Annotated in this window: 54 protein-coding genes (1 of these 54 running past the window's edge); 36 read left to right on the top strand and 18 right to left on the bottom strand. The window is 46.8% G+C overall.

The window, feature by feature from the left end; translation table 11 throughout:
- The 16 genes from FTU69_RS09005 to rnhB form a co-directional block, all read left to right on the top strand.
- Positions 1–820, top strand: the 3' portion of a protein-coding gene (locus FTU69_RS09005) for a phage major capsid protein (RefSeq protein WP_180103769.1). It extends 395 nt beyond the left edge of the window; the window shows 820 of its 1,215 coding nt (coding positions 396–1,215); its start codon lies off the left edge, out of view; its stop codon occupies positions 818–820.
- 2 nt (positions 821–822) lie between these two features.
- Entirely contained in the window at positions 823–1,335 is a 513-nt protein-coding gene (locus FTU69_RS09000) for an HK97 family phage prohead protease (RefSeq protein ID WP_160255657.1), read from the top strand.
- Complete coding sequence (locus FTU69_RS08995; protein WP_180103768.1) at positions 1,332–2,489, top strand: phage portal protein; 1,158 nt, start codon at positions 1,332–1,334, stop codon at positions 2,487–2,489. The genes FTU69_RS09000 and FTU69_RS08995 overlap by 4 nt, the downstream gene beginning before the upstream one ends.
- A complete protein-coding gene (locus FTU69_RS14940; RefSeq protein WP_160255655.1) occupies positions 2,476–2,859 on the top strand; it encodes an HNH endonuclease signature motif containing protein in 384 nt (127 codons plus the stop codon). The genes FTU69_RS08995 and FTU69_RS14940 overlap by 14 nt, the downstream gene beginning before the upstream one ends.
- Before the next feature lie 13 nt (positions 2,860–2,872).
- Positions 2,873–3,265: a hypothetical protein gene (locus FTU69_RS08985; RefSeq protein ID WP_119686926.1), complete on the top strand. Its 393-nt coding sequence runs from the start codon at positions 2,873–2,875 to the stop codon at positions 3,263–3,265.
- Complete coding sequence (locus FTU69_RS08980; protein ID WP_180103767.1) at positions 3,240–4,793, top strand: terminase large subunit; 1,554 nt, start codon at positions 3,240–3,242, stop codon at positions 4,791–4,793. Before FTU69_RS08985 ends, FTU69_RS08980 begins: the two co-directional genes overlap by 26 nt.
- Positions 4,793–5,080 carry a head-tail connector protein gene (locus tag FTU69_RS08975; RefSeq protein ID WP_180103766.1) on the top strand — a complete coding sequence of 96 codons (288 nt, stop codon included), beginning with the start codon at positions 4,793–4,795 and terminating at the stop codon, positions 5,078–5,080. Before FTU69_RS08980 ends, FTU69_RS08975 begins: the two co-directional genes overlap by 1 nt.
- A complete protein-coding gene (locus tag FTU69_RS08970; protein WP_180103765.1) occupies positions 5,080–5,427 on the top strand; it encodes a phage head closure protein in 348 nt (115 codons plus the stop codon). Before FTU69_RS08975 ends, FTU69_RS08970 begins: the two co-directional genes overlap by 1 nt.
- A gap of 312 nt (positions 5,428–5,739) precedes the next feature.
- Positions 5,740–6,168: an I78 family peptidase inhibitor gene (locus FTU69_RS08965; RefSeq protein ID WP_180103764.1), complete on the top strand. Its 429-nt coding sequence runs from the start codon at positions 5,740–5,742 to the stop codon at positions 6,166–6,168.
- Positions 6,169–6,377: 209 nt separating this feature from the next.
- Entirely contained in the window at positions 6,378–6,614 is a 237-nt protein-coding gene (locus FTU69_RS08960; protein ID WP_180103763.1) for a hypothetical protein, read from the top strand.
- 344 nt (positions 6,615–6,958) lie between these two features.
- On the top strand, positions 6,959–8,281 hold the full coding sequence (locus FTU69_RS08955; protein WP_005176982.1) for an NCS2 family permease: 1,323 nt from the start codon (positions 6,959–6,961) through the stop codon (positions 8,279–8,281).
- Between the two features lie 67 nt (positions 8,282–8,348).
- On the top strand, positions 8,349–9,347 hold the full coding sequence (locus tag FTU69_RS08950) for an adenosine deaminase (protein WP_180103762.1): 999 nt from the start codon (positions 8,349–8,351) through the stop codon (positions 9,345–9,347).
- Between the two features lie 145 nt (positions 9,348–9,492).
- Positions 9,493–10,251, top strand: a complete 759-nt coding sequence (locus tag FTU69_RS08945; protein ID WP_180103761.1) for a mannosyl-3-phosphoglycerate phosphatase — start codon at positions 9,493–9,495, stop codon at positions 10,249–10,251.
- A gap of 13 nt (positions 10,252–10,264) precedes the next feature.
- Positions 10,265–11,476 carry a glycosyl transferase gene (locus FTU69_RS08940; protein ID WP_180062631.1) on the top strand — a complete coding sequence of 404 codons (1,212 nt, stop codon included), beginning with the start codon at positions 10,265–10,267 and terminating at the stop codon, positions 11,474–11,476.
- Between the two features lie 102 nt (positions 11,477–11,578).
- Positions 11,579–11,956 carry a hypothetical protein gene (locus tag FTU69_RS08935; RefSeq protein ID WP_005177001.1) on the top strand — a complete coding sequence of 126 codons (378 nt, stop codon included), beginning with the start codon at positions 11,579–11,581 and terminating at the stop codon, positions 11,954–11,956.
- Positions 11,957–12,017: 61 nt separating this feature from the next.
- Complete coding sequence (gene rnhB, locus FTU69_RS08930) at positions 12,018–12,596, top strand: ribonuclease HII (protein WP_127799279.1); 579 nt, start codon at positions 12,018–12,020, stop codon at positions 12,594–12,596.
- 65 nt (positions 12,597–12,661) lie between these two features.
- Here rnhB and csrA read toward each other — a convergent pair whose 3' ends face one another.
- The 3 genes from csrA to alaS form a co-directional block, all read right to left on the bottom strand.
- The gene (gene csrA / locus FTU69_RS08925) at positions 12,662–12,916 is read right to left on the bottom strand and encodes a carbon storage regulator CsrA (protein ID WP_016658388.1); all 255 of its coding nucleotides are present in this window, start codon (positions 12,914–12,916) and stop codon (positions 12,662–12,664) included.
- Positions 12,917–13,160: 244 nt separating this feature from the next.
- A complete protein-coding gene (locus FTU69_RS08920) occupies positions 13,161–14,441 on the bottom strand; it encodes an aspartate kinase (protein ID WP_104471872.1) in 1,281 nt (426 codons plus the stop codon).
- A 60-nt stretch (positions 14,442–14,501) separates the two neighbouring features.
- Entirely contained in the window at positions 14,502–17,195 is a 2,694-nt protein-coding gene (gene alaS / locus FTU69_RS08915) for an alanine--tRNA ligase (protein WP_180103760.1), read from the bottom strand.
- Between the two features lie 405 nt (positions 17,196–17,600).
- On the opposite strand from alaS, the gene FTU69_RS08910 reads away from it, so the two are divergent.
- From FTU69_RS08910 to FTU69_RS08880, 7 genes are all read left to right on the top strand, one after another.
- Entirely contained in the window at positions 17,601–18,635 is a 1,035-nt protein-coding gene (locus tag FTU69_RS08910; protein WP_075166664.1) for a type I glyceraldehyde-3-phosphate dehydrogenase, read from the top strand.
- A 163-nt stretch (positions 18,636–18,798) separates the two neighbouring features.
- Entirely contained in the window at positions 18,799–19,113 is a 315-nt protein-coding gene (locus FTU69_RS08905; RefSeq protein ID WP_005177014.1) for a hypothetical protein, read from the top strand.
- A gap of 297 nt (positions 19,114–19,410) precedes the next feature.
- Entirely contained in the window at positions 19,411–20,577 is a 1,167-nt protein-coding gene (locus FTU69_RS08900; protein ID WP_180103759.1) for an ATP phosphoribosyltransferase regulatory subunit, read from the top strand.
- A gap of 71 nt (positions 20,578–20,648) precedes the next feature.
- A complete protein-coding gene (locus tag FTU69_RS08895; protein WP_005177019.1) occupies positions 20,649–21,968 on the top strand; it encodes an adenylosuccinate synthase in 1,320 nt (439 codons plus the stop codon).
- Positions 21,969–22,104: 136 nt separating this feature from the next.
- The gene (locus tag FTU69_RS08890; RefSeq protein WP_168381845.1) at positions 22,105–22,890 is read left to right on the top strand and encodes a M48 family metallopeptidase; all 786 of its coding nucleotides are present in this window, start codon (positions 22,105–22,107) and stop codon (positions 22,888–22,890) included.
- Between the two features lie 88 nt (positions 22,891–22,978).
- Entirely contained in the window at positions 22,979–23,287 is a 309-nt protein-coding gene (locus tag FTU69_RS08885; RefSeq protein ID WP_180103758.1) for a hypothetical protein, read from the top strand.
- Between the two features lie 162 nt (positions 23,288–23,449).
- Positions 23,450–24,232, top strand: coding sequence for a M48 family metallopeptidase (locus FTU69_RS08880; protein WP_005177027.1), 783 nt, complete (start codon positions 23,450–23,452; stop codon positions 24,230–24,232).
- Positions 24,233–24,320: 88 nt separating this feature from the next.
- Here the strand turns inward: FTU69_RS08880 and FTU69_RS08875 are convergent, their stop codons facing one another.
- Together FTU69_RS08875 and crp are read right to left on the bottom strand one after the other, a co-directional pair.
- Positions 24,321–25,370, bottom strand: coding sequence for an NADP(H)-dependent aldo-keto reductase (locus FTU69_RS08875; protein WP_180103757.1), 1,050 nt, complete (start codon positions 25,368–25,370; stop codon positions 24,321–24,323).
- A 170-nt stretch (positions 25,371–25,540) separates the two neighbouring features.
- A complete protein-coding gene (crp, locus tag FTU69_RS08870) occupies positions 25,541–26,245 on the bottom strand; it encodes a cAMP-activated global transcriptional regulator CRP (protein WP_005177031.1) in 705 nt (234 codons plus the stop codon).
- Between the two features lie 147 nt (positions 26,246–26,392).
- On the opposite strand from crp, the gene FTU69_RS08865 reads away from it, so the two are divergent.
- Both FTU69_RS08865 and clpB read left to right on the top strand, forming a co-directional pair.
- Entirely contained in the window at positions 26,393–26,815 is a 423-nt protein-coding gene (locus FTU69_RS08865) for an OsmC family protein (protein ID WP_005177032.1), read from the top strand.
- A gap of 324 nt (positions 26,816–27,139) precedes the next feature.
- Positions 27,140–29,719 carry an ATP-dependent chaperone ClpB gene (gene clpB, locus FTU69_RS08860; RefSeq protein WP_005177034.1) on the top strand — a complete coding sequence of 860 codons (2,580 nt, stop codon included), beginning with the start codon at positions 27,140–27,142 and terminating at the stop codon, positions 29,717–29,719.
- Positions 29,720–29,987: 268 nt separating this feature from the next.
- On the opposite strand, the gene rlmKL is transcribed toward clpB, so the two are convergent.
- Positions 29,988–32,192, bottom strand: a complete 2,205-nt coding sequence (gene rlmKL, locus FTU69_RS08855) for a bifunctional 23S rRNA (guanine(2069)-N(7))-methyltransferase RlmK/23S rRNA (guanine(2445)-N(2))-methyltransferase RlmL (RefSeq protein WP_180103756.1) — start codon at positions 32,190–32,192, stop codon at positions 29,988–29,990.
- A gap of 216 nt (positions 32,193–32,408) precedes the next feature.
- Between rlmKL and FTU69_RS08850 the strand changes: the two genes are divergently transcribed.
- From FTU69_RS08850 to FTU69_RS08835, 4 genes are all read left to right on the top strand, one after another.
- Complete coding sequence (locus FTU69_RS08850; protein ID WP_016658379.1) at positions 32,409–32,750, top strand: hypothetical protein; 342 nt, start codon at positions 32,409–32,411, stop codon at positions 32,748–32,750.
- A 237-nt stretch (positions 32,751–32,987) separates the two neighbouring features.
- The gene (locus FTU69_RS08845; protein WP_005177046.1) at positions 32,988–34,004 is read left to right on the top strand and encodes an aspartate carbamoyltransferase catalytic subunit; all 1,017 of its coding nucleotides are present in this window, start codon (positions 32,988–32,990) and stop codon (positions 34,002–34,004) included.
- Positions 34,005–34,014: 10 nt separating this feature from the next.
- A complete protein-coding gene (locus FTU69_RS08840; RefSeq protein ID WP_075174772.1) occupies positions 34,015–35,250 on the top strand; it encodes a dihydroorotase in 1,236 nt (411 codons plus the stop codon).
- Between the two features lie 149 nt (positions 35,251–35,399).
- The gene (locus tag FTU69_RS08835) at positions 35,400–36,854 is read left to right on the top strand and encodes an OmpA family protein (protein ID WP_104471861.1); all 1,455 of its coding nucleotides are present in this window, start codon (positions 35,400–35,402) and stop codon (positions 36,852–36,854) included.
- 122 nt (positions 36,855–36,976) lie between these two features.
- Here FTU69_RS08835 and FTU69_RS08830 read toward each other — a convergent pair whose 3' ends face one another.
- From FTU69_RS08830 to FTU69_RS08800, 7 genes are all read right to left on the bottom strand, one after another.
- A complete protein-coding gene (locus FTU69_RS08830; protein WP_005177056.1) occupies positions 36,977–37,615 on the bottom strand; it encodes a CoA transferase subunit B in 639 nt (212 codons plus the stop codon).
- 3 nt (positions 37,616–37,618) lie between these two features.
- A complete protein-coding gene (locus FTU69_RS08825) occupies positions 37,619–38,323 on the bottom strand; it encodes a CoA transferase subunit A (RefSeq protein ID WP_005177058.1) in 705 nt (234 codons plus the stop codon).
- 96 nt (positions 38,324–38,419) lie between these two features.
- Entirely contained in the window at positions 38,420–39,322 is a 903-nt protein-coding gene (locus tag FTU69_RS08820) for a hydroxymethylglutaryl-CoA lyase (RefSeq protein ID WP_016658374.1), read from the bottom strand.
- Entirely contained in the window at positions 39,319–41,313 is a 1,995-nt protein-coding gene (locus FTU69_RS08815) for an acetyl/propionyl/methylcrotonyl-CoA carboxylase subunit alpha (RefSeq protein ID WP_180103755.1), read from the bottom strand. Before FTU69_RS08815 ends, FTU69_RS08820 begins: the two co-directional genes overlap by 4 nt.
- 20 nt (positions 41,314–41,333) lie before the next feature.
- A complete protein-coding gene (locus tag FTU69_RS08810; RefSeq protein WP_152342323.1) occupies positions 41,334–42,128 on the bottom strand; it encodes an enoyl-CoA hydratase/isomerase family protein in 795 nt (264 codons plus the stop codon).
- A 12-nt stretch (positions 42,129–42,140) separates the two neighbouring features.
- The gene (locus tag FTU69_RS08805) at positions 42,141–43,742 is read right to left on the bottom strand and encodes a carboxyl transferase domain-containing protein (RefSeq protein WP_005177066.1); all 1,602 of its coding nucleotides are present in this window, start codon (positions 43,740–43,742) and stop codon (positions 42,141–42,143) included.
- Positions 43,743–43,776: 34 nt separating this feature from the next.
- Positions 43,777–44,949 (bottom strand): isovaleryl-CoA dehydrogenase, encoded by a 1,173-nt coding sequence (locus FTU69_RS08800; RefSeq protein ID WP_005177068.1) that lies wholly within the window; start codon positions 44,947–44,949, stop codon positions 43,777–43,779.
- Positions 44,950–45,096: 147 nt separating this feature from the next.
- On the opposite strand from FTU69_RS08800, the gene FTU69_RS08795 reads away from it, so the two are divergent.
- From FTU69_RS08795 to FTU69_RS08775, 5 genes are all read left to right on the top strand, one after another.
- Positions 45,097–45,726, top strand: a complete 630-nt coding sequence (locus tag FTU69_RS08795; RefSeq protein ID WP_005177074.1) for a TetR/AcrR family transcriptional regulator — start codon at positions 45,097–45,099, stop codon at positions 45,724–45,726.
- A gap of 102 nt (positions 45,727–45,828) precedes the next feature.
- Entirely contained in the window at positions 45,829–47,517 is a 1,689-nt protein-coding gene (locus FTU69_RS08790; protein WP_180103754.1) for an AMP-binding protein, read from the top strand.
- A gap of 178 nt (positions 47,518–47,695) precedes the next feature.
- Positions 47,696–48,367 carry a class I SAM-dependent methyltransferase gene (locus FTU69_RS08785; protein WP_104488772.1) on the top strand — a complete coding sequence of 224 codons (672 nt, stop codon included), beginning with the start codon at positions 47,696–47,698 and terminating at the stop codon, positions 48,365–48,367.
- 63 nt (positions 48,368–48,430) lie between these two features.
- Complete coding sequence (locus FTU69_RS08780; RefSeq protein ID WP_005177084.1) at positions 48,431–49,228, top strand: thioesterase family protein; 798 nt, start codon at positions 48,431–48,433, stop codon at positions 49,226–49,228.
- Between the two features lie 84 nt (positions 49,229–49,312).
- Positions 49,313–50,089: a Rossmann-like and DUF2520 domain-containing protein gene (locus FTU69_RS08775; protein ID WP_163146323.1), complete on the top strand. Its 777-nt coding sequence runs from the start codon at positions 49,313–49,315 to the stop codon at positions 50,087–50,089.
- A gap of 156 nt (positions 50,090–50,245) precedes the next feature.
- On the opposite strand, the gene trmB is transcribed toward FTU69_RS08775, so the two are convergent.
- Entirely contained in the window at positions 50,246–50,962 is a 717-nt protein-coding gene (gene trmB / locus FTU69_RS08770; RefSeq protein ID WP_005177088.1) for a tRNA (guanosine(46)-N7)-methyltransferase TrmB, read from the bottom strand.
- Between the two features lie 220 nt (positions 50,963–51,182).
- Between trmB and FTU69_RS08765 the strand changes: the two genes are divergently transcribed.
- On the top strand, positions 51,183–53,591 hold the full coding sequence (locus tag FTU69_RS08765) for an ExeM/NucH family extracellular endonuclease (RefSeq protein WP_180103779.1): 2,409 nt from the start codon (positions 51,183–51,185) through the stop codon (positions 53,589–53,591).
- A 70-nt stretch (positions 53,592–53,661) separates the two neighbouring features.
- Here FTU69_RS08765 and FTU69_RS08760 read toward each other — a convergent pair whose 3' ends face one another.
- Positions 53,662–55,107 carry a SulP family inorganic anion transporter gene (locus FTU69_RS08760; RefSeq protein WP_180103753.1) on the bottom strand — a complete coding sequence of 482 codons (1,446 nt, stop codon included), beginning with the start codon at positions 55,105–55,107 and terminating at the stop codon, positions 53,662–53,664.
- A 218-nt stretch (positions 55,108–55,325) separates the two neighbouring features.
- Here FTU69_RS08760 and FTU69_RS08755 point away from each other — a divergent pair, with 218 nt between their 5' ends.
- Complete coding sequence (locus tag FTU69_RS08755; protein WP_005177091.1) at positions 55,326–55,937, top strand: glutathione binding-like protein; 612 nt, start codon at positions 55,326–55,328, stop codon at positions 55,935–55,937.
- A 118-nt stretch (positions 55,938–56,055) separates the two neighbouring features.
- Here the strand turns inward: FTU69_RS08755 and FTU69_RS08750 are convergent, their stop codons facing one another.
- Genes FTU69_RS08750 through FTU69_RS08740 form a run of 3 tightly spaced genes read right to left on the bottom strand, consistent with a single transcriptional unit; the run spans position 56,056 to position 57,449 of the window.
- A complete protein-coding gene (locus FTU69_RS08750; RefSeq protein ID WP_005177093.1) occupies positions 56,056–56,841 on the bottom strand; it encodes a thiazole synthase in 786 nt (261 codons plus the stop codon).
- A 12-nt stretch (positions 56,842–56,853) separates the two neighbouring features.
- Positions 56,854–57,051, bottom strand: coding sequence for a sulfur carrier protein ThiS (thiS, locus tag FTU69_RS08745; RefSeq protein ID WP_005177095.1), 198 nt, complete (start codon positions 57,049–57,051; stop codon positions 56,854–56,856).
- Positions 57,052–57,083: 32 nt separating this feature from the next.
- Positions 57,084–57,449: a DUF423 domain-containing protein gene (locus FTU69_RS08740; protein ID WP_005177099.1), complete on the bottom strand. Its 366-nt coding sequence runs from the start codon at positions 57,447–57,449 to the stop codon at positions 57,084–57,086.
- Positions 57,450–57,671 lie beyond the last annotated feature (222 nt).

Raw genomic sequence — 57,671 nt, 5'->3', positions numbered from 1 at the left:
ACGTGCAACAAACAACACAACTACAGCAGCCGAACTCGTTGCAACTAACCACCGCCCACAGGATTACATCGGCCCTTTGCGAGCTTCAAACATTGTTCGTCAGATGGGTGTAAGAACATTAACTGGATTGTCTGGTGATGTAGTCATTCCAAAATACGGCACAGGTTTATCACTTGGCTGGGTAGGTGAAGAAGAAGCAGTACCAGAATCAAATATGTCATTTGATGCAATCACATTGACACCGAAGCATACAGGCGGGAAAACTGAAATGTCACGTCAGTTGATCCAGCAGTCCAGCCCAGACATTGAAAGTCTTATCCGTGAAGATTTGTCATTCTTAGTGGCTCAAAACATTGATAAAGCCATCATTGCAGGTACAGGCGTTAAAGACCCTCTAGGTATTCTAAACACAGTTGGAGTTCTAACAGGTACTGTTCCGGCAACATGGGCTGAAGTTCTGCAACTAATCCAGCAGCTTGAAGATGAAAATATTTCTAATTTACGTTGGTTAGGCACCAGTGGATTAAAAACAGCTTTGGCAGGTATTGAGAAGTCAGTAGGTACAGGCCAATACCTCTATCAAAACGGCCAAGTTGGTGAACTTCCTTTCAATGTTTCAGCGAATATGCCGACAGGACAATTCATCCTAGGTGACTTTAGCCAGGTGCTTTTAGGGGTATGGTCAGAGATTGATATTTTGGTGAATCCATACGCTGAACCTGCATACAGCCGAGGCGGTGTACAAATCCGAGCTATGGCAACTTGTGATGTAGCAATTCGACACCCTAAAGCCTTCTTAGTAGCTTCGACAGGTGCTTAATTATGGAAAAAAGAGCCTTTAGCGTAGAAAGCAAAGGGCGCACCCTTTCAGGATATGCGGCTGTATTTGACAGTCCTACCAGAATCGGGACATTCCAGGAAGTTATTAAAAAGGGAGCGTTTACACGTTCCCTTTCTTCTCAGGAAGCGCCAAAAATTACAGCCATCTATGAACACAATCCAGAACATTTATTAGGCCGTTTGGGATCAAACACGCTTCGACTTTGGGAAGATGACAAGGGCCTGAGATTTGAGCTTGATCTACCTAGCACCACACTGGGGAACGATGTAGCTGAGTTGGTGAAGCGTGGCGACCTTGCCGGATGTTCATTCGGATTTATTGTTCGATCCGAAAACTGGACAGATACAGCCAGGGAGATTCTGGACGTTGATTTGTTTGAAATCACAATCACTAGTCAGCCAGCATATGACGCAACCAGTTTAGATATTCGGGCCAAGCGTAAAGGTATCCAACGACTGGCATCTGCACAAACCTATCTGGAGTGCTTTAAATGAGCCGTAGAAACCAAAGACGACATGAAAAAAGAAATAACACTCCAGCATATGACACCTATTTCGCCAATGTGCTGAATACTCCAGTAGTAAACGCCAAAACAGCAGAATCTATTTCCACTGTTTACGCTTGTATTTCTGCAATCAGTGAAACCATTGCGAGCCTACCTTTTGAAGTGTTCAAGCGAACAAAAACAGGCCGAGAAAAAGCAAAGGCGCATCCGTTATATAAATTGATCCATGACAAGCCGAACCACTGGCAGACAGCACTAGAATTTCGGGAAATGCTGCAACGTCATGTTTTATTGCGTGGTAATGCTTATGCAGAAATTAAAAGGGACCAAAAAGGGATTACAGCATTAATTCCCTTGCACCCGGATAGCGTCACAGTCTTATTAAATCAAAGTGGAAATTTGGTATATGACATTGTTCAGTATGATGGCAGCAGCAAGCGCCTATTATCAGATGAGGTTCTACATTTACGCTACCACCCAAGCGACAGTACGCCGTATCTAGGGCGTTCACCGATCCAGGTAGCACAGGACACAATAGCTCTTTCATTGTCTGAACAGCAGCACGGTACAAATACTTTTAATAATGGCACCTCATTAAATGGTGTGATTGAAACCCTACCGACTACCACTAAAGACCAAGCGAAACAGATCAGTGATAGTTGGAAGGCTAATTATTCAGGTGTAAGGAATGCAGGCACTACCCCAGTGCTACCAAGTGGAGCACAGTTCAAACCAGTATCCATGAGCTTGATAGATAGCCAATGGCTGGAATCCAGACAGTTCAGCGTATTGGAAGTATGTCGTTTATTCAGGATACAGCCGACCATTGTTGGAGTGCTGGACAATGCTAACTATTCAAACAGTGTGGAGCTGGCTAGACAGTTCGTAACACTCACATTAAAGCGTCATTTATTGATGTGGGAACAGGCGATTAATAACACATGCCTAACATCATCATTCTACTGTGAACACAATTTGGATGGATTACTGCGTGGTGATAATGCAAACCGTGCAGCGTTCTACCAGTCGGCATTACAAAACAAGTGGATGACTATTGATGAAGTAAGAGAACTGGAGAATCTACCGATAGGCATCATTCAGCAACAGGATCAGGCAGGACAGACCAACAATGAAGAACCATAGCCTATACAAGCCCAAACAACGTGCTATCCCATTGAATAGCAGACTATGGCAGAAGATCAGACAGGCTGTTATTGCTCGTGATAGTGGCCTATGCCAGATATGTGTTAAGCGTGGCCTAACAGTACCAGGAACAGACGTTGACCATATGAACAATGATGGTGATGACAATGACCTGAGCAATCTAGTCCTACTGTGCCATGAGTGCCACTCACTCAAGACAGCACAAGACATGGGTAAGCAGGTGAATTGGGGGTGTGACGTGAAAGGTCGACCACTCGATCCGAACCACCATTGGAATAAGTCAAAAAATCACGAAAAACTTTTTGATGAAGTACCGCCCACCCAGTCACATTTTTATGACCGCAGTTGAGGGATTTTGAAAAATGGCGAATCCAAGAAAACCAACGGCATTAAAAGAGCTTGCAGGCAATCCAGGTAAACGCCCTTTGAATGATGCCGAACCTGAATTTTTACCAGCAGAAACCATTGCACCAGATTGGTTACAAGGTGAGGGCCTGCACCAGTGGAACAAACTAGCCCCACAGATGGCCCTTAATAATTTGCTGAATGTTGCAACCGTTGAACCACTGGCGACCTACTGCGATTTATTGGGCGCATACATTGACAGCCGAAGAAGTGGCGAAGTTCCAGACATGCGGATTTTTAACAGTCTGCGATTGATGGCTAAGGAGTTCGGATTCACGCCAAGCAGTAAAGGCGGAATAGTTGCACCAGAAAAAGGAAAGAAAAATGACAAGTCCAGATTCTTTAGCTAACTATTATTTTTGCGAAGATGAAGCCGACAAAGTTATTGGATTCTTTGCTGAATGCCTTACTCATTCTACAGGTCAGTGGCGTGGCAAACCTTTCGAGCTTTTAGATTGGCAGATTGATTATCTGCGAGAATTGTTCGGCTGGCGTAGAAAGGATAATCACAAAAGACGATACCGCCAAAGTGCTTTATTTATCAGCCGTAAACAAGGAAAAACCGAGCTGGCAGCAGCCATAGCACTGTATTGTTTACACTGTGAAAATGAACCAGCAGCACAATGTTTTAATGTGGCAGCAGATACGGATCAGGCAGCACTTTGTTTTAATGCTGCAAAGGCCATGACTGAAAATGAACATGAGTTGGATAGCAGATCAGAGATTTATAAGCGATCAATTTTAGTTCCCAACAGTGGCAGCGTTTACCGTGTGCTATCGAGTTCAGCCAGCACAAAACACGGTTTAAACGTGCATTACTGCGGTATTGATGAGCTGCACTGTATTGATGATCGGGAGCTTGTAGACGTTTTTACCACAGGCACACTGGCCCGAAACAATAGTTTGATTCTATACACCAGCACAGCCGGATTTAACAAAAATTCGATTTGCTATGAAATCTGGGATTATGCGTTAAAGGTGCAGGATGGAATTATTGATGACCCGACTTTCCTACCGTGCATTTATGCAGCGCCAGACGATGCCGACTGGAAAGACCCTGCAACATGGCAGGCAGCTTGTCCAAGTATGGGCCACACGGTAGACCTGAGTTTTTATGAACAGGAATGTTTAAAGGCGCAGCAGGTGCCAGCTTATGAAAACGTATTTCGTAGACTGTACTTGAACCAGTGGACAGAATCAGACAGCCGTTGGTTAAGTTCAACTATTTGGGATGATTGCAAGAATCTTAACTACCCAGACCTTGCAGGGCAGCCATGCTATGCAGGTTTAGACCTTTCAAGCGTTCAGGATATTACAGCCCTTGTTTTGACCTTTCCAAACATTGCAGGCAAGACCTACACACTACCTTTCTTTTTTGTACCTCAAGTGCAGATATGGGAGCGATCCAGAAAAGACAAAGTTCCTTATCCTCAATGGGTGGAGCAGGGCCATTTGATAGCAACAGATTCAAAAGCAGTGGATCAGCAAGCCATCCGGTTAAAAATCCATGAGCTGGGGGAAATCTACCAGATTAAAGAGATTGCAATTGATAGATGGAACGCCAGCCAATTAATGACAGACCTTGAAGCAGATGGATTTGAAGTGGTCGGATTTGGTCAGGGATATGGAAGCATGAGCGCCCCAGCAAAGCAGCTTGAAACGATGCTAATTAATGGCGACCTACAGCACCCGAATAACCCAGTTTTAAACTGGATGTGTGCTAATACCGTTGTCGAACAGGATGCAGCCGGAAACGTGAAACCAAGTAAGAAAAAGAGTTCTGAAAAGATAGATGGGATTGTAGCCCTTTGCATGGCATTAGGCCGAGCAATGGCGAATGTAGATTTAGACGTAAATGATTGCGAGGTTATATTTTAATGAATTTAGTTACTTTGGAAGAAATGAAGCAGCACCTTAGAATTTTGCATGATTTTGATGATGCAACCATTCAAATTTATCTGGACAGTGCAGAGCAGCATATCAAGAACTTTCTGGGTGATGACTGGAGCAAAACCACAGAAGCACCAGCCCCGATTAAGTCGGCAATTCTCTTACTAGGTGCAGACTTGTACCAAAACAGAACCATGCAAGCGGATCAGGCCCTAAATAATAACCGTGCGTTTGATTTGCTTTTAGGCCCATACATTACTAAGCAGGTGCATTAATGAATATTGGAGCAATGGATAAACTTTGCATTATTGAGAAACTCTCAATTATTTATGATGAATATAACTATGAAACCGAAGCCTGGACAGAGTTCACCAGATTGTACGGTGACTTTCGACCACTGAGCAGCCAGGAAACTATTTCTGCACAGGCCGAGCGGATCAACTTTAAAGCCAGGCTGATTACTCATTTTGTTGATGGCATTGATTCAACTATGCGAGTTCGGATTTATGGCCTGAGTGCTGAACCTGAGTTGTTCGGAATTGATGGCGTGATACGTGATAACAAGACCAACAGGCAACACTTAACTTTTGAGTTAAGGGAGCCGGGAATAGGTTGGATTTAAGCTAAAAACCTTGTACACAGGCTTGTACATTATAGTTTATATGAAAATATACTTTAACTTATTCAATGCCTTATGTTGTAGTTGGGTATTGGATATACCTACCAAATTTTAAAGGCTTATCAGTGAAATACTGATAAGCCTTTTTTTATCTCTGTAATTTCTCCATCCACCAATTTATCAGTAACAGCTCTATATGAGTCAAAGCTGCCCCTCATCAAGACTTACAAGAAGCTTTCTCCCTCTTTTGCAAAAAGACACAGCAGGTCCAGTAAAATTTGCTAGGCTAATATTTTTTATACAAGAATACTGCCCATGAAAAATATTGTTCTTTTTGCTGCGCTTGCAGCCTCGCTTATGGCCTGTAGCACCGTACAGCACCCCCCAGCACAGGTAGGACTTGCCAATCCGGCCAGTCAGTATTGTATTGAACAGGGTGGCCGGCTGGAAATTAAAGACGAACACAGTGGTCAGGTGGGCTATTGCCATTTACCGGATGGCAGCATCGTTGAAGAATGGGCGCTGTTCCGTCAGCAGCCAGGCCAGTGTGTGGCAGAAGAAGCCAAAAAGCTGATCGGTCAATCAGGCAGTTTGCCACAGAGCGAAATCAAGCAGCGGACTCAGGCCAAAATTGTTCGCAGCGTCCATCCTGGCCAGCCGGTCACCATGGATTATCGCGCTGACCGAGTCACAGTAACCATTGATCCGAACAGTAATAAAATTGTGCAAGCATCCTGCGGTTAAGGCTAAACAGTCCGCCCAGTGCGGACTTTTTTTATGGGTGTCAGGAAATTGAAATTTCAATAGGTAAGGGTAGGAGTGAGTTAAAGGCCAATTGAATGCTTGAATTGTTAAAATTTGATTAATACACAAACTGAAAGTTGTGACATGGTTCACATATTGTTTATTTTTCTGTTAGTATAAATTAAATTTGTTTAATAATAGTAAAGAACATGAGGCAAATCCTGATCGTGACCTTTATTGTCATGGTTGTCCTGTTAATGGTCTGGGTGTTTCAGCAGGAACAACACCGCAGACAACAAGAAATGCAGAATATTGTGCAGGAGGCACGCGACTCTCCGCATCTGATTGAACAAGATCGGGCTTCACATCGTTTATCGCTGGATGATCACATGCGACAGATCGAACCCTCTATTGAGCGGGCTGGAAGTTTAGGCCAAAAATTCTAATTCAGCATGAAATGCTCTGAATGAAAATTAAAGATAAATTTTAGAAACAATGAAAAATCAGTGTGATATAATTTACCCATTAGACAATTAAATTAGCGTGTTTATTTTTTAAATAGTTGATTTAATTATGGTAAGTAAAGCTGCATAAAGTTATGCGGCTTTTTTGTTTAGAATTTATCTGATTTGAGCTGTTAAGGGCTCAAAGCATAATGGCTAAATAGACTTATCCTGTGCGTGTAACTTTTGGCATATCCGTTGCTTGGCAATGCTAGGGGTAGGGATGAATTTTCTCCGTACTTTCGCATCACTGTTGGGTATTTAAGTTTATTTACAAGGGCGAGGTCATGACGACTCCTAATCCATCTTCAGAAAATGTGCTTGAGCGCTTATTTAAGTTAAGCGAAAACAAGACCAGTTTTCGTACTGAGGTTCTTGCCGGTGTAACCACATTCTTAACTATGTGTTACATCATTATTGTCAATCCAATGATTTTATCCGAAACCGGGATGGATCACGGGGCTGTCTTTGTTGCAACCTGTCTGGCAGCCGCAATTGGCTGTCTGGTGATGGGACTGATTGCCAACTATCCGATTGCGCTGGCACCGGGTATGGGCCTGAATGCCTATTTCACCTATTCGGTTTGTCTGGGCATGGGTGTGCCTTGGCAAACTGCGCTGGCTGCGGTGTTTGTATCCGGTCTGGTGTTTATTGCCATCAGCATGTTCAAAATTCGTGAAGCCATTGTCAATGCCATTCCAATGTCCCTGAAACTGGCCATTGGCGGCGGGATTGGTTTATTCCTGGCCTTAATTGCACTAAAAAACGCAGGCATTATTGTCGATAACCCGGCGACTTTGGTGGGTCTGGGTGACTTGAAACAGCCTTCAGTGCTGTTGGCCTTATTTGGCTTCCTGATGATTGTGGTGATGCACCAATTCAAGGTGCGTGGTGCAATTATCATCAGTATTCTGGTATTAACGGCTATTTCTACGGCTTTGGGCTTAAGCGAATTTAAAGGTGTGGTCGGTGAAATCCCGTCTATCGCGCCAACGTTCATGCAAATGGACTTTGAAGGTCTGTTTACTGCCAGCCTGATCGGGGTGATTTTCGTCTTCTTCCTGGTCGATCTGTTTGACTCCACCGGTACCCTGGTCGGCGTTTCACATCGTGCGGGCCTGCTCAAAGATGGTAAATTACCACGTTTGAAAAAAGCCTTATTTGCCGACTCATCTGCCATTGTAGCGGGTGCAGCACTGGGTACCTCTTCAACCACACCGTATATTGAATCGTCTGCCGGTGTTGCTGCGGGCGGGCGTACCGGTCTGACTGCGGTAGTGGTGGCGGTGCTGTTTGTACTGTGTTTATTCCTCGCGCCACTGGCCCAATCGGTACCGGGCTTTGCTACTGCACCTGCCTTGTTATTTGTGGGTGTGCTGATGATTCAGGGCATTGTACATATTGATTGGGAAGATATTACCGAAGCGGTTCCAGCCTTCCTGACCATCGTATTTATGCCATTTACCTACTCAATTGCGGACGGTATTGCCATGGGCTTTATCAGCTATGCGTTGATCAAGCTGTTGACCGGTAAAGCTTCATCTGTGCCGTATATGGTGTGGATTATTGCAGTATTGTGGGCATTAAAATTCGCGTTATTTGGCGGTTAATCCCCAGCAACCATTTTGAGGGTGTAAACTCGGTTTGCACCCTTTTTTATTTTCATGAGGATGAGAGATGAATCAACTTGAGCTGATTCGCGCCTTACCCAAGGCAGAGTTGCATGTCCATATTGAAGGGACGTTTGAGCCAGAACTGATGTTTGCCATCGCGCAGCGTAACAACATTGCCATTCCATATCAGTCAGTCGAGAAAGTCAAAGAGGCCTATAACTTTCATAACCTGCAGTCGTTTTTAGACATCTATTATGCCGGTGCCAATGTACTGGTACATGAGCAGGACTTTTATGATCTGGCCTGGGCCTATTTTGAAAAGTGTGCAGAAGATCAGGTGGTACATACCGAAATGTTCTTCGATCCGCAAACTCATACTGACCGCGGGATTGCCTTTGCGACAGTAATTAACGGTTTGCAACGTGCCTGTGATGATGCACAAAGCAAACTGGGCATCAGTTCCCGTTTAATCATGTGTTTCTTGCGTCATCTTAGCGAAGAAGCAGCATTTGTAACGCTGGAACAGGCACTGCCGTATAAAGAACAGATTATTGCAGTCGGTCTGGATTCCAGCGAAGTGGGGCATCCGCCTGCTAAATTTGCCCGCGTTTTTGCCAAAGCCCGTGAATACGGTTTCTTGGTGGTGGCGCATGCCGGTGAAGAAGGTCCACCAGAATATATCTGGGAAGCACTGGACTTGCTGAAAGTGAATCGTATTGACCACGGCGTGCGTTCTGAAGAAGATCCGGCACTGATGCAGCGTCTGATTCAGGATGAAATGCCGCTTACGGTGTGCCCGCTCAGTAATTTAAAACTGTGCGTGGTGCAGGATATGCGGCAGCACAATATCCGCCGTTTGTTACAGCAGGGCGTGAAGGTGACGGTTAACTCGGATGATCCGTCTTATTTCGGCGGCTATATGAATGACAACTTTATTGCCATTACCGAAGCGTTAGATTTAAGTGCAGATGAGCTAAAGCAACTGGCGATTAACTCCTTTGAAGCCTCGTTCCTGCCAGCAGCGCAGAAACAGGCTTGGATTGAAAAAATCCAGGCTCTATAAGCGCATCTAGCTTCATAAAATGATGAAAAAAATAGGCCTACTTCATGTAGGCCTGTTACTTTCTTGTTATAAAAAAGTAAGTTAAAGCAATATTAAGCTGAGAATCTTATAGGATTCTACACAGATAAAGCCAATATAAGTACAGATGCCAAAATTTATAATTTTTACAGATTTAGATGGGACTTTATTAAATCATGATAATTACAGCTATGGGAAGAACATAGAGCTGATCCAGCGTTTAATTCCGGATTCTCCGGTTATTTTATGTAGCAGTAAAACCGCAGCGGAAATCCGCCATTTGCAGCAACAGCTCGGTTTAAGCGGCATGCCTTTTGTGGCTGAAAATGGGGCATATATCTATTTTAATGCGCAGCATGACTATCAAAGTCCCTTATCCAGTACCGACATTGCGGTGCAACTACAGCAGTTAAAAGCAGACTATGGCTTAAATTTTCAATGCTTTAGTGACTGTGATGCTGCGCAGATTGCAGCGCTGACCGGTTTGGTGCTGGACGATGCAGCCCGAGCTTTAGAGCGTCCGTATAGCGAAGTCATTATCTGGAATCCGGACAGCCGAACCGAAGACGAAGCGATATTGTCGCAACATCTGGCCAGTAATTTGCATATGGTTCATGGTGGACGCTTTAGCCATATTTTAAGCCGTGACTGTGATAAATCGCTGGCGGTGAACTGGCTGAAACAGTTTTATCCGACGCAAATGGTGTGTATTGGGCTGGGGGATAGTGAAAATGATCTCGATATGCTGAAAGCCTGTCAGCATGCTGTGGTGGTCAAACGGCCGTATAAAGCAGCATTGGCATTAGAACACGATTCTGTGTACTTCACCCGGCAGCAGGCACCAGCGGGTTGGGCAGAAGGATTACAGTACTTTTTACAACAATAAACTGGAGAGGATGATGGTCGATTTTGCACAAGAAGGCATGATTACAACAATACATGATTTAAAACAGCGCCATCTACATGAATATGAACAGGAACTTCGCGAATTTACCAAGTCCAAACCGGTCACCTTAATTTTACCTTCCTTATATTCCGAGCTTGAACATCCGGCCTTAACCCAGATTGTCGAAGAGTTGAAAGGCGCCGATTATATCCAGCAGATTATTATCGGTCTGGATCAGGCCAATGCGGAGCAGTTTGCCCATGCGCGGGAATTTTTCTCGGTGTTGCCGCAAAACCATGTAATTTTATGGAATGATGGACCGCGTTTGCAGCAGCTGCATCAGCAGTTAAATCAGTTAAATGTCGCGCCTTTGCAGCGCGGTAAGGGCCGTAATGTCTGGTATTGTGCCGGTTATGCTATGGCTGAAGGCAAGAGCCAGGTGGTGGCGATGCATGATTGCGATATTCGTACCTATAAACGCGACATGCTGGCCCGGCTGATTTATCCGATGGTACATCCACAATTCAGCTTCCAGTTTTCCAAAGGTTATTATGCGCGGGTGGCCAACCGGAAAATGAATGGTCGGGTGTCACGTCTGCTGGTGTCACCTTTATTGCAGGCCCTGAAAAAAGTCTTCGGACCGCTGGATTATCTGCTTTATCTTTCAGCCTTTCGTTATCCCTTGTCTGGAGAGATGGCAATTCATGTCGAAGCACTGCGTGACCTGAAGGTGTCGGGCGATTGGGGCCTGGAAATTGGCGTGCTCTCGGAAATTTACCGCAACTATTCCACCAAGCGCATCTGTCAGGTCGATATTGCCGATGATTATGAACATAAACATCAGGAAGTCACCACCGCCAATGGGGATGGTGGCCTAAAACGGATGAGCCGGGATATCGCACTGGCATTTTTCCGTAAGCTGGCGGCGCTGGGGGTGCAGGTCAGTCTGGACAATATTCGGATTATCCGCGCGGCCTATTATCGTAATGCGCTGGATCTGATTGATCACTATTATTATGATGCCACCACCAATGGCCTGAACTATGACCGGCACAGCGAAGAAAATGTGGTGGAATTATTTGCTCAGAGTATTGTCGAGGCAGGGGAGCAGTTTATGAATTATCCGAACCAGCAGTCTTTTATTCCAAGCTGGAACCGGGTGCAATCGGCCTGTCCAACGGTATTTGCGGATATGAAGCAGGCAGTTGCCCTGGATAATGCTTAAATTTGCCATTTATTTGTGCATTGCGGTCAAAAAGATAAACCGAATCCGCGCTAAAGCCCTTAAAATAGGCCGGTAAAATGACGCAAAACTGAAGGAAAATACATGAAAAAGTTGGCTTATGTTTTAGCACCGCTGGCATTACTGTTAAGCGCATGTGCATCTACAGGCACCACTCAGCCTACAGCGGCAACAACGACCCAGCAATTGGGCGGCGCAGCACTGAAAATTGCGATTAATGCCAAATGTGTCACCGAGCTAAACAACATTCCGGCATGGCAAACGGCCACCAAAGTCATGACCAGCACCCAAAAGCAAAATATCCAGACTGAAATCTGTGGTTGTGTCAGCGAAAAAGCACCACAAAATGTGACTGCGGTAGACTTGGCGACAGCAGCGATTGACCCGGCAGCGCGTGCCACCATTGTGAGCAATGTTGTATCAAAAACCATTCATGCTTGTGTGCAAGAAGCAGTACAATAAGCGCAAGATGAAAGAAATAGGCTGACAGGTTCAGCCTATTTTATTGAAGGTAATAATGTCGATGAAAATTGCTGGTGTAGATGAAGCAGGGCGCGGGCCTCTGGTGGGAACTGTGGTGGCTGCGGCGGTCATTCTGGATCCGAATAATCCGATTGCGGGCTTGAATGATTCCAAGAAACTGAGTGAAAAGAAACGTGAAAAGTTATTCATTGAGATTCAGGAAAAAGCCCTTGCTTGGGCCATTGCTGAAGCCAGTCCGGCTGAAATTGACGAGCTGAATATTTTACAGGCCTCATTGCTGGCTATGCGCCGTGCGGTTGAAGCCTTGCAGGTCCAGCCCGATCAGGTCCTGGTCGATGGCAATAAAATTCCACAAGGACTAATCATGCCATGTGAAGCGGTGGTGGGTGGGGATGCCTTGCACGCCGAAATTTCCGCAGCCAGTATTCTGGCCAAAGTCACCCGTGACCGGCAGATGCTGGAACTGGACCAGAAGTTTCCACAGTTTGGTTTTGCCAAACATAAGGGCTATCCGACCAAAGCGCATTTTGAAGCAATAGCTTTGCATGGCGTGACTACAGAGCATCGCCGTAGTTTCGGACCAGTACGTAAAGCGCTGGCTTTGCTGGAACAGCAATAATTTTGAAGCGCTAAAAAAACTTAAAGCGGCCGTAGAGCCGCTTTATAACAAGATAACTTTAAGTCTTAACGGTTAAAGTTATTTTGTGGGTAATTATCATCTTCATAAGAAGGCTGATAATCCTGATCGAGATGTTGCAAATGCTCATGCATGGCACGTTCATGTTGAATACGTTGATAAATTTCTTCACGATGAACAGACACTTCTTTTGGCGCATTCACACCAATACGCACCTGGTTGCCTTTGACACCAAGTACAGTAACACTGACTTGATCCCCAATCATTAATGTTTCTCCGACACGTCGGGTCAGAATCAGCATGTTTATCTCCTTGCAAAATGCTAAACCTGCATTGATTTGAAAGTTTTGAAAAGCACAAAATATTTCAAGCGAAATTTTATCAGAACTCTCCCTGACAAAACCTTGTCGGATACAATTCTGTTAAGATTTCTAATTCTCATTATTTCAATATAACAGAGCCACTATAAAAAATACTATAGTGGCTCTGATTTTTTGTAGTTTTTCGCTATATTGTCTGACAATTCCAATAATTGCTGACTACAGATTAAGCACGCGCGCTTGATTCACCTGACTCGCGGTCTAAACCGAACGCCGTGTGCAGTGAACGAACTGCAAGCTCTAAATAGTTTTCTTCAATAATCACTGAAATTTTGATTTCAGAGGTCGAGATCATCAGAATGTTGATGCCTTCGTCTGCAAGCGCGGTGAACATTTTGCTCGCTACGCCAGCATGTGAACGCATACCCACGCCAACAATTGACACTTTCACGATGTCGTCACGGGTTGCAACTTCGCGCGCACCAATTTCCTGTGCAGTCGCTTCAAGAATTGCTTTGGCTTTGGCCAGTTCACCACGGTTTACGGTAAAGGTGAAATCAGTGGTGCCATCTTCTTCAACGTTCTGGATAATCATATCCACTTCAATGTTGGCAGCGCCAATTGGGGCCAAGATTTTAGAGGCAATACCTGGCTCATCTGGCACACCGAGAATAGTCAGTTTAGCTTCGTCACGGTTAAACGCGATACCTGAGATAATTGGCTGTTCCATGTTGTCTTCCAATTCAGTAGTAATAAGAGTTCCGACGTTGTTTTTAAACTCTTCGTCAAATGCACCATCGTTGTCGTTATCGAAGCTAGATAGTACGCGTAAAGGCACCTGATATTTACCAGCAAATTCTACAGAACGGATTTGCAGGACTTTTGAGCCTAAAGATGCCATTTCCAGCATTTCTTCAAAGGAAATACGATCCACTTTTTTTGCTTTTGGCGCAACACGCGGGTCAGTGGTGTATACACCATCAACATCGGTGTAGATCTGGCATTCATCTGCTTTTAATGCTGCGGCTAACGCAACACCGGTTGTATCTGAACCACCGCGGCCTAAAGTTGTGGTATTGCCTTGCTCGTCTACACCCTGGAAGCCTGCAACCACAATCACACGACCGGCATTTAAATGACCGGTCATGACATCGGTGTCAATCGCTTCAATACGGGCTTTGGTGAACGCGCTGTCAGTTTTAATTCCGACTTGGCGACCGGTTAGAGATTTAGCTTCTACGCCAATAGAATTGAGCGCCATAGCTAACATGGAAATCGTTACCTGCTCACCCGTAGATACCATCTGGTCAAGTTCACGTGGGTCAGGGGTGTCGGTAATGGCTTTCGCGAGAGCGAGCAGGCGATTGGTTTCGCCACTCATTGCTGATACAACAACGACCACCTTGTGGCCATGGTCATGCCAGCGCTTTACGCGACGAGCAACATTTAAAATGCGCTCGGGCGTACCCATAGAAGTACCGCCATATTTTTGAACGATTAATGCCATAGTTGTTCCATATAAGCCATGACCCTGATTGCCGCCAGGGTCAGTTACACAAAAGTGAAGTTATTTTGCTTCCAGCCAGGCAGTTAACTCTGCCATCACGGTTGCAAACTTCTCGTTTAGTGGCGCGCCACCTTGTGCTAAGTCAGGTTTACCACCACCTTTACCACCAAGCTCAGAGGCCAAGTGTTTGATGATGTCACCTGCTTTAATAGACGCAGTGAAGTCTTTTGCAACGGATGCAATCAGGCTCACTTTGTCACCCTCTACACCGGCAAGTACAATCACTGCGTTGTCTAATTTTGATTTCACACCGTCATGCAGGTTGCGCAGTGCTTTGGCATCCATACCCTGAACAGTGGTAATAAGTGTTGCACGGCCAGCAATGGTCTGAACTTGGCTTAAAAGTTCACTCGCTTGCAGACTGGCCAGTTTCTGATTCAGCTGTTCAATCTGTTTTTGCAGGCTAGATGCTGTTTCAACAATTGCTTCAACTTTCTCAATGGTTTGCTCTTTCTGTGCTTTTAACAGCGCATTAATGGTGTTGATGTCACGATCAGCTTTTTGCGCAGCTTCAATCGCTTTGGTGCCTGTCACCGCTTCAATACGACGCACGCCTGCAGCCACACCACCTTCAGAGGTTATTTTGAACAGACCGATGTCACCGGTGCGTTTCACGTGAATACCGCCACACAGTTCAATCGAGAAGTTTTTCTCTTCAATTACTGAACCCATAGACAGTACGCGAACTTCATCACCGTATTTTTCACCGAACAGCATCATCGCGCCTTTGGCTTTGGCCGATTCGATATCGAGTAACTCAGTTGTTACTGGTGTGTTGGCAATCACTTCAGCATTCACCAGACGTTCAATTTCTTGCAGCTGTTCAAATGAAACCGGCTGATCGTTGGCAAAGTCGAAACGTAATACGTCTGATGCAACCAGTGAACCTTTTTGCTGTACGTGTGAGCCCAGAATTTGACGCAGCGCAGCGTGCAGCAGGTGAGTGGCAGAGTGGTTACGCGCAGTCGCAGCACGAATGTCCGCTTTGACAATTGCTTCCACGTTTTGTGCTGCTTTCAGGCTACCCATGGTTACAATACCCTGGTGTACAAAAGCGCCGCCCGATTTTTTGGTGTCTTGCACTTCAAAAATACCGGTGTCGTTTTTGAAAATACCGGTATCACCGATCTGACCACCGCTTTCTGCATAGAATGGCGTCTGGTTCAGGACGATCAGTGCTTCATCACCTTCAGCGACTTCGTCAACCTGTTCGCCATCTTTATAGATGGCAATGATTTGACCTTGACCTGCAGTGGCATCGTAACCATCAAACTGGGTTTCACCATCCACTTTGACTACGCTGTTATAGTCGATGGCAAATTTACCGGCATCACGTGCACGTTGACGCTGTGCTGCCATTTCAACTTCAAAGCCAGCTTCATCAATGGTTAGGTCGCGTTCACGGGCAATATCTGCGGTTAGGTCGGTCGGGAAACCGTAAGTGTCATACAGTTTAAATACCACTTCGCCTGGAATCACAGAACCTTTTAAGTTCGCCAGTTCACCTTCAAGCAGTTTTAGACCTTGCTCAAGTGTTTTGGCAAACTGTTCTTCTTCTTTCAGTAATTGCGCTTCAATACGTGCTTTTTGAGCTTCCAGTTCGGGATACGCCGCACCCATTACTTCAATCAGCGGTTGCAGCATTTTGTGGAAGAATGAACCGGTTGCACCGAGTTTGTTACCGTGACGTACAGCACGGCGGATAATACGGCGCAGTACATAACCACGTCCTTCGTTAGACGGATTGACACCATCTGCAATCAGGAAGCAGCAAGAACGGGCATGGTCAGCCACCACTTTAAGTGAAGCTGGATATTGTACCGGTGTGCCTTTTTCTTTGGCTTCAGCTTCTAGTGCAGAGGTATCTAGACCAATAATTTCAGCTGCCGCTTTTAAAAGATGCTGGAACAGGTCAATTTCGTAGTTGGAGTTGACGTGCTGTAATACGGCAGAAATACGCTCCAAGCCCATACCGGTATCGACCGAAGGTGCTGGAAGTGGGTGCAGTACGCCATCCGCTGTGCGGTTGAACTGCATGAAAACGTTGTTCCAGATTTCAATGAAACGGTCGCCATCTTCTTCAGGTGTGCCTGGTAGGCCACCCCAGATATGATCGCCATGGTCAAAGAAAATTTCAGAACATGGGCCACATGGACCGGTATCACCCATAGCCCAGAAGTTATCAGATGCGTATTTCTCGCCTTTGTTGTCGCCAATACGGATAATACGTTCTGGCGCTAAACCGATTTCCTTGTTCCAGATGTCGAATGCTTCGTCATCGGTGTGGTAAACCGTGGCATACAGTTTGTCTTTTGGCAGGGCTAACCATTCATCACCGGTCAGGAATTCCCAAGCAAACTTGATCGCATCACGCTTGAAGTAATCACCAAAAGAGAAGTTACCTAACATTTCAAAGAAGGTGTGGTGACGCGCGGTATAGCCGACGTTGTCTAGGTCGTTGTGTTTACCACCGGCACGTACACATTTTTGTGAAGATACGGCACGGACATAATCGCGCTTTTCCAGACCTAAGAAACAATCTTTAAACTGGTTCATACCAGCATTGGTGAACAGCAACGTTGGGTCGTTGGCGGGAACCAGAGAACTCGACGCGACACGTGTATGCCCTTGCGATTCAAAGTAACGCAAAAATGCTTCACGAATTTCAGCTGATGTCATAAAACGAGTACTCACAACCAAGTCACTCCATAATTCTCGATTTGGCTAAAAGCATAACAGTCTGACAAGATTTTCTCTGCTGTTATACGGGCTTAAAATTTAAAAACGCCAAATTATAACGGAAAAAGCCACACTCACCAATGATTTTAAAGTGTTTTGATGACAAATCTGCGGCGAAAACCCAAACCTCAAAGTCATCTAATCTGCTGTGAAATCACAAGCTGTTGTCATTGCTGCGGTTTAGCCAGTTACCGTGCATCCTGCTTCTTTTTATCAAGCAGAAAATAGTGCTGCTAACTGCTTAAATATTGGACAGGTTTAAATTAATTGCTGAGTTTGGCAGGAATTATTCGCCGTGTCTGGCGGAAATCCTTTAACATAAGCACAGACAAGATTGATGTGCAGTTTGAAGGAATACGGATGCAACGAGTGGCGATTAATGGCTTTGGGCGAATTGGGCGAAATGTACTGCGTGCCTGGTTTGAAAATCCTAAAGAATTTCATTTTGATATTGTCGCGATTAATGACGTTGCCGATGTTGCCACGCTACTACATCTGTTTAAATACGATTCAACCCATGGCCGTTTTCCGGGGCAGGTAGAAATCCAGCTGGAACAGGAACAGATTTATCTGTGCATACAATCGGGTGAGGCCAAGCTGAAAGTTCAGGTGCTGAGCCAGCCACAGCCGGCACAGTTGCCATGGCAGCAGTTAAATATTGATGTGGTGCTGGAATGTACCGGCCTGTTCCGTTCGCGTGAAGCCGCAACCCAGCATATTCATGCCGGTGCCAAACGGGTGATTATTGGCGCAGCACCGTTTGACACGGTTGATGCCGCCATTGTTTACGGGGTCAATCATCATGAGGTCAAAGCCTCAGACCAGATTATTTCCAGTGTTTCCTGTACCACTCAGGCCTTGGTGCCGTTGGTTAAAATTGTGGATGATGCTTTTGGTATTGAAACCGCGCTGATGACTGAAATTCATGCTGTCACGGCTGATCAGTCGGTGCTGGATCATGCGCACCGTGATTTACGCCGTGCACGTGCATCCGGTCAGAATATTATTCCAACCACCTCAAGTGCTTTAGGCGCCTTAAAACAGGTGATGCCCAAAATGGAAAACCGTATTGATGGCTATTCGATTCGGGTGCCCACCATTAATGTCGCCGCCATTGATGTCAGCTTTATTTCCCAGTCACCCATTACCGTGCATAAATTGAATGAAGTGCTGGTGAAAGCCGCGCAGCAGGATTATGCCGAAATTATGCAGGTCACCGATGAGCCACTGGTATCGAGTGACTTTAACCATTCGCCGTATTCTTTAATTGTCGATCTTACCCAGACCATGGTGGTCGGGCATCAGGCCAAAGTCTTTGCCTGGTATGACAATGAATGGGGCTATGCCAACCGTTTACTGGATTTATGTGAATCTTTTGCCCATCAGGCGCATTAATTTCTATCTGTCCAAATCTTTGCCTAAGCTTGGACTGTACGATGGTGGTCTAACCGGGTGAAACACGCTCACAGCCGAGTATTGACAGGTTGGAGGCGATTTTTCGCCTTTTTGCTATATTTTTCGTTAAGATAAAACAAAACAAATAAGTCGAGCACTACACATGATGTTTATTCTACTTTGGGGATTTATTTTACTGTTGGCCGTGGCGGTGATTTTTCTGATTTGGCTGCAGTTTAAAAACCAGCATGATCATTTGAATCGCCAAAGCGATAATCATCAGCTCGAAAACAAAGTCATCAGTCTTGAAGAGAATTTGAAAAAGACTTTAGAGATCATGCAGGATCTGGCCAAGAAAATGCACGTGCAGCAGGAAGCGCTAGATAAGTCGGCGCAGCGTATTCACCAGCTGGAAACCCAGAATGTTGAGCTGGTCAATTTAATTACTCAAGTGCTGGATCCGAATAAAGTCAAATAAGTCTTTTTTAAGCAGATGGACGCAGGGCAGAGGGAAGATGATTTTCATCTGCCCTGAAAAAAAGATGATGAGTTTGGGATGTGTCCAGCTCCTTTATCTTCTTCAGTAAAAACAGCTTTTACTCTCGAAACGACAGCTCCAGTCGGGCAGGATTGCAATGGAATTGATCAGACAGAGAAAATTATCAAATTTGCGATGCACAGCCCATTTGATCGTGCTAAACTAGGAGAAATCGGGTGTGCTCCCGATTTTTTTATGCGGATTTGTTCCGCGCAGACAAGAATTTAGGTTTACAACATGCCCATTTCAGAGACATGGTTATTACCTGATGGTGTAGCTGATGTATTACCAGAACAAGCGCAAGTCATCGAAACATTGCGCCGTAATTCACTGGATTTCCTCGCATCTCGAGGTTATCAGTTGGTGTACACGCCATTTATTGAATATATCGAATCTCTCTCTTCTCTTTCAGAATCGAATCAAGATTTAGACCTGGCCACGTTCAAGGTGATTGACCAGCTGTCTGGCCGTCTGCTTGGCGTGCGTGCCGATATGACACCACAGGTGGCGCGTATTGATGCGCATGTGCATCCGGTAGATGGTGTGGCGCGTTATTGCTACGCTGGTACGGTTTTGCATACCAAGCCACAGGGCTTTAATACCACCCGTGCACCTTTACAACTGGGTGCCGAACTGTTCGGTTCCGACAGTATTGATGCCGATGTGGAAATGGTTGACCTGATGATCAGCCTGATTCAGGAAGCCGGTCTGGCCGATGGTATCCATCTGGATTTAGGTCATGTGGGTCTGTTCCGCAGTCTGGTACAAAAAGCTGATCTGAACAAAGCCACTGAGCGTCAGTTGTCTGATTTATATCAGCGTAAAGCCTTGCCAGAACTGGCGGACTTTACCCAGGATTTAGCCTTTGGTTCAGATTTCTATGCGCTGGGCCGTTTTGCCAGTGATCTGGATGCACTGGAAGCTCATTTAAGCACCGATGTGCTGGCCAATGTGGAATTCAAACATGCCTTTGATGCGGTAAAAACCACCCAGGCAGAAATTCAGGCACGCTGGCCAAATCTGCATATCGGGATTGATGTGGTAGAACTGCGTTCGTATCACTACCATACCGGTTTAATGTATGCCGTTTATGCACCAAACCGTGCAGCACCACTGGCTCAAGGCGGCCGTTATGATGGTATTGGCCAGCATTTTGGTCGTGCCCGTCCGGCAACCGGTTTCTCTTGCGACTTATATGCGCTCAGCGCCGGTCGTTTCGAAGCCAAATCGGTGGTGGTTGCACCAAAGGGCAATCAGGCAGATTTATTGGCTGCAATTCAGGCCACCCGTACCCAAGGCTTAAGTGTAATTCAGTTATTGGGTCAGGATGATTTAAGCTCTGTACCGTATGCAACTCACCAGCTGGTGAATCGTAACGGTGAGTGGACGGTCGAAAAAATTTAATCGCCAGCGCATGTGTTCATGTCACATGCGCCTGGTTTTCAATTTTAACAGCATGATGTAATGAGGCTATTATGGGCAAGAATGTTGTGGTACTTGGTACCCAATGGGGCGACGAAGGTAAAGGTAAAATCGTCGACCTGCTCACAGATCAAGCGGCTGCGGTAGTACGTTATCAAGGCGGACACAACGCAGGTCATACTCTCGTGGTTGGTGGTAAGAAAACTGTATTACACCTCATTCCATCTGGTATTTTACGTGAAAACGTACTGTGCTTAATTGGTAACGGTGTGGTGCTTTCACCTGAAGCGCTGATCAAGGAAATGACCATTCTTGAACAGGAAGGCGTGCCAGTTAAAGAACGTTTACGTATTTCTCCAAACTGTCCATTAATTCTTCCGAACCACATTGCGCTGGATCAGGCACGTGAGAAAAAACGTGGCAATGCCAAAATTGGTACTACCGGTCGTGGTATTGGCCCTGCCTACGAAGATAAAGTGGCGCGCCGTGCAGTACGTGTGGCTGACCTGGTACGTGGCGGTGACGCATTACGTGCGCAGCTGGCTGAATTGCTGGATTACCACAACTTCCAGTTAACTCAATACTACGGTGTTGAAGAAGTTAAACTGGACGACGTGATTGCACTGTGTGACCAATGGCGTGAAGTGATTGCACCATTAGTGGTGGATGTAACCACTGAAATTCATAATTACCGTAAAAACGGTGACAACATTATGTTTGAAGGTGCGCAAGGTTCATTATTGGACGTTGACCACGGTACTTATCCGTACGTGACTTCTTCAAACACCACCGCGGGCGGCGTAAGCTCAGGTTCAGGTTTGGGTCCATTGCATCTTGACTATGTGCTGGGTATTACCAAAGCCTACACCACGCGTGTGGGTGCTGGTCCATTCCCAACTGAACTGGTTTACGACGCGGCAAATGACGTGGGTGATGCAATTGGTAAACACCTGGGTACAGTGGGTCACGAGTTTGGTGCATCTACTGGCCGTCAACGTCGTTGTGGGTGGTTCGATGCAGAAATCCTGCGCCGTTCAGTCGATGTCAACTCACTGTCTGGAATCTGCCTGACCAAGTTAGACGTATTGGATGGTTTAGAAGAAATTAAAATCTGTGTTGGCTATGAAAACACCGATTCAGGTTGTGTCGGTTCTTCTGACGCGCTGGCTTATGAAAACTTGAAGCCAATTTACGAAACCATGCCAGGCTGGTCTGAGTCAACTGTGGGTGCGACCAGTGTTGAACAATTGCCTGAAAATGCAATCAACTACATCAAGCGTCTTGAGCAGTTAATTGAATGTCCAATCGATATCATTTCAACCGGTCCAGACCGTGCAGAAACCATTATTCTGCGTCATCCGTTTGAAGCTTAATCGTTTAAGCTGAGATGAGAAAACCCTGTGCTTGCACAGGGTTTTTTATTTTTGGCCGAGAAAAATACTGCGCCATCTTGAGAATTCCCTGATTTTGTTTATAGTGCTAAGCACTTTCGAATAATTAGAGAACGTTATGAAATATAAGAACTTAGCCATTGGAATTATACTGGCAACGCATTTGACAGGCTGTGCCACTGTGGCAGAATTGGCTGGGGCCGATTCAGCGACCTTAAACTTAAACGCCAGCCAGAGCTATCAGCAAATGTTGCAGGAAGCCGAGCAGAAAAAGGTGCTAGATACCCGTTCTGCCACCTATAAGAAAGTCAATCGCGTGTTTTTAAAGATGAAGCCCTATGCCGACCAGATGAACCAGACCGGGCAGGCTTTTGAGTGGCAGGTGGCGGTGATTAAGTCACCTGAAATTAATGCCTATGTGGCTCCGGGTGGCAAAGTAGTGTTCTATACCGGCATTGTTGAAAACCTGAAACTGACTGACAATGAAGTCGCGGCGATCATGGGCCATGAAATGGTACATGCACTGGAAGAACATGCCAAAAGTAAAATTGGTGCCCAGACCCTGACCAATCTGGCGGTTAGTATTGGCTCGCAATATGTGGGCCAGTCGGTGGGTGGTTATGGTGGTTTACTTCTGGATTTAGGCAGTCAGTTTGGGGTAGGGTTGCCTTATTCGCGTAATCTGGAAAGCCGCGCCGACAAAGGCGGTTTACTGTTAATGGCCAAAGCCGGTTATGATCCGAATGCAGCCATTACGCTCTGGCAGAAAATGAATGCCAACGATGCGCGTGGAAATAGCGCCATGGCCAAGTTTATGTCGACCCATCCAAGTAATAATGACCGTATTGCCGCATTACAGCAGATGATGCCGGAAGCAATGCAGTATTACCGCGCTGCGAAGTAATTCAAGACTAAAGTTGCACACATCAGCACTGTCTATTCAGATGGTGCTTGCTAGAATAAAACACAGCAAAAACATTGGGTCAGGCAGGATGCATAAAAATATTTCAAGCACCATTTTCTATTCGTTATTATTTGCCATGGGCGGTGCACCGACCATTGCGATGTTGCTGATTCTGTTACAAAAGCATGATCCGAATATTATGTATCAGGCCTTTATTGGCCTGAGTGTGATTTTTGCCTGTATTCTGGTGCCGCTAGTGCTGATCCAAAACGCCTATTTATTCTATAAACGTACAAATCCGGCGCTGGAAGAGAAAATGGAAGTGGTTTCGCAGATGTATCTGGGCCTGAATATTTTCTGTCTGGTGTTCTGGATTTTCTATCAGTTTGTCTATTAAGGCCGTATTCCGCTTGTTGCTGCTGATGTATCTACAGTTTACACAGCACTGCCATTGTTTACATAAATGATATGATTATGAAGCCATTTCAGATTTAAAGCATTGAAATGATTTCATATAATTCATGAGTATGTGTATAGCCGAATGGCGGAGATTATTATAATGAACAAAAAATTGGTATTGAGTTTTTGTGCCGCAAGTGCAATCACTTTTTCAGGCTGTACCACCGTGGCCGATATGGCCGGTGCAGATACCGCAACCCTAAATGCAACCGCGGCGCAAAGTTATAGCCAGATGGTGCAAGATGCGCGTAACAAGGGGCAGCTGGACACCAGTTCAAGTACCTATAAACGTATTAACACGGTGTTCCAGCGTTTAACACCGGTTGCCAATCAGATGAACCAGACCGGTCAGCCATTTAGCTGGCAGTTGGCAGTATTAAAATCTGACCAGATTAATGCCTTTGTCGCGCCGGGTGGTAAAGTGGTGTTCTATACCGGTATCGTCAACAAACTGAACCTGACCGATGCCGAAATTGCTGCGATTATGGGCCATGAAATGGTGCATGCTCTAGAAGAACATGCCAAGAGTAAGATTGGCGCGCAGGCACTGACCAATTTGGCTTTAAATATCGGTTTAAGCGCAGCAGGCAGTAACGTTGGCCAGTTAGGTGCTGCAGCAGCACAATTGGGCGCACAGGTAGGTGTGGGCTTGCCATATTCACGTAATCTGGAAAGTCGTGCCGATGAAGGTGGTTTAATGCTGATGGCGCGTGGCGGCTATAACCCGCAAGCAGCAATTACTCTGTGGGAAAAAATGAACCGCTTAGAAGGTGGTGGTGGGGCATCGTTCCTGTCGACTCACCCATCGAACAGCCAGCGTATTGCAGCGATGCGTGAGAACTTGCCAGCTGCTCAGGCCATTTATAACCAGAACCGTCGTTAAGCCTCTGGGTTTAAAATGGATTTAAAAATGCCTCATATGATGAGGCATTTTTTTATGCATGAGGTTGATGGAATTTGATTGAAAGCCATCAAGGCGCTGGGTTAGGCTGCTGACGTTGAATCGCTTCAATACCTTGTAAAATGTCATCGGACAGATTGACGTCAAAGGCATCGATATTTTCTTTTAGCTGCTCCAGTGAAGTCGCGCCAATAATGGTACTGGTGACAAAGAACTGTTGCTTAATAAACGCCAAAGCCAATTGGGTTAAGCTGAGGCCATGTTGCTCGGCCAGTTGCGCATATTGCTCTGTGGCCCATTCACTTTCTGGATTGCTGTAGCGGCTAAAGCGTGAATACAGGGTGACACGCGCATTGGCCGGACGGGCGCCATGCCGGAATTTCCCGGTTAAGTAACCAAAGGCCAGAGGAGAATAAGCCAGTAAGCCGACGCCTTCATATTTGGCAATTTCCGACATGCCAATTTCATAGGTGCGATTCAGCAGGTTATACGGGTTTTGTACGCTGACAAATTTGCTTAAACCGAGTTTTTCCGCCAGATGCAAAAACTTCATGGTGCCCCATGGGGTTTCATTGGAGAGGCCAATATAGCGAATCCGGCCGTTCTGGATTTCCTGCTGCAATGCGGTCAGGGTTTCTTCAAGGTCGGTGACATGCTGCTGTGCATGGGCTTCGGTATTGCCATAACCCAGTTTGCCAAAGAAGTTGGTCGGGCGCTGTGGCCAGTGCAGTTGGTATAAGTCAATATAGTCGGTTTGCAGGCGTTTCAGGTTGCCATCCAGGGCAGTGCGAATATCGGTAGCGTTGTAACGGGTTTGACCATCACGAATATGGCTGCCGCCTTGAGCCGGTCCGGCAATTTTTGAGGCCAAAAACAGCTTGTCCCGTCCACCGCGCGTCTTGAGCCAGTTGCCAATCATGACTTCGGTGGCACCTTGAGTTTCTGGTTTCGGTGGCACCGGATACATTTCGGCGGTATCCCAGAAATACAGGCCACGTTCCAGCGCATAATCCAGCTGGGCAAAGGCTTCATCCTGGGTGTTTTGTTCACCAAAGGTCATGGTGCCCAGACAGATTTCAGGCAATAAAATACCGGTATCAGCAAGGGGATTGAACTGCATAAGATGTCCTTATTCAAAATATCATCAAGCGAATAGGGACTAGGCTAAACCATCGCAGGCAGACTGTTAAATCAATATTTTAGGTTAGTTTGTAAATATTTTTCACATAGCGAACAGGCATAAAAAAGGCAAATCCGAAGATTTGCCTTAAGCATGCTGCAGTTTAAGACTTATTCATCATCAAACTGTTCATCTGCTGCATCATTTTGCTCTAAAGAGGCATCAAAAATCAGAATGGCTTTACCATCAGTTTCGATCATGCCTTGTTCTTCCAGGGTTTTCAGAACACGGCCGACCATTTCACGTGAACAGCCAACAATGCGGCCAATTTCCTGACGGGTAATGCGGATTTGACGGCCATTTGGCAAAATCATGGCTTCAGGCTGCGCAGACAGGTCAATCAGACAACGCGCAATACGGCCTGAAACATCAATGAAGGCCAGATCGGTCACTTTACGCGTGGTATTTTTTAAACGGCGCACCAGTTGGGCAAATACCGCATAGCTTAAATCTGGATATTGCTTGCTGAGCTCGTGGAAGTTTTCATAAGTCACTTCGGCAATTTCACAAACGTCACGTGTGCGTACTTCTGCAGTACGTTGTGGATTTGCTTCGAATAGACCCATTTCCCCAAAGAAGTCACCCGGATTCAAATACGCCACAACAATTTCGCGATCATCATCTTCACGCAGAATGATGGAAACAGATCCTTTCAGAATCAAATAAAGTGATTTTGATTCAGACCCCGCATCAACAATTGTGGTCCGTTTCGGATAACGGTTGATATATGCACGTTTTAATAATGCCTTGACTGAATCTGGTAATTGACCAGGAGACAGGGCATCGGTGCTTAATTGTGAAAAGTTTGAAGTCATGCTAAAGGTTCCGAAAATGGATAAATAATAGATCGCACAAGACCTAGTATGAACTTGTCACACAGTAGAGATGAAATTCCTTATCAACTCAAATTATGTTAGTGTACAGGCACCTTGTAAATTTATAGTTTTTTTGAAGGACTTGCAATGCAAACGAGTGTTCATTGGCTAGAGAATGTTGCTTTTGAAGCAAAATCGGAAAGTGGCCATAGCGTGGTGATGGATGGTTCTGCCGAGTATGGTGGAGAAAACCGTGGACCACGTCCCATGGAGCTCATTTTAATGGGACTTGGTGGTTGTGCATCGTTTGATATTGTGACCATTTTAAAGAAATCACGTCAGGATGTGACTGGTGTGGTTTGTCAGCTGAAAGCAGAACGTGCCGATTCGATTCCGGCGGTGTTCACCAAAATTCATCTGCATTTTGTGGTGACAGGCAAGGCAGTCAAGGAAAAGCAGGTCGCCAAGGCAGTTGAATTATCCGCAGAAAAATACTGTTCAGCCAGCAAAATGCTGTCAGATGGTGGTGTTGAAATTAGCCACGATTTCGAGATTATCGAAGCAGAATAATCATGACTATAAAGTCATGTAAAAAGTCGGTTAATTACCGGCTTTTTTATTTTTCCATGGTTTTAGATCTCGCAAAAAATTGGCCGCAATGGGCAGAGCTCTCAAAATATGTGTTTCCTGTTACATAGGTCGCAGCTGCATTACTGTATAAAAATAATCCTGATGCTGACTTGAAATTGGCCGGTCACAGACCAATATTATAATTGAGTTATATCTGTTGCATTAAAATAACAATTTGAAAAATATATGAAAAATCATTTGAAATTGCCAAAAGTACTCCCATATATGTTTCAAGTAAAAAAATTGTTGTGAGGAATAACAAGAATGCGTTTTGAAAAATTTACAAATCGCTTACAGCAAGCTCTCTCCGATGCGCAATCGCTGGCGATGGGCAAAGACCATACCGCCATTGACGGCATTCATGTCTTGGCCACTCTGTTAGAAGAAGCATCCAATGTCAGCTTGTTACAGCAGGCCGGTGCCCAGTTGCGTGATTTGCAGAGCAAGTTGCAGCAGGCACTGAATGATGCGCCAACGCTAGCCAATCCGACTGGCGACATTAATTTAAGTCCGGAAGCGGTTAAAGCCTTAAACTTGGCCGATAGCTATGCCCAGAAAGCGGGCGATGAATTCCTGTCTACCGACTGGGTATTACTGGGCCTGAGCGAAGTTGGGGCCACTAAAAGCTTATTGAACAGTATCGGTGTCAGCGCAGACAGTCTGCGTCAGGTGATTTTAAAAATTCGAGGTGATGAAAAAGTGATGAGTAATAATCATGAAGATCAACGTGATTCACTCAATAAATACACTGTAGATTTAACCGAACGTGCGCTGGCTGGCAAGCTCGATCCGGTGATTGGTCGTGATGATGAAATCCGCCGTACCGTACAGGTCTTGTCACGTCGGACCAAAAATAACCCGGTACTGATTGGTGAGCCTGGGGTCGGTAAAACCGCAATTGTAGAAGGTCTGGCACAGCGTATTGTGAATGGTGAAGTGCCAGAAAGCTTAAAAGGCAAACGCGTGTTATCGCTGGACCTGGGTTCATTGCTGGCCGGTGCCAAATATCGCGGCGAGTTTGAGGAGCGTTTAAAAGCGGTCCTGAAAGATCTGGCCAAGCATGAAGGCGAAATCATCCTGTTTATTGATGAGTTGCATACCCTGGTTGGCGCAGGTAAAGGTGATGGCGCGATGGATGCCGGCAACATGCTGAAACCGGCGCTGGCACGCGGTGAATTACGCTGCGTGGGGGCAACCACGCTCGATGAATATCGTCAGTACATTGAAAAAGATGCCGCCCTTGAGCGCCGTTTCCAGAAAGTGCTGGTCGATGAGCCAAGTGTCGAAGACACCATTGCCATTTTACGTGGTCTGAAAGAGCGTTATGAAGTCCACCACGGGGTGAAAATTCTCGACTCGGCGATTATTGCTGCAGCGAAAATGTCACATCGTTATATCACTGACCGTCAGTTGCCCGATAAAGCCATTGACCTGATTGATGAAGCAGCATCGCGCATCAAGATGGAGCTGGACTCTAAACCGGAAGCGCTGGATAAGCTGGAACGCCGTCTGATTCAGTTAAAGCTGCAACTTGAAGCTGTGAAAAAAGATGAAGATGCCGGCAGCCGTGCAGAAGTCAGTCATCTGGAAAAACAGATCGAAGACGTCCAAAAAGACTATAACGATCTGGAAGAAGTGTGGAAGTCTGAAAAAACTCTGGTCGAAGGCACTAAGCAGATTCAGGCGCAGCTGGATCAGGCGCGTATTGCCTTGCAAAAAGCACAGCGTGAAAATGATCTGGGCGAGATGTCGCGTCTGCAATATGGCGTGATTCCGGAACTGGAAAAACAGCTGGCCCAAGATGAGCTGGTGGAAGAGAAAGAAGAACCGAAGTTATTGCGCAATAAAGTCACCGATAACGAAATTGCGGAAGTGGTCAGCGCAGCCACCGGTATTCCGGTTGCGAAAATGCTGCAAGGCGAGCGTGAAAAACTGCTGCAAATGGAAAGCTTCCTGCATCAGCGTGTGGTAGGGCAGGATGAAGCGGTGATTGCGGTATCCAATGCGGTGCGCCGTTCACGTGCCGGGTTGTCGGATCCGAACCGTCCAAGTGGTTCTTTCCTGTTCCTGGGTCCAACCGGTGTCGGTAAGACCGAGTTAACCAAAGCCTTGGCCAATTTCCTGTTTGACAGCGATGACGCCATGATCCGGATTGATATGTCCGAATTTATGGAAAAACATTCAGTCAGTCGTCTGGTCGGTGCGCCTCCGGGCTATGTCGGCTATGAAGAAGGCGGGGTATTAACCGAAGCCGTACGCCGTAAACCATATAGCGTGGTGCTGTTTGATGAGGTGGAGAAAGCCCATCCGGATGTATTTAACATCTTGCTGCAGGTGCTGGATGATGGTCGCTTGACCGACTCGCAGGGCCGTGTGGTGGACTTTAAAAACACCGTGATTGTAATGACCTCGAACCTGGGTTCAAGCGATGTGCGTGAACTGGGCGATAATCCAAGCCGTGATGATGTACGCAATGTGGTGATGGCGGCCGTGTCTGAGCATTTCCGTCCGGAGTTTATCAACCGTATTGATGAGCTGGTAGTATTCCATGCCCTGGAAAAAGCGCAGATTCGTGGTATTGCCGATATCCAGCTGGACCGTTTACGTGCCCGTCTGGCCGACCGCGATATCAAGTTAACGGTAGATGATTCTGCCTTTGACCAGCTGATTGAAGCCGGTTTTGACCCAGTTTACGGTGCGCGTCCATTAAAACGTGCCATCCAGCAACAGGTAGAAAATAATCTGGCGCAGAAAATTCTGGCCGGTGACTTCCAGCCGGGAGATACCATTGTGATTACGGCAGATGCAGGCCAACTGGATTTCCAGAAGCTGAAACTGAACTAATCCGCACACGGTTTATCTAAACTGTTTAATCAAAGACCTGGCTTCGGCCGGGTTTTTTTATGGAGGTATCTGCAGCAAAAAGCCGGGCAGATGTAGCGATTCACTCTGCAAAGTAAGTCCACGCTGGATGATGAGTGACAGCGTAAAGTTTCCGATGTAAAAGAAGCCTGCTATGGGGTAGCAGGCTTTTTTATTGCTGATCGAATGAATTGCGAATAGAAAAGGATCAAATCATCCTTTGCCATTCACCGTCCTTGCCAATCACATTTTAGATTTGTGGATGCTGGATTTTCCAGGCGCGGTGAATCTTCTGGTTACGCTTGAAATCTGGACCAATGGTTTCATGGCTGATTTCCTGAATATCAAACAGCGCTGGCAAGGTTTCATCCATTTCAAAACCGCGATAGTTGTTCGAGAAGTACAGGGTGCCTTCTGTGGTTAAACGGTTCATGGCGCGTTTAATTAGCGAAACATGGTCACGTTGTACATCAAAGGTGCCGTAGAATTTTTTCGAGTTAGAGAAGGTGGGCGGATCAATAAAGATCAGGTCATATTGCTCATGACCTTCTTTTAGCCACTCAAAACAGTCGCTGGCAAAGAACTGGTGTTGTTCATCGGTATGGTCGACGGTTAAGCCGTTTAAGACAAAGTTTTCTTTGGACCAGTTTAAATAGGTGTTGGACAAGTCCACACTGGTGGTACTGGCCGCGCCGCCTAAAGCGGCATGCAAACTCGCCGTTGATGTATAGCTGTACAGATTGAGGAAATGCTTGCCTTTAGCTTCTTTGGCAATGCGTAAACGAATCTGGCGATGGTCCAGGAATAGGCCGGTATCCAGATAGTCGGTGAGGTTAACCAGAATCTTGGCCTGACCTTCCTGCACAATAAAGCGTTTCGATGCGGTACTTTGTTTGGTGTACTGGTTTTTACCTTCCTGACGGGCACGGGTTTTAATAAACACAGCATCACGGCCTAAACCGGTCACGGCACGAATCGCTTGTAGCGCCAGGTTAAAACGTTTTTTGGCTTTTTCCGGATCAATTTTTTTCGGTGGTGCATATTCCTGCACATGCAGACGATCACCATATAAATCGACCGCGACATTAAAGTCTGGTAAATCGGCATCATACAAGCGCAGGCAGTAAACGTTTTCTTTAACCGCCCATTTCTTTAAAGCCTGCATGTTCTTTTGCAGACGGTTAGTAAAGTCTTCGGCATCTTCAATTGGTTCAAACTGCTGTGGCTGCCAGTCGGCCAGGAACGGTTTTACCACGGCTGATGGTTTGACCGTACCAAAGCGAATGTAAATTGGCAGCTTACCATTCATTAAACGCAAGGTTTGCGGCTCATTAAATGCCAGCACATCGGCCTGTTCCACCTGAGCTGCAATGACAGCAGCAGACTGGTTCGGGAAATGTTTTTGTAGCAGGGCTGACAGACCTAAATATAAGGCACGGTTCGAGGCTTTATCACCCAGACGCTCACCATACGGCGGGTTGGTCACCACAAAGGCAGTTTTGCCTTCGGCCTGAAAATCTGGCCAGTCTGACAAGGTGCGTTCTTCAATCTGGATATGATCGAGCTGACGTTCAAAACCGGCAGCAATAATATTCTGCTTGGTGGCTTTGACTGCTTCCCAGTCGGCATCAAAAGCATAGAATTTTGGCAGTGGCTGTTCCAGCGCCTGTTGATGACGCTCATCCGCTTCTGCCTTTAATGACATCCACAGTTCATGGTCATGGCCATTCCAGCCATTAAAGCCAAAACGGCGTACCAGACCTGGCGCACGGTCGGTTAAAATCAGCAGGGATTCAATAATAAAGGTGCCTGAACCACACATCGGGTCCAGAATAATGTCCGGATTTTTTTCTTTGAGTTTGGCTTTTTGCAAAATTGCCGCGGCCAGGTTTTCTTTAATTGGCGCATCGGTCATAAAGCGGCGGTAGCCACGTTTATGCAGCGAATCACCGGACAAGTCGAGGCAATAGGTATGCTCGGTTTTGCCGGCCAGAATATAGAGGGTAATTTCCGGTTGCTTGGTGTCGATACTTGGACGGCGGCCTACCGCTTCCATAAAGGAATCGACCACACCATCTTTGGCGCGTAAGGTGGCAAACTGGGTATTGACCTTGATTTCGCGTTCCACATGCAGGCGAATGGCAAAGGTGCTTTGTGGTGCAAAAATCAGTGACCAGTCGAAGCTGATTGCACCTTCATAAAGCTCTTCAGCTACATCACGTGCGTCGTGATGGTGTTCCAGCTCATAAGTGTGAATTGGCATTAAGACACGGGAAGCCAAACGTGACCACATACAAATGCGATACGCCTGTTCCAAGCTGCCTTTGAAAATTAAACGACCCGGTAAACGTTCAATATTTTGAACCCCTAAACCTTCTAATTCCTCTTGAAGCAAGGTTTCAAGTCCATCTGCACAGGTGACCCAGTATGTAGAAAGACGCGGTTTCGAATGCATGTAAATTTCCAAAAGCAACAAAGCAATCTAATATTTTAACGTATTTTCACGGCTTTGGGCGGATGTTGTGCTGAAGATATACAAGATTTATTTGTACTAAAACCCACTTAAATTTGATCCATTTTCTATGCCTCCCAACGGTTGGTATATATTTTGCACAATAAATAATGATAACGAAAAATGACCTTAATTTTAAAATTGGAGAACGGGGAAAATATGCGAGTCGAAAGCAGTGATCAGTTAATTGCCCACAATGAAGCCTTTTCAGTGGCCACCTTATTGTATACACGTTTACGCCGGGTCAGCGGCAGGGTAATTGATGCCTTGTATCTGGTCGATCATCCGGGCTATGCCAAAGATGTGATTGAGCTGGCCTTAGCCACGGGAGATGCTGAATTAAGCCGTTATGCCGAACGGCTGACCAGGCTACTGGATTTAAATGCACCGTTGCTGAACCCGTTAGATGAGGTCATCGACGAGCAGGTTGAACCAGAAATTACCGAGGAGGAAATTTACCGGGCACAGGTGTCGCATCATTATATTGGCGCCTTGCGTTAAAACCGCCATCATCCGCATCAACAAGCTCTCGATTCTGAGGGCTTTTTTTTATCTATCTGCAAAAATAGCCTAAGCAATATTGATCAAAACCGGTTGAATTATCCTGTTGAATTTATGGTAATGATTGAAGAAAACTTGATTCACTGGCAGGAAAAGGGCTTTAAATGTTGAAATCTTCAGCGCCATCTTAGGGGAATCTCTGTATAATACGTTGACTTAACGTATAAGGAATCTCTCATGCACTTGGCGGCATTGCATACTCCGAGCCAGATTCAACTCAATAAAGATGGAAATCTAAAACATTTCATCACCATCGAAGGGCTTTCCAAACAAACCCTCACCAAAATTTTGGACACCGCGCAGTCCTTTTTTAATGACCAAAATCAGCTCATCACCAACAACCTGCTGGAAGGTCGTACAGTTATGAACCTGTTTTTTGAGAATTCAACCCGTACCCGCACCACCTTTGAAGCTGCAGCCAAACGTCTTTCGGCCAACGTGCTTAACATTGACATTGCCCGTTCCAGTACCTCTAAAGGCGAAACCCTGCGCGATACGCTGTGGAATTTAGAAGCCATGGCCGCCGATATTTTTGTGGTGCGTCATTCCTCTTCAGGTGCAGCGCATTTTATTGCCAAGGATGTCTGTCCAAATATCGCGATTATTAATGCCGGAGATGGCCGTCATGCGCATCCGACTCAAGCGATGCTGGATATGCTGACCATTCGCCGTGAAACCAAAAAAGACTTTGCTGACATGAGCATTGCCATTATTGGCGATATTAAACATTCGCGCGTGGCACGTTCTGATGTGGCGGCGTTACAAACTTTAGGTTGTAAAGATATTCGCGTGATTGCACCGAATACCTTGCTGCCATTTGGTTTTGAGGAATACGGGGCCGATGTACGCCTGTTTAATAAAATGGAAGATGGCATCCGTGATTGTGATGTGATTATTACCTTGCGTATCCAGAATGAACGGATTGATTCACCGGCGCTGTCCTCACCGGCAGAATTCTACAAAATGTATGGCCTGAACAAAGAGCGTCTGGCGCTGGCCAAACCGGATTGTATCGTGATGCACCCGGGACCGATGAACCGGGGTGTGGAAATTGATTCCAGCATTGCCGATGGTCCGCAATCGGTGATTTTAAATCAGGTGACCAATGGTATTGCGGTGCGTATGGCTGTGCTGGCACTGGCGATGCAGGGTCAGTTGCAGGAACAAGGTTTAATTGAAGCGATTGCGGTATAAGGAATCAGTCATGCGTATTGTAAAAATTGAAAATGTCCGCGTTCTTGATCCAATGCAAAAGACTGATCGCGTGCAAACGGTATATCTGGAAAATGGCAAGCTGGTTGCAGAAACAGCAGATGTGACTGAAACCATTGATGGACAAGGCAAATGGCTGATGCCAACCATGGTTGATCTGTGCGCGCGGATGCGTGAACCGGGTCAGCAGCAGCATGGTACTTTAAAATCAGAAGGCAAGGCGGCACGTGAAAACGGTATTCTGCACGTGTTTACCCCACCAGATTCCAAGCCGATTGTGCAGGACAATGGTGCTTTGATTCACGGTCTGGTCGAAAAAGCCATGCTGGATGGTGGTATTTATTTACAGGTGATTGGCGCACAAACCCAAGGCTTGCAAGGCAAACAGCCTGCCAATATGGCCGGTCTGAAAAAGGGCGGCTGTACTGCAGTTTCCAATGCCAATGCATCCTTTGCTGATGATGATGTCGTGATTCGCACGCTGGAATATGCAGCCGGTCTGGACCTGACCGTGGTGTTCTATGCCGAAGAACCGCAAATTGCCAAAGATGGCTGTGTGCATGAAGGTTTTATTGCTTCACGTCAGGGCTTGCCTATGATTCCGGCGCTGGCCGAAACCGTAGCCATTGCCAAATACCTGTTGATGATTGAAGCGACCAAAGTCCGTGCGCATTTCGGTTTGCTGTCCTGTGGCGCTTCGGTCGAGCTGATTAAAATTGCCAAAGAAAAAGGCCTGCCAGTAACCTGTGATGTGGCGATGCATCAGCTGCATCTAACCGATCAGGTGATTGATGGCTTTAACTCGCTGGCGCATGTGCGTCCACCGCTACGTGCTGAAAAAGACAAAGAATTGCTGCGTCAGGGCTTAAAAGATGGCGTAATTGATGCGATCTGTACCCATCATGAACCCTTAAGCAGTTCGGCCAAAATGGCACCGTTTGCTGAAACCTTACCGGGCTTTACCGCTTTTGATACCTTTGTGCCCTTGGGTGTGCAACTGGTTGAGGAAGGTCTGTTCAGTCCATTGGAATGGGTGCATACCGTGACACTGGCACCGGCGACGGTTGCGCAAATGGCAGATCGCTGGATGCAGGAAGCCGGCTGGATTCTGGTTGATCCTGAACTGGAGTGGACGCTGGACAAAGACAGCATTCTGTCCCAAGGCAAGAACACGCCACTGATTCAGCAAACCGTGAAAGGCAAGGTAATTCAGACTTTCCTGGCCTAAATTCGCCTGTTCAAGAGCCAGCATTTGCTGGCTTTTTTTATGTTTTAATTTAAGTACATAAAGAAAAATACAATTATTTACAACGTCTAAAAAATGACCAGATACACTAAAAAATGCGAGTAGAACAATGAAAAAAATGAGGCCATATCATGCAAACCAGATTGATAGAATTATTGAAAAATAGCGTGTCATCCATTGTGCTAGACGGGGAAACGGATTACCTCATTGAGAAAAACCGTGCCTTAAATGATTTTTATCCGGTATTTTTATCGGTGTTAAGACACCGGCCATCCCTCATTGACAGCCTGAGAAATCAGCTTAATCCGCGGCTGGCTGAAATTTTTGGTACCAACCTGAACCTGAAACAGCAGTTTCTGGAATTTAGCCGCGGTCAGGCGCCGGCAGATGAAATTGAATCTACCCTGAACCGGGCCATCGTACCAACCTTAGGTTTTTTAGAAAGCGAGGCCGGCTCGACCGATCCTGAGGCGATTGTGCATTTGCTTGATCAGCATATGCCGGACATTCAGGCTGCTTTGCCGGAATGGGCCGCTGCGCTGCTGGCCGGTTTGGGCGTCAATGCCACTGCCGGGCAGACTATTCATCAGGCGCCTGAGTTATATGAAGAGGTGCCAGAGCAGAAGCGCTCGCCGTGGGTACCGATTCTGATTTTTATTATTCTGGCATTGTTACTGGCCTTTTTATTTAAAGCCTGTTCTGACCGTAATGAAGAAGAGGTGCCTGTTACCCAGGCAGCAGCGACGGAACCGGCCTATTTGCAGGTCAATACCGGTTCCAATGGCGATCTGGTCACCTGTCAGTTGTATCTGAACAATCCGGCTTATACCGACATTCTGCAAACAGAAGTTAAACGGATTTTTAACCATCCGACAGGTTGTGGGGTGAATAGCGCCAGTAATTATCATAGTGAATTTATTGATCAGGATGTGATTCCAACGGCACTGAAAATCCTGAAAGATGTGCCGAATACCAATATGACCTGGATGGGTGAGCAGATTGCGATTCAGTCCACCAATCCGGCAGATGCGCAGCGTGTGGCCAATCAGCTGCGTCCTTTGGCCAAGAATATGACCATTACGGTGCAGCAGGATCTCGATGTACAGACCGTCACACCAGCGACCACGACCGCAGCACAAGCCTTGGCCGTGATTAACCCGGATAATATTCAGGCGCTGGATGTCGCCACAGCCTTAAATCTGGAGGCGATTCATTTTGAGTCGGCATCTTCGACTGTACCGGAAGCCAATCAGCCGATTCTGGATCAGGCTGCGGCCTTAATCCAGCGTGCGCCGCATGTACATTTGACCATTAAAGGCCATACCGATGCAGTAGGCAGCAATGAAGCCAATAATCTGTTGTCCTTACGCCGTGCTGAAGCGGTACGTGATTATCTGGTACAACGCGGGGTTGATCCTTCCCAGTTACAGGCCGTGGGGTATGGCCAGCAACAGCCGATGGAACCAAATGCAACCCCAGAAGGGCAGTTCCAGAACCGTCGTATTGAGTTTGAAGTATTAAATACAGAAACCGGGGTGGTACGTGCGGTCGATGACCAAGGTATTGTCGAGAAAAAAGCAGAGTAAGGATTGAGTTAAGGAAATAGAAAAGGACGACGTCAAGTCGTCCTTTTGGGTTTAGTTGAAAAGCGGAGGTAGCGGTGGGGATGTATTCACGACCATCCGATGCCCGCTTTTAAAACCAGCCATTAAGCTGCATTACGTATTAAAGGCACCCCGGTGACTTTCTGGATTTCATCAAAACTGACCTCCGGTGCCAGTTCCACCAGCTGCACGCCGGTTGGGGTAATATCCAGAACGCCCAAATCGGTAATTACGCGATGAACCACGGCTTTACCGGTCAGCGGCAGGCTACACTGTGAAACGATTTTAGGTGTCCCATCTTTGGCGCAGTGTTCCATCAACACCACCACTTTTTGCACACCTGCGACCAGGTCCATGGCACCGCCCATACCTTTGACTTTTTTGCCCGGAATCATCCAGTTGGCCAGATCGCCCTGTTCAGAGACTTCCATGGCCCCCAGAATGGCAATATTGACATGACCGCCACGGATCATGGCAAAAGAGTCTGCGCTAGAGAAAAACGACGCACCTTGACGAGCTGTGACCGTCTGTTTGCCGGCATTAATCAGGTCGGCATCGACCGTGGCTTCAGTTGGGAATTCCCCAATCCCGAGCAGGCCATTTTCTGACTGTAGCCAAACGTTGATATTTTCCGGAATATAGTTAGCGACCAAAGTTGGTAAACCAATCCCTAAATTGACATAGAAACCATCTTCCAGTTCTTGTGCGGCGCGCTGCGCCATTTGATTACGCGTCCAAGCCATGGTTTAAGCCTCCGCCTTTAAAGTCATTTGTTCAATACGTTTTTCAGGATGTGCATTTAACACAATGCGGTTGACATAAATCCCCGGCAGATGAATTTCATCTGGATCGAGCGCGCCAATCTCTACAATTTCTTCGACTTCGGCAATGGTGATTTTGCCCGCCATGGCACAGACCGGATTAAAGTTTTGTGCAGTTTTACGGAAAATCAGGTTGCCGGCCTTGTCGGCTTTATAGGCTTTGACCAGGGCAACATCGGCAGTTAAAGATTCTTCTAAGATATAATCCTGACCTTTAAACTGGCGCACTTCTTTGCCTTCCGCGATGACGGTACCGACACCGGTGGCGGTAAAGAAGGCTGGAATACCTGCACCGCCGGCACGTAATTTTTCTGCCAGCGTACCTTGCGGAGTCAGTTCAACTTCCAGTTCACCACTCAGGAACTGGCGTTCAAATTCCTTGTTTTCACCGACATAGGATGAAATCATTTTTTTAATCTGTTTGGTTTCAAGCAGCAGCCCCAGACCAAAACCATCGACACCGGCATTGTTGGAAATACATGTCAGCTGTTTGGCACCGGTGTCTTTTAGCGCGGCAATTAATGCTTCAGGAATCCCGCACAGGCCAAAACCACCCACGGCCAGGGTTTGACCATCCTGAACCACGCCATTTAAGGCGGCTTGTGCGCTGTCATAGACTTTATTTGCCATGTGTCACCTCTATTTTTATCCTTTTTTCAGCAGATTGCTGCTGTTACATCCTTGAGTGGCTTGAGGGCATTGCTCAAGCCGGGTTTTATTCGGTTATTAAGCGCAGGCTTTTTGCCAGTAGGCATTGGCATAATTGGATGGATTATTGCGCTGTAAAACATTGCTGATATTACGGCTGGCCTGCATCAAGGCATCCAGCTGAATGCCGGTTTCATAGCCCATGTTGGACAGCAGGTAATACAGATCTTCGGTTGAGACATTGCCGGATGCGCCTTTGGCATAAGGACAGCCGCCTAAACCGGCAATTGACGAGTCAAAAACGCGAATACCTTGCAGCAGTGACTGGTAAATATTGGCGATGGCCATGCCATAGGTATTATGGAAATGACCGGCCAGCACCGTCGTATCCAGTTCGGCCAGACAGGCGTCCCAGACTTTTTTCACCCGGTCGGGTGTGGCGGTGCCAATGGTTTCACCCAAAGACACTTCATAGCAGCCCATATCCAGCAGGCGCTGCGAAACTTTTGCCACCTGCTGCGGATCAATTGCGCCTTCATACGGACAATCGACCATACAGGACACATAACCACGCACACGAATGTTGTGCGCTTTGGCTTCACGCATCACATCGCTGAATTTTTCAAAGCTTTCATCAATCGAACAATTGATGTTTTTGCGGGTAAAACTTTCAGAGGCTGCGGTAAAGACCGCCACTTCTTTGCAACCCACTGCCAGCGCAGATTCAAAACCTTTCAGGTTTGGCGTGAGCAGGCTGAACTGAATATTTGGATCTTTGGGCAAGCCGGCAAACAGCACATCGCTGTCTGCCATTTGCGGTACCCATTTGGCCGATACACAGGAACCAACTTCAATGGCCTGTAAACCGGTTTGCATTAAATCCAGAATCAGCTGTCTGCGGTCATCCAGGGTTAAGGGTGTTTTTTCATTTTGCAGGCCATCGCGTGGCCCGACTTCAACAATTTTGACAAATTCGCTCATGCGACTTCCTCCGCCAGCGGCTGGAATTCCACCAGCTCATCGCCAGCTTTGACCTGATCACCGGCCTGGAAGTAAGAGCTGGCCACGATGCCATCATGCGGTGCACGAATCGAGTATTCGATTTTCATGGCTTCGAGGGTCATCAGGACATCGTCTTTTTTGACTTTGTCATTGGCCGCGACCAGTACCTGAGTGATGACACCTGGCATTGGCGCAGTCAGGTTGTTTTCAGCACCTTGTTCATCATCCTGGTTAAATACCGGTTTCAGATAGGTAAATTTATAGCTCTGGCCATTCTGGAACAGGGTAATGCCATGTTCAGTCTGGCTAAAGGCCAGTTTTTGCTGTTTGCCGGCCAGCTTGAATTGCAGGGTATGCGCATCCAGTAACTGACCCTCAAGCTCAAAAGTCTGACCCTCATACTGTGCGACAAAGCCATGTTCTTGTGCTGCAAACTGGATATTTAAGGTTTTGTCATTACATTGTAATTTGATTGTCTGCCCCGATTGCAGGTTTAAACGCCAGAAAGCATTGGTCTGCCAGACCGGATTGCTGGCGCTCGGGTTCTGGGCCAAACGTGACAGCAATTCGATGAAGGCCGCGCTGACCACTAGCGTACTGTTCAGCTCTGTGGCCGGTTTTAGCAGGAATTCTTCTTCGCGCTGAATCAGGCCAGTATCCAAATTGGCATTCTTGAAAGAATCGCACAGTACCAGACGATCCAGGAAGGCAATGTTGTTGCCCAGACCATCGACATGGAACTGACCTAAAGCATGGTGCATTTGCGTTAATGCTGCTTCACGGTTTTTGCCCCAGACAATCAGTTTGGCAATCATCGGGTCGTAGTAGGTGCTAATTTCATCGCCTTCAACAATACCGCTGTCGACACGTACCGCTTCATTTTGTGTTGGATAATGCAGATAGCTGATTTGACCAATCGCCGGAATAAAGCCTTTTTCAGGTTCTTCGGCATAAACACGTGCTTCCAGAGCATGGCCGTGAATCTGCAATTCGTGCTGCTGTTTTGGTAAAGGCTCACCAAAGGCGACGCGTAATTGCCACTCGACCAGATCCTGACCGGTAATCATTTCAGTCACCGGGTGCTCAACCTGCAGACGGGTGTTCATTTCCATGAAGTAGGCGGTCCCGTCTTGCTCGACAATAAACTCGACGGTGCCGGCACCGACATAATTTACGGCACGCGCGGCATCAATTGCGGCCTGGCGCATGGCTTCCAGTTTATCTTCCGGCATTTTCGGTGCTGGTGCTTCTTCCAGTACTTTCTGATGGCGGCGCTGTACCGAGCAATCACGCTCAAACAGATGCACATAGTTGCCATGGGTATCGCCAAACACTTGCACTTCAATATGACGCGGCTGCACTACATAGCGTTCAATCAGTACATCTTCATTGCCAAAGCTGGAACGGGCTTCACTCTTACATGAGGCCAGGGCGCTAAGGAAATCTTCACTGCGCTCAACCAGACGCATCCCTTTACCGCCACCGCCGGCGCTGGCTTTAATCAGCACCGGATAGCCAATGTCATCGGCTTGCTGTTTTAAGAACGCAGCATCCTGATTGGTGCCATGATAACCCGGTGTCAGTGGTACGCCGGCTTTTTCCATCAAGGCTTTAGAGGTGGCTTTTAAACCCATCGCCAGAATGGCGTCAACTGGCGGGCCAATAAAGACAATGTTGTTGTCCTGACAGGCAAAAGCAAACTGGTCATTTTCAGACAGGAAGCCATAACCCGGGTGAATGGCTTGTGCGCCGGTGCTTTTTGCGGCTTCGATAATCCGTTCAATCTGTAAATAGCTTTGTGCTGCTGGTGATTCACCAATATAGACTGCTTCATCGGCCAGTTTGACATGCTGGGCCTGAGCATCTGCATCTGAATAGACTGCAACAGTTGCAATTCCCAGTTTTTTGGCAGTACGAATGACACGGCAGGCAATTTCACCACGGTTGGCAATTAAAATCTTTTCAAACATCGTTAGGATCCTTCTAGTTGTTATGCCGTGGTCTTGATCCAGGCCGGGCTTTGTTTGTTAAGGAAAGCATTTAAGCCGTTTTTCGCCTCATCTCCCTGGCGAACGTGGGCAATATGCTGTGCGGTTTGCAGCAAGAGGTCCTCGGTCAGGACTTGCTGGTTCACCATCTGAATGAGCTGCTTCGATGCGTGCTGTGCTTCAGGGCCACCGAGTAATAAGGCCTGCACAATTTCATCAATTTTGCTGTCCAGCTGTTCCGGTGCGGTCACTTCATGTGCCAGACCAATAGCGTGTGCCTGTGCTGCAGAAATCCGTTCAGCAGTTAAAAAGTAACGTGATGCCTGACGTGCGCCAATGGCACGAATGACATAAGGGCTGATGGTGGATGGCGCCAGGCCTAAACGTACCTCAGAGGTGGCAAATTTGGCATCGGTGCTGGCCACACAAATATCACAGGCCGAGGCCAGACCCATACCACCACCAAAGGCAATGCCATGTACGCGAGCGATAGTCGGCTGTTTCAAGGTGGCCAGACTTTGCAGCATTTTGGCCAGTTTCAGGGCATCGGCTTCATTGTCGGCTTGTGAGGCCTGACCGGCCTGTTTCATCCAGTTCAGGTCGGCACCGGCAGAGAAGCTCTTGCCACGACCGGCCAGAATCACCACACGTACATCAGCGCGGGTATTCAGTTGCTGAAAGCAGGCGTGTAATTCTTCAATGACCTGCGTATTAAAGGCATTGTGCAGTTCGGCACGGTTAATCCACACCGTAGCCACCTGATCTTGCTGTTCGAGTTGTAAAAATTGATAATCCATTTTTGTCACCTCTTACATGCGGAACACGCCGAATTTGGTTGGCTGGATTGGGGCATTTAATGCCGCCGCCAGACTGAGCGCCAATACTTCACGTGATTGTGCTGGATCAATAACACCATCATCCCATAAACGCGCAGAAGCATAATATGGATGCCCCTGACGTTCGTACTGGTCACGAATAGGCTGTTTAAACTGATCTTCTTCTTCCGCTGACCAGCTGCCGCCTTTGCTTTCAATCTGGTCGCGTTTCAGGGTCGAGAGTACACTCGAAGCCTGCTCACCGCCCATCACGGAAATACGCGAGTTTGGCCAGGTCCACATAAAGCGTGGCGAATAGGCACGGCCACACATGCCGTAGTTGCCGGCACCAAAAGAACCGCCAATCACCAGGGTCAGTTTCGGCACATTGGCTGTCGCGACTGCCATTACCAGTTTGGCACCATTTTTGGCAATGCCTTCATTTTCATACTGACGGCCAACCATAAAGCCGGTGATGTTCTGAATAAACAGTAGAGGAATGTTGCGCTGGGTGCACAGTTCAATAAAGTGTGCGCCTTTTTGTGCCGACTCGGAAAACAGAATCCCGTTGTTGGCAATAATACCAACCGGCATACCGTACAGTTTGGCAAAGCCGGTGACCAGCGTGGTCCCAAAACGTGCCTTGAACTCGTCAAAACGTGAACCATCGACAATACGGGCAATCACTTCACGCACATCAAACGGTTTACGTGCATCAGTCGGGACAATGCCGTACAGCTCTGACGCATCGAATAATGGTGCTTCGACATTTTCCGGCTGCGGATTTGGTTTTTTATTTAAATTGGCGACGATGTTGCGGGCAATCGCCAAAGCATGTTCGTCATTTTCTGCCAGATGATCGGCCACACCTGATAAACGGGTGTGCACATCTCCACCGCCCAGGTCTTCACTGCTGACCACTTCACCGGTGGCAGCTTTCACCAGTGGCGGGCCACCCAGGAAAATCGTACCCTGATTCCGCACAATAATGGTTTCATCCGACATGGCAGGGACATAAGCACCGCCGGCTGTACAGCTGCCCATCACCACGGCGATCTGGGCAATGCCCATGCTCGACATACGCGCCTGATTGTAGAAAATACGGCCGAAGTGATCACGGTCCGGGAATACTTCATCTTGCAGCGGTAAATAGGCACCGCCAGAATCGACCAGATAGATACAGGTCAGATGGTTCTGCTCGGCAATTTCCTGAGCGCGTAAATGCTTTTTCACAGTCAGCGGATAATACGTTCCGCCTTTGACTGTCGCATCATTGGCAATGATCATACAGGTCACGCCATTGACCTGACCGACACCGGCCACCACACCGGCAGCAGGCACATCATCCTGATACACCTGATAGGCAGCCAGCTGACCAATTTCAATAAAAGCCGTACCCGGATCAATCAGGTGGTCAATCCGTTCACGTGGTAATAATTTACCGCGATCCAGATGTTTCTGACGTGCAGTTTCACCGCCGCCCAGGGCAATTTTCTGGACTTTCTGTTTCAGGTCATCGACCAGGGTTTGCATCGCTGCGTGGTTGTTTTTGAACTCTTCGCTGCGAATATTGATTTTGCTCTGTAATTGATTCATGCCAACATCCTTGTCTATTCTTGTGATTTATTTTTTAGGCAGTTTCGTTAAACAGTTCGCGGCCAATCAGCATACGGCGAATTTCCGAGGTGCCTGCACCAATTTCATAGAGTTTGGCATCACGCCATAAACGTCCAGCAGAAAATTCATTGATATAACCGTTCCCACCTAGCGTCTGAATGGTTTCACCGGCCATCCAGGTGGCTTTTTCGGCTGCATATAAAATTGCGCTGGCAGCATCTTTACGCAGGCTGCGGCTATGCTCGGCTTTGTCACATTCTGCACCTACGGCATAGACCAGTGCTTTACAGGCCAGCCAGGTCGAATACATATCAGCAATTTTGCCTTGCATCAGCTGGAATTCGCCCAGTGCCTGACCAAACTGTTTACGCTCGTGGATATACGGAATCACGGTGTCTAGGCAGGCATCCATAATGCCCAGTGGGCCTGCGCTTAATACAGCACGTTCATAGTCCAGACCACTCATCAGCACTTTTACACCATTGCCGACACCGCCGAGGACGTTTTCTTTCGGTACGCGCACGTTGTCAAAGAACAGTGGATAGGTATTCGAGCCGCGCATGCCCAGTTTGTCCAGGTGCGTACCGTGGCTAAAGCCCGGCATGGTTTTTTCAATCAGGAAAGCGGTCATGCCTTTGGCGCCGGCTTGGGTATCAGTTTTGGCATAGACCACCAGCACATCTGCATCGCCACCGTTGGTGATCCACATTTTTGAACCGTTTAGCAGATAATGATCGCCCTGATCTTCAGCTTTGAGTTTCATGCTCACCACATCGGAGCCGGCATTCGGTTCTGACATGGCCAATGCGCCGACATATTCACCTGAAATCAGTTTCGGTAAATAGCGCTGTTTCTGTTCTTCGTTACCATTACGCTTAATTTGGTTCACACATAGGTTAGAATGTGCCCCGTAGGAAAGGCCAATGGATGCTGAGGCACGTGAAATTTCCTGCATGGCAATAATATGTGCCAGATAACCGAGGTTGGTGCCACCATATTCCTCACTTACAGTCAGACCGAGTAAACCCATGTCCCCAAACTTTTTCCAAAGATGAGCAGGGAATTCGTTGTCACGGTCGACCTGTTGAGCAATTGGTGCGATCTCTTTTGCACAAAATGCAGCAACTGAATCACGAAGGGCGATCAGTGTTTCATCCAAACCGAAATCCAAGCTTTGTAAATTCATTTCTTCATCCATCCTGCGGTTATATTTGTTGTTTCCAAAAAAGCATTTTTGTTGTGCTTGGTTTTTAACATACATCGAAAATTTAAAAAAGTGAACTAAAATTCACAAAATGATTTACAATTCATTTTATCTGGTTGAGAATAAGATATGAGTTATAAAAGATCATCATTGATGCAGGAACGAATGGAACAGAATCGCCTGTCGATTTTGCAGTCCGCTCGTGAACTAATTGCTCAAGGGGGCTTTAAAGAGGCGTCGATTCAGGCCATTGCGGAACGTGCCGGTGTATCTACCGGTCTGGTCTATCGATATTTCGAAAACAAAAGCCAGATTTTAATTGAAGTGTTGTCGAATGCGATTCAGCATGAGGTTGAAATTTTGAACCACATTGCCGGCTCGGATTTATCGCCAAAACAGAAATTGCAAAAATCTGTTACAACTTTTGTGAAGCGTGCCATGAACAGTCCCCAACTGGCGTATGCGCTCATGTTTGAACCGGTTGATCCGGAAATGGAACATGAACGTTTTCGCAGTAAACAGCTGATCAAGCAGAGCATTAAGGAAATTTTGGCTGAAGGAAAAGTCAATGGTGAGTTTGAGTTTGAAGATTTGAACACCGCCGCACTGGGCGTGGTTGGCTCTATGACTTTTGTGGTGATTGAACCTTTAAACCCATCTCGCAATGTGATGTTTGATCAAAACTATAAGGATTACTTTGTCAAACAGATTGCCGATTTTTGTGTGAATGCAGTACGTCGACAGGAGGGAAGTGAGTAAAAAACGATAAAAACGGCAGGGAAGACAGACAGGTAGTCGTGGTTCAAAAACAATTAGTAGAGTTGAAAATCAGAATTACAAAGAATCAAGGAGAACGATTCAATGACACAAGTACGGTTAAGTTACGCCTACGGAACGAGCAGCCAGCCTTTACTGGGCACAACGATTGGTGAAAAATTTGATCAGGCTTGCGCGCAATACGCCGAACAGGATGCGGTGGTCAGCCTGCATCAGAATGTGCGTTTGAGCTACCGGCAGTTGCAAGAGCAGGTGAATGCCTTTGCCTGCAGTTTGCTGAAACTGGGCTTTCAAAAAGGTGACCGTCTTGCAATCTGGTCGCCGAACTGCGTGGAATGGACCATTACCCAGTTTGCGGCCTTTAAAGCCGGCATTATTCTGGTGAACCTGAACCCGGCCTATAAAAGCAATGAGCTGGAATATGTACTGAATAAAGTGTCGTGTAAGGGACTGGTGATTGCCTCGCAGTTCAAGACCACCAATTATCAGGAGATTCTGACCAAAATTGCCCCGGAGCTGAACCAGGCAGCAAGCAAAGTGCTGAAAGCCGAGCGCCTGCCGCATCTGAAACATATTATTAAAATTGATGATCAGGAACATGCCGGATTACACCGCTTTCAGGATTTACTGACCCCGCCAAGCAAAAAAATGCTGCAAAAACTGCAGCAGATTTCTAGTGAATTGCAGTTTGATGAAACCATTAATATCCAGTTCACATCGGGCACCACCGGGAATCCGAAAGGCACCATGCTGACCCATAACAACATTTTAAATAATGGCTATTTTGTTGGTGAAGCAATTCATCTCAGCCCAGCAGATCGGGTCTGTATTTCAGTGCCGTTATTCCACTGTTTCGGGATGGTGATGGGGAACTTGGCCTGTATCACTCATGGTTCCACCATGGTTTATCCATCAGCCGTATTTAACCCGCTGGATACTTTAAAAGCCATTCAGCAGGAAAAATGTACCGCCGCTTATGGCGTACCGACCATGTTCATTGCCATTTTAGAGCATGAACAGTTTGATGAGTTTGACCTGTCAAGCTTGCGCACCGGTATTATGGCCGGCAGTCCATGTCCGCAGGAAATCATGCAGCGCGTGATCGACCGCATGCATATGTCGGAAATTACCATCTGCTATGGTATGACCGAAACAGCACCGGTAAGTGCGCAAAGTTCAACGGAAGATTCGGTGGAACGTCGCGTCAGTACCGTGGGCCGAGTCCATCCGCATCTGGAAGTCAAAATTGTCGATGAAGAGGGCAAGGTGTTACCACGTGGACAGCTCGGTGAACTCTGTGTTCGCGGTTATTCGGTAATGCTCGGCTATTGGGAAGATCAGGAAAAAACCGCAGAAGTGATTGATGCTGCACGCTGGATGCATACCGGTGATATCGCTGAAATGGACGATGAAGGCTTTGTCAAAATTAAAGGCCGGATTAAAGATGTGGTGATTCGTGGCGGTGAAAACCTGTTCCCGAAAGAAATTGAAGATTTCCTCTATACCCATCCGGCGGTTTGCGATGTACAGGTGATTGGCGTACCTGACCATAAATATGGCGAAGAACTCTGCGCCTGCATTATCTTGCATGAAAACGACCCTTGCACAGAAGAAACCATTCGCCAGTACTGCGCCGAGCATATTTCACACAATAAAGTGCCACGTTATGTGCGTTTCTTTAGCGAGTTTCCAATGACGGCATCGGGTAAGGCGCAGAAGTTTAAGCTGCGTGAATTTATGCGTGAAGAGTTAAACCTAAAAGAAATTGCTTGATTCATGCAGGCATCTAATCACATGACAGGGCGACAGGGATATCGCCGGTCATGTGATTGAATCTCGGGAAAAATCAAATCAGAGCAAAATTGCTTTGCTTTCCGCGAGCTGTCATGACTTTCCAACAAGAATGATCTTCGCAAGTCTATTCAAGAGTCAGAGGTAGAGTGAGTTAAAGATGGCCAAAAACTTTCACAGTGAAGTCATTGTCGCCGGCTATGATGATCACATCCGTAAACTGATTCCCGGCTATGAACTGGTACATCAACAGATTGATGCCATTCTAACGGCAGAATTACCGGAAACTGCGCATATTCTGGTGGTCGGGTGCGGGACAGGCTATGAGCTGACCTATTTATTGGCGCATCATCCACAGTGGCAGATTACCGCCATTGATCCCTCCCGTGCCATGCTGGAACAGGCACAAAATACGATCCGCTCAATTGCAGGTGCCGAGCGGGTGCAGTTTATTCAGGCCGATACCCAGAGTTTAGAGTCCCCTCAGCCTTTTGATGCGGCACTGGCCATTCTGGTGGCGCATTTTATTCCCATGCCGGCCAAAGCCGATTTTTTTCAGGACATCTGCCAGCGCTTAAAACCGGGTGGTGTTTTCCTCAGTTATGACCTGATGCAGCCTGAAACATTGGCTGAACAGCAAGTGCTGCAGCATGTAGCGGTGCAACAGGGCTTAACAGTGAGCCAGAGTGAAAAGATGATTGCACGTCTGGATGATGATTTTGAACTGGTTTCGGCTGAACAGACCAAAGACGTATTAACAAAAGTCGGATTTAAAAGTTGCAGGGTTTATTGTCAAATCATGAATTATTATGGTTTTTTTGCACGAAAATAAACGAGACAGGGGCTACACAGGCAGGTAGCACACAGACCAAAGAGCAAGGAAGTAGGGAAAATAATGTCGGCATATTACAGTTTTATCAGACGTGAACAGCATGCAGATGGCAGCAGCACAGCTTATTATGAATCGAATATTCATGCTCAGGGCGCGTGGAATCCGCATGAGCAGCATATGGCACCTGCCACCGGTATTCTCTGTGCAGAGCTGGAACAGTTCCAGCCACGTGCAGAAATGCGCATTGGCCGGGTCGGGCTGGATATTTTTGGTTTGATTGCCTTTGGTGAATTTTCGATTACTACCCGCATGATTCGCCCGGGCAAAACCATTGAACTGATTGAAGCGGAAATGTGTGCCAATGGCAAAACCTGTATTGTGGCGCGTGCCTGGAAAATGCTGACTTCCGACACTCGTGCCATTGCCGGTCTGGAAGATTTACCGGCAGAAAGTCCGGACTATTTACCCGAGTGGGATGGCATGCGCTGCTGGCCAGGCGGCTATATTCAAAGTATTCAGACCCGTGCCCATCTGGACCATCGTCCGGGCAAAGGCATTGTCTGGCTCAGTAATCAGCTTGAAATGATTGACGGCCAGCCGACGTCCGATTTTACCCGCCTGATGGGCATGGTAGATACTGCCAATGGCGTGGTGCCACGTCAGGACCCGAATGCCGGTTGGGGCTTTCCAAATTTGGATCTGCAAATTCATCTGCACCGCTTGCCGCAAGGCCAGTGGCTAGGACTGGAAGTGGTACAACAATATGGTGAAGACGGTATTGGTCTGACCAGCGGCATTCTGCATGATGTTCATGGGCCATTTGGACGCAGTGAACAGATTCTGACCTTAAGAAAGTTCTAAAACTGGCTCAAGTCTATCAGGACGAATTGATTCGTCCTTTTTTTATTGGCATGCTGTGGGCAGTTCAAAATATAGATGAAACAGATGCGAATCGGGATTATTGGCGCGGGACGGGTAGCACATCATCTGGCACAGGCATTGAGTGCACGGCACCAGATAGTACAAATTTATAGCCGCAGTTTGGATAAGGCAGCGCAGCTGGCACAGCAGGTACAGGCCAGTGCAATTCATAGCCCTGAACAGTTTGATGCGACACTGGACTTGGTGATCATTGCGGTGAGTGATCAATCCATTGCCGCGGTAATTGAGCAGGTGCATCCTCATTTGCCTGAAGTGCTGATGGTCCATACCTCCGGCAGTACTGCAATGCAGCTGTTACAGCAGGTACATGCACGTGCCGGAGTATTTTATCCGCTGCAAACCTTTAGTCTGGAACGTGAGATTGACTGGAGTCAGACCCCTGTATTTATTGAAGCGGCAGATGAAGACGATCAGGCTGTATTATTGCAGCTGGCCAATGAACTCAGTCAGCGGGTCTATGCCTATAGCTCCGAGCAGCGTCTGAGCCTGCATCTGGCCGCGGTGTTTGCTTGTAATTTCAGTAATTATTGTTATGACATAGCCCGGCAAATTGTTGATGTCCAGCAGGTCGATTTTAGTCTGCTGTATCCGTTAATGCTGGAAACGGCGCAGAAGGCCACCCAGGCCGATCCTAAAACCATGCAGACCGGCCCGGCCATGCGTGGTGATCAGAATATTTTACAGATGCATCAGCAGTTATTGGCTGATGCGCAGCGACCTGATTTACAGGCGGTCTATCAACTATTCAGCCAGCAGATTTTAGAACGTCATCAGTCATAAACCATTGTTGTTATCTTCGGTTTTATACTGGTTAATCGAGTCGTTGATCTGATCTTTTAAATCACTTTTGACTGGTAGATCATCTATTTTGTCTAATCTCAAGATAGGGACGTATAAAAAAAGCGCTGAGATTTCAGCGCTTTTTCAACTTTGTGATTAAGAAATTTTCTTAAAGATAAAGTCGTTAATCTTGTGACCGGCTTCAATACCGCGGCGTTCAAATTTGGTTTGCGGGCGCCATTCCGGACGTGGATAGCTGTTGCCTTTGCCTGCCAGGTTTTCTAAACGTGAACGGTTGTCCAGCACGTCCAGCATCCATTCTGCATACGGTTCCCAGTCAGTTGCTGCATGGAAAGTACCGCCCATTTCCAGTTTTTGTTCAATCAGTTCCATACGCTCATCCACCACAAAGCGGCGTTTGAAGTGGCGTTTCTTTTGCCATGGGTCCGGGAAGTACAGTTGCACGGTGTTAATGCTGTTGTCTGGCATTTCACGCAGCACCTGAATTGCATCGGCATCCAGTACACGCAGGTTGCTTAAACCGGCTGTGCCTGCTTCATATACGCACTGGGCAATACCCGGCACATGCACTTCAATACCCACAAAGTTACGCTCCGGATTGGCCTGCGCCATTAAGACCAGTGAACGGCCCATTCCAAAACCGATTTCTACCGTTAAAGGACGTTCTGGATGTTCAAAATGCTGACGTAAATCGCCAACCGGATATTCCAAAATTAGGTGACCATATTGTTCAAGCGCAGTACGTTGAGAGGTGTTGAGTGGTGAGGAACGACGCATAAACGTCACAATTTCACGGTGCTCGTTTAAGTTGTCCAGCTCGACGACTTGCTGGTCTAATTGATCATTCGACATAACTTTGGCAATCGTAAAAAATTCAAATGCGGTATTTTAAGTCCTGAGCAGTTGAAGTCAAATTTTTTCATGCATTGCGCTATTTTTTTCACGGCAGCTGTCATGAAAATGCAGAAATAGTTTCATCAAATGTTCATACATCTGTCATGTCTAAAAAATAGCCTGAATAAGCTTTAACAACTGATAAAAAACAATGAAATTACATACTTTATGCTGGGCCATGGCACTCATGGGTTGTGGCTTTTCTGCACATGCAGAGCTGATGTTCAGTCAATATGTCGATGGTACATCGAACCGTAAGGGACTGGAGATTTATAACCCCGATGCGACAGCGGCCGATTTATCTCAGTATCAAATCAAGATTTTTTCCAATGGCTCAACCACAGCCGGACTGACGGTATCTTTAGAGGGAGTGTTGCCGGCCAAAGCTGAATATCTGGTCGGGCGAAGTGAATTGGAGCTGGTGCTGGGCGATCTGGTCAAAAAAATCGCAAGTCTGAATTTTAATGGTAATGATGCGGTTGTGCTGTATAAGCATAATACACCGGTCGATCGTTTTGGTGTGCTTGGACAGACTACGAGTTGGGCAGAGGGCACCAGTTTAAGCCGCAATAAAACCACGCATAGTGTTAGCTCAGTTGACCCAACAGCACCTTTTGATGTGAACAGTGAATGGACGGCCTGGTCTGACCGGAATGCTTTTAGTCAGTATTTGCTGCCAGAAGGAGAGCAGCCACCGCCTGTGACGGAAACGATTAGCTGTAGCAGTAGTGATACCGCCATTGCCGATTTGCACAGTGCCAGCAAGAACCAGATCTATACCGTGCGTGGGGTGATGACCGCAGATTATCGTTATAGCAATGGTTTTTCCGGTTTTTATCTGCAAACGCCAGATAGCAAAGCCAAACCAAACCTGAATAATGCGATTTTTGTTTATATTCCGGCCAGCAGCCAGATTAAAGGCGGGCAGGTTGGAGAAGAGGTGATTTTACGTGGCCGCCTCACTAGCTATCAAAACCAGCTGCAGCTGGACCAGCTGACTCAGGAGATTCAAACCTGTAATCCGCAAGCGGCAAGCTGGGTGGCACCAAAAACAGTAAATTTACCCTTTGAAAGCCTGACGGATATTCAGCAACATGCACCGCAGCGTTATCAGGGTGCACTGGTTAAACTGCCGCAAACTCTGACCGTCAGTGAAAACTATAATTATGGCCGTTATGGCGAGCTGGCCCTAAGCCTTGGGCGCTTATATATGCCGACCAATCTGTATCCGGCCAAATCTGCCGAAGCACTCAGCCTGGCCAAGCAAAACCTGCTGTCCAAAATTATTCTGGATGATGGCTATAACAACCAGAACCGGACGCCGTGGTTGCCGCTGAACTTTAATGCGCAAAATACCTTAAGAGCCGGCTATGAGCTGCAAAATGTAGAAGGGATTTTGGAATATCGTTTTAACCAGTGGCGTATTCAGCCTGTTCAGGGCAGAACCTTGCCGAATATCGTGGCAGACAAAAATGAGCGCAGCAGCGTCAGTGCCAAAAATACTGCCCAGATTCGTGCTGCGGCCTTTAATGTCCTGAACTATGACAATGGCGCTGCACAAGGCTTCCCGACCGAGCGAGGTGCAAAAACCAAAGCAGAGTTCGACAAGCAGCATCAGAAAATTGTCAGTGCCTTAAAAGCCATTGATGCCGATGTCTATGGCCTGAATGAAATTGCCAACAATGGTTATGGCCCAGACAGCGCTATTGCCTATTTAACCCAAAGTCTGGGGCCAGACTGGAAGTATGTGACACCGCCAAATGCAGATCGCTTGGGCACCGATACCATTGCCGTAGCCATGATTTATAACAGCAAACGCCTGACGCCGGTGAATGCCGCTGCCGTGTTTGATGATGGTACGCAATTGAACCGTGTCACCATGGCGCAAAGTTTTAAACCTGTGGCGGGTGGCGAAAGCTTTACCGTGGTGCCACAGCATCTGAAATCCAAAGGTAGCTGTCCTGACACGGGTGTAGATGTAGATCAGGGTGATGGTCAAGGCTGCTGGAATAGCACCCGTGTGACCGCAGTACAGAAATTAATGCAATGGCTGGCGACCAATCCAACCAAAGTAACGCAGCCCAATGTCCTGATTCTGGGCGACTTAAACAGTTATGCCAAAGAAGATCCGATTTTGGCGCTGGAAAAGGCCAACTATAAAAATCTGTTTAATGATGAAAAAATCGGACAGGGCAAACAGGCTTATAGTTATGTGTTTGGTGTAGCCAGTAATACCCAGGGCTATGGCGGCGCCGGTAATTTAGACCATGCCATTGCCGATGCGCAATTGTATCCACGGGTTAAACGTGCTTTTGCATGGGCCATTAATGCCGATGAACCGACGGCGCTGGCCTATAACGAAGACTATAAAACTGCCGAGCAGATTCAGGCCTTTTATAGCCCGGATGCTTTCCGTTCATCTGACCACGACCCGATTATTATTGATCTGGATTTGGCAGATGCACCGGTAGAACCAAAGCCATCGGAAGACTCCAAAGCGGATACCCATGGGGGGAGTACCGGTCTATGGTCATTATTGGGATTATTCGGTCTGAGTGCTGCGGCTTGGTTACGTCGCCGTAAATAAGGCGGGTATTGATCTGCCATAAAAAAACGCCTGATTATCAGGCGTTTTTTTTGTGTGGTTTTACTCAAGCTTAATTCGGACTTAATTTATCAATCAGGGTGTCACTGGCTTCATTCAAGCCAATCAGCTCGACCTGAATCCCGCGAGCTTCAAATTTTTGCACCACGGTATTCAGCATATTCACTGAGGTTAAATCCCAAATATGCGCGTGAGTCAGATCAATCTTTACCTGTTGCAGATTTTCCTTAAAGTCAAAGAACTGGAAAAACTTGTCCGAGCTGCTAAAGAAAATCTGTCCGGTAATCTGATAACGGCGTGTATCCTGTACGCGTTCAGACTGAACTTTGACTTCACTTTCCAGCTTATTCACCAGGAATAAGGCCGACAGCAATACCCCAACGAAAACACCCAAGGCCAGGTTGTGTGTGGCCAGTACAATCGCCACCACGGTCAGCATCACAATATTACTTTGCTTTGGATGCTTGCTAAAGTTACGCACCGAATCCCAGTTAAAGGTGGTAAAGGCCACCATAATCATAATCGCCACCAGCGCCGCCATTGGAATATAAGCCAGCCAGTCTTTAAAGAACACCACCAGACACAGCAGGAAAACGCCGGCGACCAAAGTAGAAAGACGGGTACGCGCACCAGAGCTGACGTTAATAATCGACTGGCCAATCATGGCACAGCCGGCCATCCCGCCCATAAAACCGCTGACAATATTGGCATAGCCCTGACCACGACATTCCTGATGACGGTCACCTTCAGTTTCCGTCACTTCATTCACAATGGTGGTGGTCATCATGGTTTCCAGTAAACCCACTGTCGCAAGGGTGATGGAATAGGGGAAAATAATCGCCAGTGTTTCAAAATTCAGCAGAATTTCAGGAATTAAAAATACCGGTAAGGTGTCTGGAAATTGTCCCAGATCACTCACCGTACGCATATCGGCACCCAAAAACAGCGCCAGCAGACTCAGCACAATAATGCAGATTAAGGGTGAGGGCACCGCCTTGCCAATTTTAGGCAGATAGGGAAACAGATAAACCACCGCCAGCCCCAGGCCGACAAAGACATAGCCCCACAGATCCATTTGCATCAGCTCTGGAAGTTGCGCGACAAAAATTAAAATCGCCAGCGCATTCACAAAACCATAGACCACCGATTGAGACACAAAACGCATCAGCTTGGCCACTTTAAAATAGCCGGCCACCACTTGAATGATTCCGGTCAGTACCGTTGCCGCCAGCAAATATTGCAGCCCGTGCTCTTTGACCAGGGTAATCATCAGTAGCGCCATGGCACCTGTCGCGGCCGAAATCATTGCCGTGCGGCCACCAAAAAAGGCAATGGTCACGGCAATACAGAAGGAGGCATATAGGCCAACTTGTGGATCGACACCGGCAATTGCAGAAAAGGCAATGGATTCAGGAATCAGGGCCAGCCCCACCACCAGACCGGCCAGCACATCGGTCCGGATATTGGAAAACCACTCTTCTTTTTTCAGACTAATCACAATCGGCTTTTCATGAAACTTTAAAGGCGACTATGGTAAAACAAATGAAGTGAAAAAAGCAGCCGCAATCCACTTGAAAAAGCGCCGCGCTTGCTCAATATTGAAAAGGTAAATGTTTTTTACGCATTTACGCTTTTTTGCAATTTACAGGTTCGATCACTTGAAAGTTTGTTAGAAGCCATTTAAAACAGTTAGTAGTTATATAACAAGGATCAGATATGAAGCTTTATTATTCACCGGGTGCATGTTCTTTAGCGGCCCATATTATTTTAAATGAAATTAATGTAGATTTTGATTTAGAACGTGTCGACCTGAAAACCCATAAAACCGAAAAAGGTCATGATTATTACGAAATTAATCCAAAAGGCTATGTTCCGGCGCTTGAGATTAATCCAGGTCTGATTCTGACCGAAAACGTGGCAATTTTACCGTTTCTGGCCCAGCACGATCCAAAACAAGATTTAATTCCGCCATCAGGCATGGGCCGTGCCAAAGTGCTGGAATGGTTAGGTTATCTCAACTCGGAACTGCATGATGCCTACGCGGTATTCTTTGGTGGCCAGTTAACCGATGATGAAAAAAATAAAGCCTATGCTGAAATTGACCGTCTGTTAAGTTATATTGATAAAACTATTGGTGAATCAGACAATGAGTATCTGGTCGATGATAACTTTGGCCCGGCCGATGCCTATTTATTCGTACTGACCAACTGGTCGAACCATATTCATCATGATTTAACCCCATATACCCATATTATTGCGCTACGCAATAAAGTGGCCGAGCGTCAATCGGTGCAGATTGCCATGCGTGATGAAGGCTTGATTCCTTGATTCAGGTCTAAAAACCGCAATAAAAAAGGACTCAAGCAGAGTCCTTTTTTCATGTTTAGCTTTTAATCAAGTAAAACCTGAAGGAGTAACTTATCTCTCAGCGCAGATAATGTCCGGATTATTTAAAGAAATAACCGGTTTCTGGCGAGCTGGCATTGGCCATACGTTTACGCGGCATCCGGCCTGCCAGATAAGCTTCACGGCCCGCTTCCACTGCTTTGCGCATTGCCGAAGCCATCAGGACCGGATTTTGCGCTGCTGCAATTGCAGTATTCATTAACACACCATCACAGCCCAGTTCCATGGCAATTGCTGCATCGCTGGCAGTGCCGACACCCGCATCGACCAGTACCGGTACTTTGGCATTTTCTTTAATAATAGAAATGGTATGCGGGTTTAAAATCCCCAGCCCTGAACCAATTAAGCTGCCTAAAGGCATAATTGCCACACAGCCCATGCTTTCCAGTTCTTGTGCCACAATCGGATCATCCGAGGTGTAGACCATAATCTCGAAACCATCATCAATAAGCGTACGCGCTGCCTTTAAGGTTTCGGTGATGTTTGGATACAGGGTTTTTTCATCGCCCAGTACTTCCAGTTTTACAAGATTATGACCATCGAGCAGTTCACGTGCCAGCATACAGGTACGCACTGCACTGTTGGCATCAAAACAGCCGGCTGTATTTGGCAAAATGGTATATTTTTCTGGTGGAATCACAGACAGCAAATTTGGCTGATCGGGATGCTGACCAATATTCACGCGACGAATAGCAACAGTTACAATTTCCGCACCGCTGGCCTGAATGGCCAGATCTGTTTCCTGCAGATCTTTATATTTTCCCGTGCCCACCAGCAAGCGCGAGTTAAAAGTGCGTGAACCGATTTTAAGTAGGGTGTCTTCCATACGTGCTCCGTCTTAGCCGCCGCCAACGGCATGAATAATTTCAATGCGGTCTTGATCATGAATAGGGGTGCTTTCCAGTCGGCTTTTCGGCACAATCATCTCGTTTTGTTCTACCGCAAAACGTTTGCCTTCCAACGCCAGTTGTTGCACCAGTTCTAGTAAATTATGGCACTGTGTCTGTTGTAATTCGCCGTTTAAATAAATGTGCATACCTGCAGTTTCCTAGCTGTTCCGTTCCCGAATTATCGGGCATATTTCATGGCATTCCAGGCCAGTACCAGCCAGCCGGCAATCATTAGCGCACCGCCAATTGGGGTAATGGCCCCCAGACCGCGCGGCAAACCTAGCGCCATCACATACAATGAGCCACAGAAAAACACAATCCCGACCTGAATCAGCAGGAAGCTGGCTTTAATGGGAAATTGAGTCATGACTTTGGCCAGAATCGCCAGTGCCAATAATCCGAGGGCATGATAGAAAAAATAATCAGTCGCTGTTTGCCACCACGCCAGTTGAGCTTCTGTTGCGCGTGCTTTTAAGCCATGTGCCCCAAATGCACCTAACATCACCGCAAGTGCTAAATTAAGGGCAGAAATTGCAATCCACATAGCAAGAATGACCTGAGTAAATTTGCGCTCAACCTTAACATTTTTCCGGGCAACGAGAAAGTGAAAAACTTTCACCCTGAAATGTGGTATTGAATCCATTGCTGTCCCACAATTTTTCACAAGAGGAAGCTCATTTGAGCTTCCTCTTGTTTTATGGGTATTTTATCGGGTGAAAATAAAGCTTTTAAAGTTCTTCTTTCAAACAAATTCACTTGAATTATT

Origin of the sequence: Acinetobacter sp. YH12134 (genome assembly GCF_013418555.1) — a bacterium.
GTDB classification, from domain to species: Bacteria; Pseudomonadota; Gammaproteobacteria; order Pseudomonadales; family Moraxellaceae; genus Acinetobacter; species Acinetobacter indicus.
This window is presented reverse-complemented; position numbering and strand designations above follow the sequence as displayed.

Coding starts and splice junctions, on each gene's coding strand:
- FTU69_RS08945 (WP_180103761.1), top strand. CDS start 9,493: ATGCCAAAATTTATAATTTTTACAGATTTAGATGGGACTTTATTAAAT.
- FTU69_RS09000 (WP_160255657.1), top strand. CDS start 823: ATGGAAAAAAGAGCCTTTAGCGTAGAAAGCAAAGGGCGCACCCTTTCA.
- FTU69_RS08890 (WP_168381845.1), top strand. CDS start 22,105: ATGAAATATAAGAACTTAGCCATTGGAATTATACTGGCAACGCATTTG.
- FTU69_RS08880 (WP_005177027.1), top strand. CDS start 23,450: ATGAACAAAAAATTGGTATTGAGTTTTTGTGCCGCAAGTGCAATCACT.
- FTU69_RS08790 (WP_180103754.1), top strand. CDS start 45,829: ATGACACAAGTACGGTTAAGTTACGCCTACGGAACGAGCAGCCAGCCT.
- FTU69_RS08960 (WP_180103763.1), top strand. CDS start 6,378: ATGAGGCAAATCCTGATCGTGACCTTTATTGTCATGGTTGTCCTGTTA.
- FTU69_RS08850 (WP_016658379.1), top strand. CDS start 32,409: ATGCGAGTCGAAAGCAGTGATCAGTTAATTGCCCACAATGAAGCCTTT.
- FTU69_RS08755 (WP_005177091.1), top strand. CDS start 55,326: ATGAAGCTTTATTATTCACCGGGTGCATGTTCTTTAGCGGCCCATATT.
- FTU69_RS08885 (WP_180103758.1), top strand. CDS start 22,979: ATGCATAAAAATATTTCAAGCACCATTTTCTATTCGTTATTATTTGCC.
- FTU69_RS08775 (WP_163146323.1), top strand. CDS start 49,313: ATGCGAATCGGGATTATTGGCGCGGGACGGGTAGCACATCATCTGGCA.
- FTU69_RS08975 (WP_180103766.1), top strand. CDS start 4,793: ATGAATTTAGTTACTTTGGAAGAAATGAAGCAGCACCTTAGAATTTTG.
- FTU69_RS08845 (WP_005177046.1), top strand. CDS start 32,988: ATGCACTTGGCGGCATTGCATACTCCGAGCCAGATTCAACTCAATAAA.
- FTU69_RS08935 (WP_005177001.1), top strand. CDS start 11,579: ATGAAAAAGTTGGCTTATGTTTTAGCACCGCTGGCATTACTGTTAAGC.
- FTU69_RS08895 (WP_005177019.1), top strand. CDS start 20,649: ATGGGCAAGAATGTTGTGGTACTTGGTACCCAATGGGGCGACGAAGGT.
- FTU69_RS08740 (WP_005177099.1), bottom strand. CDS start 57,449: ATGTGGATTGCAATTTCTGCCCTTAATTTAGCACTTGCGGTGATGTTA.
- FTU69_RS08910 (WP_075166664.1), top strand. CDS start 17,601: ATGCAACGAGTGGCGATTAATGGCTTTGGGCGAATTGGGCGAAATGTA.
- FTU69_RS08820 (WP_016658374.1), bottom strand. CDS start 39,322: ATGAGCGAATTTGTCAAAATTGTTGAAGTCGGGCCACGCGATGGCCTG.
- FTU69_RS08970 (WP_180103765.1), top strand. CDS start 5,080: ATGAATATTGGAGCAATGGATAAACTTTGCATTATTGAGAAACTCTCA.
- FTU69_RS08800 (WP_005177068.1), bottom strand. CDS start 44,949: ATGAATTTACAAAGCTTGGATTTCGGTTTGGATGAAACACTGATCGCC.
- FTU69_RS08985 (WP_119686926.1), top strand. CDS start 2,873: ATGGCGAATCCAAGAAAACCAACGGCATTAAAAGAGCTTGCAGGCAAT.
- FTU69_RS08835 (WP_104471861.1), top strand. CDS start 35,400: ATGCAAACCAGATTGATAGAATTATTGAAAAATAGCGTGTCATCCATT.
- FTU69_RS08750 (WP_005177093.1), bottom strand. CDS start 56,841: ATGGAAGACACCCTACTTAAAATCGGTTCACGCACTTTTAACTCGCGC.
- FTU69_RS08805 (WP_005177066.1), bottom strand. CDS start 43,742: ATGAATCAATTACAGAGCAAAATCAATATTCGCAGCGAAGAGTTCAAA.
- clpB (WP_005177034.1), top strand. CDS start 27,140: ATGCGTTTTGAAAAATTTACAAATCGCTTACAGCAAGCTCTCTCCGAT.
- FTU69_RS08825 (WP_005177058.1), bottom strand. CDS start 38,323: ATGGCAAATAAAGTCTATGACAGCGCACAAGCCGCCTTAAATGGCGTG.
- FTU69_RS08905 (WP_005177014.1), top strand. CDS start 18,799: ATGATGTTTATTCTACTTTGGGGATTTATTTTACTGTTGGCCGTGGCG.
- trmB (WP_005177088.1), bottom strand. CDS start 50,962: ATGTCGAATGATCAATTAGACCAGCAAGTCGTCGAGCTGGACAACTTA.
- FTU69_RS08920 (WP_104471872.1), bottom strand. CDS start 14,441: ATGGCATTAATCGTTCAAAAATATGGCGGTACTTCTATGGGTACGCCC.
- FTU69_RS08965 (WP_180103764.1), top strand. CDS start 5,740: ATGAAAAATATTGTTCTTTTTGCTGCGCTTGCAGCCTCGCTTATGGCC.
- FTU69_RS08955 (WP_005176982.1), top strand. CDS start 6,959: ATGACGACTCCTAATCCATCTTCAGAAAATGTGCTTGAGCGCTTATTT.
- FTU69_RS08765 (WP_180103779.1), top strand. CDS start 51,183: ATGGCACTCATGGGTTGTGGCTTTTCTGCACATGCAGAGCTGATGTTC.
- csrA (WP_016658388.1), bottom strand. CDS start 12,916: ATGCTGATTCTGACCCGACGTGTCGGAGAAACATTAATGATTGGGGAT.
- FTU69_RS08840 (WP_075174772.1), top strand. CDS start 34,015: ATGCGTATTGTAAAAATTGAAAATGTCCGCGTTCTTGATCCAATGCAA.
- FTU69_RS08875 (WP_180103757.1), bottom strand. CDS start 25,370: ATGCAGTTCAATCCCCTTGCTGATACCGGTATTTTATTGCCTGAAATC.
- FTU69_RS08830 (WP_005177056.1), bottom strand. CDS start 37,615: ATGGCTTGGACGCGTAATCAAATGGCGCAGCGCGCCGCACAAGAACTG.
- FTU69_RS08995 (WP_180103768.1), top strand. CDS start 1,332: ATGAGCCGTAGAAACCAAAGACGACATGAAAAAAGAAATAACACTCCA.
- FTU69_RS08810 (WP_152342323.1), bottom strand. CDS start 42,128: ATGGATTATCAATTTTTACAACTCGAACAGCAAGATCAGGTGGCTACG.
- FTU69_RS08940 (WP_180062631.1), top strand. CDS start 10,265: ATGGTCGATTTTGCACAAGAAGGCATGATTACAACAATACATGATTTA.
- FTU69_RS08785 (WP_104488772.1), top strand. CDS start 47,696: ATGGCCAAAAACTTTCACAGTGAAGTCATTGTCGCCGGCTATGATGAT.
- FTU69_RS08980 (WP_180103767.1), top strand. CDS start 3,240: ATGACAAGTCCAGATTCTTTAGCTAACTATTATTTTTGCGAAGATGAA.
- rlmKL (WP_180103756.1), bottom strand. CDS start 32,192: ATGCATTCGAAACCGCGTCTTTCTACATACTGGGTCACCTGTGCAGAT.
- FTU69_RS08865 (WP_005177032.1), top strand. CDS start 26,393: ATGCAAACGAGTGTTCATTGGCTAGAGAATGTTGCTTTTGAAGCAAAA.
- FTU69_RS14940 (WP_160255655.1), top strand. CDS start 2,476: ATGAAGAACCATAGCCTATACAAGCCCAAACAACGTGCTATCCCATTG.
- rnhB (WP_127799279.1), top strand. CDS start 12,018: ATGAAAATTGCTGGTGTAGATGAAGCAGGGCGCGGGCCTCTGGTGGGA.
- crp (WP_005177031.1), bottom strand. CDS start 26,245: ATGACTTCAAACTTTTCACAATTAAGCACCGATGCCCTGTCTCCTGGT.
- FTU69_RS08780 (WP_005177084.1), top strand. CDS start 48,431: ATGTCGGCATATTACAGTTTTATCAGACGTGAACAGCATGCAGATGGC.
- thiS (WP_005177095.1), bottom strand. CDS start 57,051: ATGCACATTTATTTAAACGGCGAATTACAACAGACACAGTGCCATAAT.
- FTU69_RS08950 (WP_180103762.1), top strand. CDS start 8,349: ATGAATCAACTTGAGCTGATTCGCGCCTTACCCAAGGCAGAGTTGCAT.
- FTU69_RS08815 (WP_180103755.1), bottom strand. CDS start 41,313: ATGTTTGAAAAGATTTTAATTGCCAACCGTGGTGAAATTGCCTGCCGT.
- FTU69_RS08900 (WP_180103759.1), top strand. CDS start 19,411: ATGCCCATTTCAGAGACATGGTTATTACCTGATGGTGTAGCTGATGTA.
- FTU69_RS08795 (WP_005177074.1), top strand. CDS start 45,097: ATGAGTTATAAAAGATCATCATTGATGCAGGAACGAATGGAACAGAAT.